Genomic DNA, 54,986 nt, shown 5'->3' on the forward strand with positions numbered 1-54,986 from the left:
GGGACATCCATGCCCCCCATTGTGCGCACGGTTGACCGGTGCACCGGAACGAAAATACCTTTCACGCATGGCCCGCGACGTGAAGGAAGTTTTCGGCGAGGCCCTCGCCGCCAAGGTCCGGGCGCTCGCGCCGTCCATGACCCGCTCGATGCAGCGGGTCGCCGAGACCGTCGCCGCCGACCCGGCGGGCTGCGCCGCGCTCACCGTCACCGGGCTCGCCGAACGCACCGGCACCAGCGAGGCCACCGTGGTCCGCACCGCCCGCGCCCTCGGCTACCCCGGCTACCGCGACCTGCGGCTCGCCCTCGCCGGGCTCGCCGCGCGCCGCGCCTCCGGCCGCTCCCCCGCGCTCACCACCGACATCGCCGTCGACGACCCGCTCCCCGACGTCGTCGCCAAGCTGGCCCGCGACGAGGCCCAGACCCTCGCGGACACCGCCGCCGCCCTGGACATCGCCCAGCTCGGCGCGGCCGTCGCCGCGGTGGCCGCCGCCCGCCGCACCGACGTGTACGGCGTGGGCGCCTCCGGGCTGGTCGCCCAGGACCTGGTGCAGAAGCTGCTGCGGATCGGCCTGCTGGCCCACGCGCACAGCGACCCGCACCTCGCCGTCACCAACGCGGTGCAGCTGCGGGCCGGGGACGTGGCCGTCGCGGTCACCCACTCCGGGTCGACCCGCGACGTGGTGGAGCCGCTGCGGGCGGCGTTCGAGCGGGGCGCGACCACCGTCGCCGTCACCGGGCGGCCGGGCGGCGCCGTCAGCCAGTACGCCGACCACGTGCTGACCACGTCCACGGCGCGGGAGAGCGAGCTGCGGCCCGCCGCGATGTCCTCCCGCACCGGCCAGTTGCTGGTGGTGGACTGCCTGTTCGTGGGGGTGGCGCAGCGGACGTACGAGACGGCGGCGCCCGCGCTGGCCGCGTCGTACGAGGCACTGGCCCACCGGCACCGGTAGACCGGAGACCCGCACACCCACGGGTCCACCGCCCCGTAGGCCTCCGGAGCCACCGTCCCGTAGGCCTCCGGGACCACCGCACCCGGCACGCCCGGACCGTACGCGCCGCCCCGACCGGAAAGAGCCGCACGCCATGACCTCCGCCCCCCGCCCCGGCACCGCCGACAGCCCCTCCGCAGCAGCCCCCGCCCCCACCGCTCCCGCCCCTCCCGGAGCCCCCGACACTCTCCTCGGCCAGCTCGGCACGCTCGCCACCGAGGCGTTCCGGCCCGAGCTGGCCGAGATCGACCGGCTGCCCACCCTCGACCTGGCCCGCCTGATGAACGGCGAGGACCACGCCGTCCCGGCCGCCGTCGCCGCCCGGCTGCCCGAGATCGCCGCCGTCATCGACGCCGTCGCCGCGCGCATGGCCCGCGGCGGACGCCTCGTCTACGCGGGCGCCGGGACCGCCGGACGGCTCGGCGTGCTGGACGCCTCCGAGTGCCCGCCCACCTTCAACGCCGACCCCGGCCAGGTCGTCGGCCTCATCGCGGGCGGCCCCGACGCCCTGGTCACCTCCGTCGAGGGCGCCGAGGACTCCCGCGAGCTGGCCGTCCGCGACCTGGACGCGCTCGGCCTGACCGCCGAGGACACGGTGGTCGGCGTCTCCGCCTCCGGCCGCACCCCGTACGCGCTCGGCGCTGTCGCGCACGCCCGCGCGCGGGGGGCGCTCACCGTGGGCCTGGCCTGCAATCCGGGCAGCGCGCTGGCGGCCGCCGCCGACCACGGCATCGAGGTGGTGACCGGGCCCGAACTGGTCACCGGGTCGACCCGGCTGAAGGCGGGCACCGCGCAGAAGCTGGTGCTCAACATGATCTCGACGCTGACGATGATCCGGCTCGGCAAGACCTACGGGAACCTGATGGTCGACGTCCGCGCCTCCAACGACAAGCTGCGGGCCCGCTCCCGGCGGATCGTCGCCCTCGCCACCGGCGCCGACGACGCCGAGACCGAGCGGGCCCTCGCGGCGACCGGCGGCGAGGTGAAGAACGCGATCCTCGTGGTGCTCGCCGGGGTGGACGGGCCGACGGCCGCCCGCCTTCTGGAGGAGTCCGGCGGCCATCTGCGCGCCGCGCTCGCCGCCGCGGCGCCCTGAGCCGCACCCTCGGGGGGTGCGCACCGACCCCGCGGCCACCGCCGCCGCCCTGCTGCCCCTGGTGGGCGGCCCCGCGAACGTCCGCTCCGTCGCCCACTGCATGACCCGCCTGCGGCTGGTCCTCGCCGACCCGGCCCGCGCCGACGCGACGGCCCTGCGGGCGGTGCCGGGCGTACTGGGCCTGGTCGTCGAGGGCGACTCCTGGCAGATCGTGCTGGGCCCCGGCGTGGTCACACGGGTGACGGCCGCGTTCGAGGAACGGGTACGGGAGACGGCGGCCCCGCCCGCGCCCGCGCATCCCGCCACCGGACCCGGCCGCTCCGCCGCCGAGGAACTGGCGGCGCGGGGCGCCGAGTTGAGGGAGGCACGGCGGCGGCGCAACGCCACCCCGCTGAAGACGGCGCTGCGCCGGGTGGCCGCCGTGTTCGTCCCGCTGATCCCGGCCCTGATCGGCTGCGGCATCCTCGCGGGCGTGAACGGCCTGCTGCTGAACGCCGGTCTGCTGCCGTGGCTGACGCCCGCGCTGACGGCGGTCGCGTCCGCGTTCATGGCGCTGATCGCGGTGTTCGTCGGCGTCAACACGGCGAAGGAGTTCGGCGGGACGCCCGTCCTCGGCGGGGCGGTCGCGGCGATCGTGGTCCATCCCGGCGTCGCGAAGGTCACGGCGTTCGGGGTCACCCTCGCCCCCGGCCAGGGCGGGGTCCTCGGCGCGCTGGCGGCGGCGCTGCTCGCGGCGTACGTCGAACGCTGGTGCCGGGGCCGGTTCCCCGAGACCCTCGACGTCCTCCTCACCCCCACCGTGACCGTCCTCGTCGCGGGCCTCGCCACCCTGTACGGCCTGATGTGGGCGGCCGGGACGGTCTCCACCGCGGTCGGCACGGCGGCGACCTGGCTGCTGGACACGACGGGCGCGTTCGCCGGGCTGGTCCTCGGCGGCCTCTTCCTGCCCCTGGTCATGCTGGGCCTGCACCAGGCCCTCATCCCCCTCCACACCACCCTCATCGAGCAGCAGGGCAGCACGGTCCTGCTGCCGATCCTCGCCATGGCGGGCGCGGGCCAGGTCGGCGCGGCCCTCGCGCTGTACGTCCGCCTGCGCCACGCCCCGTCGCTGCGCGCCACGATCCGCTCGGCCCTCCCCGCGGGCCTGCTGGGCGTCGGCGAACCCCTCATCTACGGCGTCTCGCTGCCCCTGGGCCGCCCCTTCCTCACGGCGTGCGCGGGCGGCGCGGCGGGCGGCGCGTTCCTCGGCTTCTTCGCGATGCTCGGCGACCGGGTCGGCGCCACCGCCATCGGCCCGTCCGGCTGGGCCCTCTTCCCCCTCCTCGCCGGAGACCACGGCTGGCCCACCCTCCTCGCCCTCTACACCGGCGGCCTCCTCACCGGCTACGCCGTCGGCTTCACGGCGACCTGGCTGTTCGGCGTCACGGAGGAGGTACGGGCCGCGGCGACGGCGGGCGCCCCGACGGGAACGCCCCTCACCGAGCCCGAAGCAGGCCCACCGGCGAGCCCCGGCGCCCCGGCCCCGGCGCCCACCCGCTGACCGGCGGCACCGCCCGCCCCGCGCACGGATCGTCGCCCGCCCCCGCGATGTGCGACGGTTGAGGCGACCCACCCGCGTCCCCCGCCCCGTCCCGTCGGTGTCCACCGTGAAACACCGTGAACCACCGTGAAAGGGAGTCGTCCCGTCATGAATCACGCCCAGCTCACCCACCTGGGCCGTGCGCTCCGGCTGATCGGTGAGCACGGTGACGCGCTCACCTCCGACACCCCGGACGCCAAGCTGCACGAGGTCAAGGCGGATCTGCGGCGCGCGCTGGAGCTGCTGGAGGAGGGCGTGTCGACGGCGGCGCCCACCACCCGCTGCGCCGAGCACCCGAACGGCCCGGTGGACGAGGCCGCGCCCGATCTGTGCCTGCTGTGCGAGACGCGGCGCCGGGCGGCCCGCCGCGCCGAGTTCAACGGCCCGGCCCCGCAGACGGCGCCCGCGTCGGCCCCCTCCCGCTACGGCGTGCGCGCCGACCGCCCGCAGCCCCAGCAGCGCTGGCTGCCGGAGCTGTGGAACGGCCAGGAGTGGCAGCTGTGCGGCACCCCGCGCCGGGACCGGCACGAGGCCGAGCTGTATCTCGCCGCGCTGCGCCGGGGCTCACGCCCCGCTATGGCGTACCGGCTGGTGCACGAGTTCACCGACTACGAGGTGCTGCGGGTGTGGGGCACCCCGGTCCGGGTCGACATCGAACCGCTCGGGAACCTGTAGCGCGGGTCCGCGGGCGCGGCGGGGCGGTGCCCGCTCAGGCGAGGGTGCGCAGCGACGCCGCGTCGTACGGCTTCAGCTCGTCGAGGCGCCCGGCGAGGACCTTCGCGGCCCACTCCGGGTCCTGGAGCAGCGCGCGGCCGACGGCGACGAGGTCGAACTCGTCGCGCTCCAGCCGGTCGAGGAGGTCGTCGATGCCGCGCAGCGAGGAGCCCTCGCCCTGGAACGCCTTGAGGAACTCGCCGTCGAGGCCGACCGAGCCGACGGTGATGGCGGGACGGCCGGTGAGCTTCTTGGTCCAGCCCGCGAGGTTGAGGTCGGAGCCGTCGAACTCGGGGTTCCAGTAGCGGCGGGTGGAGGCGTGGAAGGCGTCGACACCGGCGGCGGCGAGCGGCGCGAGGATGGCCTCCAGCTCCTGCGGGGTCTCGGCGAGGCGGGCGTCGTAGGCCTCCTGCTTCCACTGCGAGTAGCGGAAGATCACCGGGAAGTCGGCGGAGACGGCCGCGCGGACGGCGGCGACGATCTCGGCGGCGAAGCGGGCGCGGGCGACGGGGTCGCCGCCGTAGGCGTCGGTGCGGCGGTTGGTGCCGGACCAGAGGAACTGGTCGATGAGGTAGCCGTGCGCGCCGTGCAGTTCGACGCCGTCGAAGCCGATGCGCTCGGCGGCGGCCGCGGCCTCGGCGAAGGCGCCGATGACGTCGTCCAGGTCGCCGCGGGTCATCTCCCGGCCGGTGCCCTCGGTGCCGTCGAGGCGCAGCCCGGACGGGCCGACCGCGGGGGCGTCCGCGTAGGGCGGCTCGCCGTCCTTGCGGACCATGCCGATGTGCCACAGCTGCGGCACGATCGTCCCGCCGCCCGCGTGGACCGCCTCGGCGACCTTCGCCCACCCGGCCAGCTGCTCCTCGCCGTGGAAGCGGGGCACCCGGTCGCTCTGCCCGGCCGAGGGGTGGCCGACGTAGGTGCCCTCGGTGACGATCAGACCGACCCCGGCGGCGGCCCGGCGCCCGTAGTACGACACGACGTCCTCACCGGGCACGCCACCCGGCGAGAACATCCGGGTCATCGGGGCCATGGCGATGCGGTTCGGGACGGTCAGCCCGTTGAGGGTGACGGGGCGGCCGAGGATCTCGGCGGCACGCGAGGCGGCGGAGGTGGGGGTGGCGGTCACGGCAGCGGGCTCCTTGACAGGTTGCTCGGGGCATCGAACAGGGACATTCCAGACGGTATGTGCATACGCATTCACCGCCTTCCCCCGGACAACGACCCCAGCGCACCCGTCCATTCCGCCCGCGGGCGGCGACATCGGTGTGACCCCCGCCACGTCTGCCCCCGCACCCGGCAACGCCCGAGGGCGGCACCCCCCGTCGGAACAGGGGTGCCGCCCTCGGTCAGGACGAGCGATCCTCGGGGGACCGGAAGGGGTCCCGGGGAGGATCAGAAGTCCATGTCACCGCCCGGCATGCCGCCGCCGGCCGGGGCCGCGGACTTCTCCGGCTTGTCGGCGATGACGGCCTCGGTGGTGAGGAAGAGCGCGGCGATGGAGGCCGCGTTCTGCAGCGCGGAGCGCGTCACCTTCGCCGGGTCGATGATGCCCTCGGCGACCAGGTCGACGTACTCGCCGGTCGCGGCGTTCAGGCCGTGGCCCGGGGTCAGGTTGCGCACCTTCTCCACCACGACACCGCCTTCGAGGCCGGCGTTGACGGCGATCTGCTTCAGCGGGGCTTCCAGCGCCAGCTTGACGGCGGCGGCACCGGTGGCCTCGTCGCCCTCCAGCTCCAGCTTCTCGAAGACCTGGGAGGCCTGGAGCAGGGCCACGCCGCCACCGGCGACGATGCCCTCCTCGACGGCCGCCTTCGCGTTGCGGACGGCGTCCTCGATGCGGTGCTTGCGCTCCTTCAGCTCGACCTCGGTGGCGGCACCGGCCTTGATGACGGCCACGCCGCCGGCCAGCTTCGCCAGGCGCTCCTGGAGCTTCTCGCGGTCGTAGTCCGAGTCGCTGTTCTCGATCTCGGCGCGGATCTGGTTCACGCGGCCCGCGACCTGGTCCGAGGAGCCGGCACCGTCGACGATGGTGGTCTCGTCCTTGGTGATGACGACCTTGCGGGCCTTGCCCAGGAGGTCCAGGGAGGTGTTCTCCAGCTTGAGACCGACCTCCTCGGAGATGACCTCGCCGCCGGTGAGGATGGCGATGTCGTTCAGCATCGCCTTGCGGCGGTCGCCGAAGCCCGGGGCCTTGACCGCGACGGACTTGAAGGTGCCGCGGATCTTGTTGACGACCAGGGTCGACAGGGCCTCGCCCTCGACGTCCTCGGCGATGATCAGCAGCGGCTTGCCCGACTGCATGACCTTCTCCAGGAGCGGGAGCAGGTCCTTGACGTTGCCGATCTTGGAGTTGGCGATCAGGATGTACGGGTCGTCGAGCGACGCCTCCATCCGCTCCATGTCGGTGGCGAAGTACGCCGAGATGTAGCCCTTGTCGAAGCGCATGCCCTCGGTGAGTTCCAGCTCCAGACCGAAGGTCTGGGACTCCTCGACGGTGATGACGCCTTCCTTGCCGACCTTGTCCATGGCCTCGGCGATCAGCTCGCCGATCTGGGTGTCGGCGGCGGAGATGGAGGCCGTGGAAGCGATCTGCTCCTTGGTCTCGACATCCTTCGCCTGCTCCAGCAGGGCACCGGAGACGGCCTCGACGGCCTTCTCGATACCGCGCTTGAGGGCCATCGGGTTGGCGCCGGCGGCCACGTTGCGCAGACCCTCGCGCACCAGGGCCTGGGCGAGGACGGTCGCGGTGGTCGTACCGTCACCGGCGACGTCGTCCGTCTTCTTGGCGACTTCCTTGACCAGCTCGGCGCCGATCTTCTCGTACGGGTCCTCGAGCTCGATCTCCTTGGCGATGGAGACACCATCGTTGGTGATCGTGGGGGCGCCCCACTTCTTCTCGAGGACGACGTTGCGGCCCTTGGGGCCGAGCGTCACCTTCACGGCGTCCGCGAGCTGGTTCATGCCGCGCTCGAGGCCGCGCCGCGCCTCCTCGTCGAACGCGATGATCTTGGCCATGTGAAGTGGTCCCTCCAGGACTGGGGGTGATTCTTCGGACCGCGCCCGCGCCCGCGACGGACGGCTCGCCGGCCCCGTGGTTCCTTGCCCCACCTGGCCTGCGGGCCTCACCGACCCGGTCCTTCGTTGTCACTCTCACCTTCAGAGTGCTAACGCCAATGATTAGCACTCGCCCCTGCCGAGTGCAAGCGCCTCTCGGGGACCGGGCCCCCTGGCCGCCCGGTCCGCCCGGCCGCGGACAGCTCGAAGGGCTCGCACCCTGGGAGGTGCGAGCCCTTCGACGGTGGAACACGTGGAGCGGGTGGAACGGGTGGAGCTGATGGAACTGGTGGAACAAGAAGGAAGAACGACGCTGCGTCGGCGCGCGCTTCAGCCGGTCGCGAGCCGGACCATGTCCGCCTGCGGCCCCTTCTGACCCTGCGAGATCTCGAAATCGACTCGCTGGCCCTCTTCCAGGGTGCGGTATCCGTCCATCTGGATCGCGCTGTAGTGGACGAAAACATCCGCACCACCGTCGACCGCGATGAAGCCGTACCCCTTCTCCGCGTTGAACCACTTGACGGTGCCCTGAGCCATGCCTAACTCCCCTATTACTGGCCCTTGCACAGATCCACACTCCGCGGACCCGGGTCAGACCTCACCCCCCAGTTGGTTGGGGGCGTGCGCCGGAACGCGTCGACCGCGGCCGAATGTATCTGTCCAACTGCCCTCTGCAACAGGTCAATCGGACGAGAATTCAAGACGTGAAGGGTCTGTAATATAGTGAGAATTCGCCCGGATATCGGGCAAGTCGGGCCCCATAAAGGGAGCAAAAGGCGTAAAAGCCACGCACACTTTGGCTGCTTCTTATCGCACCGAGGGACGGCCCTCATATGCGGGCGGCACGCGAGCGGCGGGCGCGTTCCCCAACTCTACCGCGCTCAATCACACAGAATTGCCCCCTCCGCTTCTCTCACGGAGGGGGCAATTCGATGAACACTCGGTAATCGCTGTTACCGACGGTCACTACCGGCGGGTACTGAACGGCGGTCAACCGCCCGGGGGTCGGGCCGGCGCGGTCAGCCGCCCGCGACGGCCGGGATGATCGAGACGCCCGCGCCGTCCGGGGTGGCGGTCTCCAGGCCCTGCTCGAAGCGGACGTCGTCGTCGTTGACGTAGACGTTCACGAAGCGGCGCAGCTTGCCCTGGTCGTCCAGGACGCGGGCGGCGATGCCGGTGTGGTGCTTCTCCAGGTCGCCGATGACCTCGCCGAGGGTGGTGCCCTCCGCGCTGACTTCGGCCTGCCCGCCGGTGTAGGTGCGCAGGATGGTCGGGATACGGACGGTCACGCTCATGCGAGGCCAGCCTCTCGGAAGGAGTCCAGGTTCGGGCGGATGGTGGTGGTGAGGCCGGTGCCGGCCACCGCGTCGAGGGTCTTGAGCCCGTCGCCGGTGTTGAGGACCACGGTCGTCTTCGCCGGGTCGAGCAGACCGTTCTCGATCAGCTTGCGGGTGACGCCGACGGTGACGCCGCCCGCGGTCTCCGCGAAGATGCCCTCGGTCCGCGCCAGCAGCCTGATCGCGTCGACGACCTGCTCGTCGGTGACGTCCTCGACGGCCCCGCCGGTGCGGCGCGCGATGTCCAGGACGTAGGGCCCGTCCGCCGGGTTGCCGATGGCGAGGGACTTGGCGATGGTGTTCGGCTTCTGCGGGCGGACCACCTCGTGGCCCGCCTTGAAGGCGGTGGAGACCGGGGAGCAGCCCTCGGCCTGCGCGCCGAAGATCGCGTAGGGGCGGTCCTCGACGAGGCCGAGGCGGATCAGCTCCTGGAGCCCCTTGTCGATCTTGGTGAGCTGGGAGCCGGAGGCGATCGGCACGACGAGCTGGTCCGGCAGCTTCCAGCCGAGCTGTTCGCAGATCTCGTACGCCAGCGTCTTGGAGCCCTCGGCGTAGTAGGGCCGCAGGTTGACGTTGACGAAGCCCCAGCCCTCACCGGCCGGGTCGCCGATGAGTTCGGAGCAGAAGCGGTTGACGTCGTCGTAGTTGCCCTCGATGCCGACGAGTTCGCCGCCGTAGACGGCGGCCATGACGACCTTGCCCTGCTCCAGGTCGTGCGGGATGAACACGCAGGAGCGCAGGCCCGCGCGGGCCGCGGCGGCGCCGACGGCTCCGGCGAGGTTGCCGGTGGAGGAGCAGGAGAGGGTGGTGAACCCGAAGGCGCGGGCGGCCTCCAGCGCCTGCGCCACGACCCGGTCCTTGAAGGAGTGCGTGGGGTTGCCGGAGTCGTCCTTGACGTACAGGCCGCCGGTGACGCCGAGTTCGCGGGCGAGGTTGTCGGCCTGGACGAGGGGGGTCCAGCCGGGGTTCAGGTTGGGCTTGCCCGCCACGTCCGCGGGGACGGGCAGCAGCGGCGCGTAGCGCCAGATGTTCGCGGGGCCCGCCTCGATGCGCCTGCGCAGCTCCTCGGCCTCGTAGGAGGAGAAGTCGTAGGCGATCTCCAGCGGGCCGAAACATTCGGCGCAGGCGAAGACGGGGCCGAGGGGGACGCGGTGGCCGCATTCGCGGCAGGACAGCGCGGTGGCGGAACCGAGGTCGACGGGGGTGGTGGTGCGTTCAACTGTCTGCGCAGCCATGTGAGGCGAGGCCCTTTCTCCTCATCTTCCTCACGACGCGTTTCGCCGTGAGACGGATTTGGCACCTTCCCGAGCCGGGAGCCTCGCCACTGATGTGTGTGACGGGTCGGCTGGAGGGTTGCCGGGGCTTCATCGGGCCGTGTCCCTCTGCCCCTCTGGATGAGCGGTATGAAGTTGTGGGGGCGGGCGGCCTCGGCATGCGGGACATGCGATGGTCATCCGCGTTGTTCAAGACTGTAACCGAAGGCCAGGACAGTTGAGTGAGACGTCCGAACCGCGAGATGGATCTCACGGTCACTCCGTGTGTGCGGGGTGTGCCGGAAGTGATCACGACAGTGAGGAGCCGCCGACCGTGCTGGAAGAAGCTGAGCGCTGGCTGACCACCCGCTCCTGGTCCGTCGACGACCGCCCGCTGCACCGCGTCCTCGCCGCGAAGCGCGCCTCGGGCCAGACGGTGTCCGTGGTGCTGCCCGCGCTGAACGAGGAGGAGACGGTCGGCGACATCGTGGCCGTGATCCGGCACGACCTGATGCGCCAGGTCCCTCTGGTGGACGAGATCGTCGTGATCGACTCCGGGTCCACCGACCGCACCTCGGAGGTCGCGGCGGCGGCGGGCGCCCGGGTGGTGCACCGCGACACGATCCTGCCGCGCGTCCCGGCCGTGCCCGGCAAGGGCGAGGTGCTGTGGCGTTCCCTGCTGGTGACGGGCGGCGACATCGTCTGTTTCGTGGACGCCGACCTGAAGGAGTTCTCCTCCGACTTCGTCCTCGGGATCGTGGGCCCGCTGCTCACCGACCCGGACGTGGACCTCGTGAAGGCGATGTACGACCGCCCGCTGGGCGGCGCGGCCGGTCAGGGCGGCCGGGTGACGGAACTCATGGCCCGCCCGCTGCTGAACATGCACTGGCCGCAGCTGTCCGGTTTCGTGCAGCCGCTCGGCGGGGAGTACGCGGCCCGCCGCAGCCTGCTGGAGCAGCTTCCCTTCCCCGTCGGCTACGGCGTGGAGCTGGGCATGCTGGTGGACGCCCTGCACCTGGTGGGGCTGGACGCCCTCGCCCAGGTCGACGTGGGGGTGCGCAAGCACCGTCACCAGGACGGGCAGGCCCTCGGCCGGATGGCGGCGGCGATCTACCGCACGGCGCAGCTGCGGCTGGCCCGCGGGCATCTGATCCGCCCGGCGCTGACCCAGTTCGAGCGCGGCGCGGACGGCTTCGAGCCGCGCACGTACTCGGTGGACACGGAGGAGCGTCCGCCGATGGCGGAGATCGCCGAGTACGCCGCCCGCAAGGTGGCCTGAAACCGGCCCGCGGCCCCCGCGAGCAGGCCGTATACGCGGTCCGTATACGACCGGGCACCCCCCGTGGAAGGTCCGCTTCCGTACGTTTGAGCGTTTGGGGACCGGGCTAGGTTGAGGGCTATGGCTTCCACGCACGACGCCGCCGCCGGGGGTGCCCGTCAGGGCGCCCGGGTGCTGGTCGCGTCCAACCGCGGCCCGGTCTCCTACGAGGTGCGGGAGGACGGTGCGCTGCACGCCCGCAGGGGCGGCGGCGGGCTGGTCTCCGGTCTGTCCGCGATCGGGCCCGACGCGGACGCGCTGTGGGTGTGCTCGGCGCTCTCCGACGGCGACCGCGAGGCGGTCCGGCAGGGCGTCGGCGAGGACGGCGTGCGGATGCTGGACATCCCGGCCGACGTGCACGCCGACGCCTACAACGGCATCGCGAACTCGGTCCTCTGGTTCGTGCACCACCTGCTCTACCAGACCCCGCTGGAGCCGGTCTTCGACACGGAGTTCCGGCGGCAGTGGGCGTCGTACGAGGCGTACAACCGGGCCTTCGCGGAGGCGCTCGCCGAGGAGGCGGCGCCCGGCGCGGCCGTCCTCGTGCAGGACTACCACCTGTGTCTGGTCCCCGGACTGCTCCGTGAACTCCGCCCCGACCTGCGCATCTCCCACTTCTCGCACACCCCGTGGGCGCCGGTCGACTACTTCGCGCTGCTCCCCGACGACCTGCGCGCGCGTCTGCTGACCGGGATGCTCGGCGCGGACCGGCTCGGCTTCCTCACCCGCCGCTGGGCGGACGCCTTCGCCGCCTGCTGCGACGCGTTCACCGGCGGCACGGGCGGCACGGAGATCGGCGTGCACGGTCTGGGCGCCGACGGGGACTTCCTGCTCAAGCGGTCGCACGAGCCGGACGTCGAGGAGCGGATCACCGAGCTGCGCGCGGAGATCGGCGCGGACCGCCGCACGATCGTCCGCGTCGACCGCACCGAGCTGTCGAAGAACATCGTCCGCGGCCTGCTGGCCTACCGGCAGCTCCTCGACGACCACCCCGAGTGGCGCGAGCGCGTCGTGCACGTCGCGTTCGCCTACCCCTCCCGTCAGGACCTCGCCGTCTACCGCGACTACACGGCCGAGGTGCGGCGTGTCGCGGACGCAATCAACACCGCGTACGGCACGGACGGCTGGACGCCGGTCGTGCTGCACGTCAAGGACGACTTCGCCCGCTCCCTGGCCGCGTACCGCCTCGCGGACGTGGCGCTGGTGAACCCGATCCGCGACGGCATGAACCTGGTCGCCAAGGAGGTCCCGATCGTCTCCGACCGGGGCTGCGCGCTGGTCCTCTCCCGCGAGGCGGGCGCCTTCTGGGAGCTCGGCGAGGACGCGCTGGTGGTGAACCCGTACGACATCGGCGAGACCGCCGAGGCCCTGCACACGGCCTTGACCCTGCCCGCCGAGGAACGCGAACGCCGCGCCGGACGCCTCGCCGCGGCGGCCACCGCGCTGCCCCCGGCCCGCTGGTTCCTGGACCAGCTGGAAGCGCTGCGGGCGATCGACCGCGCCTGAGCGCGGCCCCGGACCTGCCCTCGCCCCTCGACCGCCCGGAGACCGTCACCGCATGGCCAGTCACGAGACCTCATCCGCCGCGTCGGCGCTCCCCACGCCGGCCACCGCCGCCGGGCGGGACGCGCTCGCCGCGATGCTGCGGCGGCCGCGGGGGGTGCTGGTCGCGCTCGACCTCGACGGGACGCTCGCGCCGATCGTCGAGAACCCCGAGGACGCGCGGGCGCACCCGGACGCCGTGCCGGTGCTGGTGGGCCTGGCGGCCACGGTCGGCGCGGTCGCCGTGATCACCGGCCGCCCCGCCGAGGTCGCCGTCCGCAACGGCGGTTTCGCCGGGGTCGCGGGCCTGGACCGCCTCGTCGTGCTCGGCCACTACGGCGCCGAACGCTGGGACGCCCGGACCGGCGTGGTCACCGCGCCCGAGCCGCACCCCGGGGTGGCCGCCGTCCGCGCCGAACTGCCGGACGTCCTGGCCGGGGCGGGTGACCGGCCGGGCGTCTGGGTCGAGGAGAAGGGCCGCGCGATCGCCGTCCACACCCGCCGCGCCCCCGACCCGCAGGCCGCGTTCGACGCCCTCCGCGGCCCGCTCACCGACCTGGCCCTGCGCCACGGCCTGATCGTCGAACCGGGCCGCATGGTCCTGGAACTGCGCCCCCCGGGCGTCGACAAGGGCGCCGCCTTGACGGCGTACGTCCGGGAGACCGGCGCCGAGGCCGTCCTCTACGCGGGCGACGACCTGGGCGACCTTCCCGCCTTCGCCGCCGTCGAAGAACTCCGCGCGACCGGTGTCCCCGGCCTGTTGGTGGCCAGCGGCAGCACGGAGGTCACCGAACTCTCGACCCGCGCGGACCTGGTGGTGGACGGCCCGGAGGGAGTGGTGGGGCTGCTGCGGGCGTTCACGGAACGGGCGGGCTGAAAGCTCCCGGCCGGGGCAGGCCGACCCGGACACCCGCCGTACCCCCGCCTACCGCTCGGAGCGTCGCGCCCCTACCGCTCGGAGCGCCGCGCCTCGCGGACCCGGCGCAGCCGGTTCACGGTCACCGGATCGGCCTCCACCGCCCGCGCGTCGTCCAGCAGCGCGTTCAGCAGCTGGAAGTACCGCACCGGGGACAGGCCCAGTTCCTCCCGCACGGCCCGCTCCTTGGCGCCGGGCGACAGGAACCCGCGCCGCTCCAGCGCGAGAATCCGCAGCTCGGTCTCCCCGAGCCCCGGCCGCCCCGCGTCCCGCTTCTCGGTCCCGTCCATCCCGGCACGGTAACCCAGCCCACGGACACCGCCCGACCGGCCCGGCGGCGCCGTTCTCAGCCGGCCGCGCTCTCGGCCGTGGTCGCGGTGGTCTGGAGCTGCTCCAGCACTCCCGCCGGGCTCCCTCCGGGCCGTACGGCCTGCCCGATGCGCTTCTTGACGTCGGCGCTGACCGCCGCCCAGGAGGTCCGCCCCACCGGGTACAGCTCGGAGAGCGGCAGCTGGTCGAGGAACGGCTTGAGGTCGGCGTCCTCGGGGGCGGCCGTCATGGTCAGCGAGGCGGAGTTGGTGACGGGCAGCAGGTCGTACTCGCGGGAGAACGCGACGACGTTCTTCTCGCTGTAGACGTAGCTGAGGAAGTCCTTGATCTGGTCGGCGTGGCCGTTCTTCTTGAAGGCGGTCATCCAGTCGGCGACGCCCATGGTGACCTTGGCGGGTCCGTCGACGCCGGGCATGGGCACCATCCCGAACTTGACGCCCTTCTTGGCGGCGGCCTTCATCAGCGAGGGGTGCCCGTTGAGCATGCCGACCTGCCCGTTCGCGAACGCGGCGAACGCGGCGGCGCGGTTGAGCCCGCCGGGTTCGACCGGCCCGGTGAGGTCCTTGCCGACCAGTTCGTTCTTGAGCCAGGTGAAGGTGTGGACGTTGTCGGTGGAGTCGAGGCTGTAGGAGGTGGCGGTCTCGGTGTAGCCGCCCCCGCCGCTGAGCAGCCACTGGAAGGTCTCGGCCTGCGCCTCCTCGGGCCCGAGGGGCAGGGCGTACGGGTACTTCACGCCCTTGGCCTTGAGCGCCGCCGCGGCCTCGGCCAGCTCGTCCCAGGTGCGGGGCGCGTCGATCCCGGCGTCGGCGAAGAGGGTCTTGTTGTAGAAGAGCAAGCGGGTGGAGGAGGCGAACGGCATGCCGTACTGGACGCCGCGGACCTCGCCCGCGTCGGCGAGCTGGGGCACGAAGTCGGCCTGGGCGGGGATGGAGAGCACGTCCCCGGCCTTGTAGAGGAGGCCGGCGTCGGCGTAGTCGGCGTAGGCGCCGATCTGGGCCATGTCGGGGGCCTCACCGGCGTCGACCATGGTCTTGACGTCGCGGTCGACGTCGCTCCAGGAGCGGACGGTGACCTCGACGGTGACGCCGGGGTGGTCCTTCTCGTAGGCGTCGACGAGGCGGGCCCAGTACTTCTCGGAGCTGTTGGCGGCGCTGTCGCCGTAGTCGGCGGCGACGAGGGTGAGGGTGACGTCGCCGGAGCCGCCGCCCACCCCGCAGCCGGCGAGGACCGCCGTCATGCCCAGGGCGGATACCGCCGCGACCGTTCCCGACCTGCCTGCCCGCCACCGCACCGCGTGTCTCCCGCTTCCCGCGTCCGCACCGTGTCTCCACACGGCGTTCACATGAATGTGCCGACCAATGAAACCGATAGTCGGATTAAGGTCTACACCACGTAAGTGGACTAGACCTCTTGCGGGTCCTCGGGCCACACTGTTCCCGTGAGACATGTCATCGCCCTCGATGTGGGCGGCACGGGGATGAAGGCCGCTCTGGTCGGGGCGGACGGCGCGCTGCTGCACCGCGCGCGCCGGGCCACCGGCCGCGAGCGCGGCCCGGACGCGGTCGTCGACGGCATCCTCGACTTCGCCGCCGAGCTGCGCGCGTACGGCACCGACCACCTCGGCGAGCCCGCCGCCGCGGCCGGGGTCGCGGTGCCCGGCATCGTCGACGAGGCCGAAGGCGTCGCCGTCTACGCGGCCAACCTCGGCTGGCGGGACGTCCCGCTGCGGGCCCGGCTGGCCGAGCGGCTGGGCGGGGTGCCCGTCGCCCTCGGGCACGACGTGCGCACCGGCGGCCTCGCGGAGGGCCGGATCGGCGCGGGCCTGGGCGCCGACCGCTTCCTGTTCGTGGCCCTCGGCACCGGCATCGCGGGCGCGATCGGCGTCGAGGGCCGGGTCGAGGCGGGGGCGCACGGCTTCGCGGGCGAGATCGGCCACATCGTCGTCCGCCCCGGCGGCACCCCCTGCCCGTGCGGGCAGCGCGGCTGTCTGGAGCGGTTCGCCTCGGCGGCGGCGGTCAGCGAGGCGTGGTCGGCGGCCACCGGCGACCCGGAGGCGGACGCCGCCGACTGCGCCAAGGCCGTCACCTCCGGCGACCCGGCGGCGGTACGGGTCTGGCAGGCCGCGGTCGACGCCCTCGCGGACGGCCTGGTCACCTCGCTCACCCTGCTGGACCCGGGCACGATCGTCCTCGGTGGCGGGCTCGCCGAGGCGGGGGAAACGTTGTTCACACCGCTGCGGGACGCCCTGCGGCGGCGGATCACCTTCCAGAAGCTGCCGCCGGTCGTCCCGGCGGCCCTGGGCGACACGGCCGGCTGCCGGGGCGCCGGACTCCTGGCCTGGGACCTGCTCGCCGGCCCACCCCCGACGGCCCCGGCCTCCCGGACGGCCACCGTGACCGCGACCGCGGCAGCGGTGGCCGCCACACCCCACACGACGACCACGACGCCGGAGGAACCCACGTGACGGCAACCCCCGCGGAGGCGCGAGCCACGCTCGACCCGCAGCCCGCGACCGGCGGCCCGGCGCGCCTCGTCCTGGCGGGCGCGCACGTGGTCCTGCCCACCGGCACCGTGACCGGCGCCCGGGTCACCGTCGACGGCGCGCGGATCGCCGCCGTCACCACCGGCCCCGGCGACGCCCCCGAGGGCGAGGTCCTCGACGTCGGCGGCCACTGGCTGGTCCCCGGCTTCGTCGACCTCCACAACCACGGCGGCGGCGGCGCCTCCTTCTCCGGCTCGGCCGAGGAGGCGCTGAAGGCGATCCGCACCCACCGGCGGCACGGCACGACGACCCTGGTCGCCTCCACCGTCACCGACACCCTGGACGTCCTCGCCCGGCAGGCGGGCCTGCTCTCCGAACTGGCCGAGCAGGGCGACCTGGCGGGCATCCACTTCGAGGGCCCGTTCATCTCGCCGTGCCGCAAGGGCGCCCACTCGGAGGCGCTGCTGCGCCACCCGGACCCGGCGGACGTGCGCGCGCTGATCGACGCGGCCCGCGGCCGGGCCCGCATGGTCACCCTGGCCACCGAACTCCCCGGCGGCCTCGACGCCGTACGGCTCCTCGCCGAGCACGGGGTGATCGCGGCCGTCGGCCACACGGACGCCACCTACGAGCAGACCGTGGAGGCGATCGAGGCGGGCGCCACCGTCGCCACCCACCTCTTCAACGCGATGCCGGTGCTGGGTCACCGCGCGCCCGGCCCGATCGCCGCCCTGCTGGAGGACGAGCGGGTCACGGTCGAGCTGATCAACGACGGCGTGCACCTGCACCCGGCCGCGCTGGAGCTGGCGTTCCGGCACGCGGGTCCGGGCCGGGTGGCGTTCATCACCGACGCGATGGACGCGGCCGGGACCGGCGACGGGCACTACATGCTCGGCCCGCTGGAGGTCGAGGTCAGCGACGGCGTGGCCCGGCTGGTGGAGGGCGGCTCCATCGCGGGCTCCACCCTCACCCAGGACCGCGCGTTCAAGCGGGCGGTGACCGTGGACCGGATTCCGGTGCAGGACGTGGTGGCGGCCCTGTCGGCCAACCCGGCCCGGCTGCTCGGGGTGGACGACCGGGTGGGCTCGCTGGAGCCCGGCAAGGACGCCGACCTGGTCCTCCTCGACGAGAACTTCGACCTCAAGGGCGTGATGCGCCGGGGCGGCTGGGTGGTACCGCCGCAACTGGGATGAAATGTCCCCCGAAAGGGGGAGGTCCGGAGACGGCGAGCCGCTTGGGGGACTGGGCGGCCCGCCGTCTCTTTGGCATGATCGTGCCTCCGGAGGCCCGGACGACCGGGCCGACGGAACGACAACAGCAGGCGAACACCAGCAATCGGGGGGAGGCCGGCCCAGGTGATCCTCACGGTCACGCTGAACACCGCGCTCGACATCACCTATCACGTCCCGGCACTGCGCCCGCACGCGTCGCACCGCGTCACCGACGTCGCGGAGCGCCCCGGCGGCAAGGGGCTCAACGTGGCCCGCGTCCTGACCGCCCTCGGCCACGAGGTGACGGTGACGGGCTTCGCGGGCGGGCCCACGGGCCAGGTCGTCCGGGATCTGCTCACCGACGTGGGCGACGCCCTCGTGCCCTGCTCGGGGCAGACCCGGCGCACCCTCGCCGTGGTGGACGAGAGCACCGGTGACACGACTCAGCTCAACGAGGCGGGCCCGATCATCACCCCGGCCGAGTGGTCGGCGTTCCAGGACGCCTACGAGCGGCTGGTCGGCGAGGCCGACGCGGTCGCCCTGTGCGGCAGCCTGCCGCCGGGGGTGCCGGTCGGCGCGTACGCGGGCCTGGTGCGCACCGCGCGGGCGGCGGGCGTGCCGGTGCTGCTGGACACCAGCGGGGAGCCGCTGCGGCGGGCCATCGCCGCGCGTCCCGACCTGATCAAGCCGAACGGCGACGAGCTGGCCGAGCTGACCGGCTCGCACGAGCCGGAGAAGGCCACGGCGGACGCCCGGCGGCGCGGCGCGCACACGGTGGTCGCCTCGCTGGGCGCGGAGGGCCTGCTCGCGGTGACCCCGGAGGGCTCCTGGCGGGCGACCCCGCCGGCCCGGCTGCGCGGCAACCCGACGGGCGCGGGCGACTCGGTGACCGCCGCCCTGCTCTCCGGTGTGGTGGAGCACCTGCCCTGGCCCCGGACCCTGGCCCGCGCGGTCGCCCTGTCGGCGGCGACGGTCCTCTCCCCGGTGGCGGGCGAGTTCGACCGCCCGGCCTACGAGGACCTGGTCGACCGCGTCGCGGTGAACGGCACGGCCACGGCCGCCTGAGAGGGTCCTGCCCGGCCCCCGCGCCCCAGGCCGGGGGTCGCGGGGTCTGGTCTACCTCTTGACCTGGCCCTTCTTCACCCAGAACTGGTCCAGGAGCACATTGCACTTGTCGCCGTTCTCGCAGGAGAGGGTGACGGTGTTGGTGCCCTTGGTCAGCGTCGGGTAGGCGAAGGTCGTGGTCCAGCCCTTGGCGAAGTCGCCGTCCTTGGCGTTGGCGTAGTTCTTCAAGCTCAGCGGGGTGCCGAACTTCTTGCCGTTGATGGTGAGGGTCATCGCCTGGTCCTCACCCGCAGTGCTGTAGTGGGCGAAGAGGGTGTAGGCGCCGTCCTCGGGGATGCCGTCGACGCTCCAGGTGACCGAGGAGCCGGGCTGGTTGAGGCCCGCGACGTAGATGCCGCCGGTGGCCTGCGCGCCCTTCACCTCGGAGGCGAGGGAGGCGCCGCCGCCGAGGCGGAGGGCCTTGGCGTCGATGGTGGGGAGTTCCGCGGCGGGCTTGTCGTCCTTGCCCTCGGACTTGCTGGGCGCGGCGCTCTCGGGCGCGGAGGCCGGGGCGGAGGCGCCGGGGTCGTCCTTGGCGCCGTCGTCGGAGTCGCCGCCCGTCATCGCGACCGCGATCCCGACGACGACCGCGGCGACGACCGCGATGGCGCCGATGAGCAGTCCGCGGGTGTTGGGCCCGCGGCCCCGGCCGCCCCCGCCGCCGAGCCCGTGCTCGCGGCTGCCGGTGGTCGTGGGGCCGCCGCCGGGGAAGGTCTCCGGCGCGGCGTAGTGCGCCTGGGGCTGGCCGTACCCGCCCTGCTGCTGCGGGACCTGCGGCTGCTGGTGGGGCGCCTGCTGGTACGCGGCGGTCTGCTGCTGGTACGCGGCGGCCTGCTGCTGGCCGTACTGGCGCTCGCCGACCGCGCGGACCCGGCCGACCGAGTTCGGGTAGCCGTATCCGCTCGCCGGGGGCTGGGCGCCGTTGGCCTGGCCGTCGGCGTAGAGGTAGCCGAACGGGTCGTCGTCCTCGGGCGGGCTCGCGCCGTTGTTACCGGGCGTCATCCCTTCGTACTCCTCAACAGTGCGGGGCGGATGCGGTCCGCGCGGCCACGGGATGCGGTCCCGGAGGCGCGGTCCACAGGTGCGGAGAAGAGCGAGCCTACCCGCTCCGCACCCGCCGAACGGGTGACTCCGCTCGCATCAGCGACGGGGGTACGGCCCTGACCTGGTGATCATCCCGCGCGGCGGTGCTGTTTGGGACGAGATCGTTTCTCGACGTACATCCGCTCGTCGGCGGACTTCAACACCTCGTCCGCCGTCATGCCGCAGTGCGCCCAGCCGATGCCGAAGCTGGCGCCCACCCGGACGGCCCGTCCCTCGGCCCGGATCGGCTGGATGATCTCGTTGCGCAGGCGGACGGCGAGGTCCTGGGCGTCGGCGCGGCCGAGGCCGTCGGCGAGGATGACGAACTCGTCGCCGCCGAGCCGGGCGACGGTGTCGCCGTCGCGGACCCCGCGCGAGAGGCGGCGGGCGACCTCGATGAGGACGGCGTCGCCCGCGTTGTGCCCGAAGCGGTCGTTGATGGACTTGAAGCCGTCGAGGTCGCAGAAGAGGACGGCGAGGCCCTTGGTGCCGTCGTCCGGGACGTTCTCCTCGGGGGCGACGGTGTGGACGTGGTGGTCGTAGGTGTCGTAGCCGTCGGCGCCGCCGGGCCGGTAGTCGAAGCCGTGGCCGTTGGCGTCGAAGGCGGGGACGCCGTAGGAGTCCATGGCGTCGACGGCGGCGGGGTGCGCGGACTGCGGGCGGCCGCAGATCCGGGCGGAGAGCCGGGAGCGCAGTTCGGCGGAGTTGGGCAGCCCGGTGAGGGAGTCGTGGGAGGCGCGGTGGGCGAGCTGGAGTTCGCGGCGCTTGCGCTCCTCTATGTCCTCGACGTGGGTGAGGAGGAAGCGGGGGCCGTCGGCGGTGTCGGCGACCACGGAGTTGCGCAGCGAGACCCAGAGGTAGGTGCCGTCGCGGCGGCCGAGGCGGAGTTCGGCGCGGCCGCCCTCGGCGGAGGTGCGCAGCAGGGTGCCGATGTCCTCGGGGTGGACGAGGTCGGAGAAGGAGTAGCGGCGCATCGCGGAGGCGGGGCGGCCCAGCAGGCGGCACAGGGCGTCGTTGGTGCGCAGGATGCGGCCGTGCTGGTCGCCGCCCATCTCGGCGATGGCCATGCCGGAGGGGGCGTACTCGAAGGCCTGGCGGAAGGACTCCTCGCTGGCGCGCAGGGCCTGCTGCTCCCGCTCCAGGCGGACCAGGGCGCGCTGCATGTTGGCGCGCAGCCGGGCGTTGCTGACGGCTATGGCGGCCTGGAGGGCGTACATCTGGAGGGCCTCGCGGCCCCAGGCGCCGGGGCGGCGGCCGTTGCGGGGGCAGTCCACGGACAGGACGCCGATCAGTTCGCCGCAGGTGCTGCCGCTGCCGGGGGCGGCGGGGGTGTACATGGGGGCGAAGAGCCGGTCCGAGGGGTGCCACTCGTCCTCGAAGCGCGGCGCGGGCCCGTCGGTGTACCACTGCGGGACGTCGTCGTCGTCGAGGACCCAGCCCTCGGTGTGGGGTATGAAGATCAGGTCGCCCCAGGCCTCGCCCATGGCCAGCCGGCGTTCCCAGGACTCGCGGGAGCCGACCCGGCCGGTGATGAGGGCCTCGGCGGCGGGGTTGCCCGCGAAGGCGGCGACGACCAGGTCGCCGTCCGGGCGGACGAGGTTCACGCACGCCAGCTCGTACCCGAGGGCGGCCACCACGCCGTCGGCGACGGCCTGGAGCGTGTCGGGCAGGCTGCGGGCCGCGTTCATGTCGGCCATGACCTGGTGCAGGTGCCGCAGGGACGCAAGACGGACGTACGGCTCCGACTCGCTCTCCATGCTCGCCCTCCCCCCGAGACTTCGCAGCGAATCAAGGGTTGTCTTCGGCGTAACGTCGTTTCTGTCGTTGCGCATGTTGGTGGGTCTGTACCTGTGACGCCTCCGCCACTGAATCACAGCGCGCTCCCCACTCGGTACACAGGGTCAACAATTCCTGGCCCTTGTGACTCAAGTCACAGGAAAACGTGAGCAATTGAGTGGGAATTCTGGTTCCTGCCGAATGGCCTCCCCGCCGGAGAGCGTACGGGAATCGGTTCCCGTCGGTCTGCGGACCTACGACCGTACTCGGACCGGGGTCCGATGCGGTCCGATACGACCGGACACTAGCGTGCGAGGCGTGTCTTCCGACGTACTGAACGACGTAGTGCCCCCGCGGGACCCCGCCGACCCCACGGGCCCCGCACACCCCGCGGCGCCCCGCGCGGCGCCCCCGGAGCCCTCCCCGGCCGCCGTCGGCGGGCATCCTGTGGGGGTGACCCACGACGAGTTCCGCGCCGCCATGTCCCGGCTCGCGGGCGGGGTGGTCCTGCTGACCGCGCAGGAGCCCCCGCTGGACCCGGACGACCCGGCGGCGCCCGCGGGCGAGTTCGCCGGAATGACCGCCACCGGCTTCCTCTCCGTGTCGCTGGAACCCCTTCTGGTGCTGGTCAGCCTGCGGACGGGCTCCCGCATGGACGACGTGCTCGACGAGCAGCCGCTGTGGGCGGTGTCGGTGCTGTCGGAGAGCCAGCGGCACATCGCGGGCCGCTTCGCGATGAAGGGCCGGCTCAGTGACCGGCTGCTCTTCGAGGACGTCCCGTACACGGTCGGCGACGCCACCGGGGCACCGCTCCTGGGCGGCGCGCTGGCCACCCTGGAGTGCCGGACCGAGCAGCGGGTGGCGGCCGGTGACCACACCCTGGTGATCGGCCGGGTGCTCGGCGCGCGGGTGCCGGGCACGGAGGGCGGACCGCTCGTCTATTTCAAGGGCCGGTACCGGCAGTTGGGTTGATCTCCCGGGCCCGCCCGAGGACCGGTCCACGGGCTGAACGGAATTCAGTGGCCGGTCCGTGAACTCCCGCCCTACGGTGTCCGGATGACCCCTGCACGGACCTCTCCCGACGGCACTTCCGAGGGCACTTCCGACGGCGTTTACGTCGGCACTTCCAAGGTGCCTTCCGGTACTTCCGGCAGTTCCGGAGTCGCCCTGGAGGAAATCACCCCAGCAAATCTGGAAGCCGCGCTCGCCATTCGGGTCCGGCCCGAGCAGGAATTCGCGGTCACCCCCGTGGTGAAGTCCCTCGCCGAGGCCTACACGCATCCCGGGACCGCCTGGCCCCGGCTCATCACGGACGGCGGACGGCCGGTCGGTTTCCTGATGGCGTTCCTGGACATCGACTGGCGCGACGACGGCCGCACGATCCGCTCCGGCCTGTGGCGGCTGAACATCGACGCCGCCCAACAGGGCCGCGGATACGGCCGGTTCGCCGTCGAGTCCGTCGCCGCCGAGCTGCGCCGCCGCGGCACGCGCGAACTCCACGTCACCTGGCACCCCGGCGAGCACGGCCCCGAGGACTTCTACTTCGGCCTGGGCTTCCGCGACACGGGCGAGCGCGTCGAGGGCGAGATCGTGGGCGTCCTGAGCCTGGACTGAGCACGGACCGCCCCGGAGCCCGAGGTTCCGGCCCGGCGGGGCGCGCGGGCGGGACGGTACCGGTTCCGGCGGATCGTGTACGAACGCGCCGGATCGTGTACGACCGTGAAGGCCGCGGGTGGCGGGGCGAGGGGTGCGGTGTGCGCGGCGGGGCGTGGTGAGTGCCTGGTGGGGCCTGGCGATGCCTGGTGAGGCTGTCAGCCCCAGTCGCGGCCGGAGCGGCCCCGCTTGGTCTGGGCGCGCTGCTTCTTCTCGCGGAGCCGCCGCTCGTTGATGCCGCGCGGGATGCGGGTGGCCCGGCGCGGCCGGGGCGGCGGGGCGGTCGCCTCGGCGAGGAGCGCGGCGAGGCGGACGGCGGCGGCCTCGCGGTTGCGCCACTGGGAGCGGTGCTCGGAGGCGCGGACGGAGACGACGCCGTCGACCAGCCGCCCGGCGAGCCGCTCCAGGGCGCGCGCCTTCCACACCTCGGGCAGCGCCTCGGTGCGGGCCAGGTCGAAGCGCAGCTCGACCTGGGAGTCGCTGGTGTTGACGTGCTGCCCGCCCGGCCCCGAGGACCGCGAGAAACGCCACATCAGCTCCGCCTCGGGCAGGAGGACGGAGCCGCGGATGACATGGGGACCGGACATGTCCTCCATGGTCCCGCGCCTGACCGGTCCACGTCACTCGAATATCTCTTGGCAAAGAAAGTAAAGACACGGGGAACCTTCGCCACCCCTCGCCGCGTTCCTAGGGGTAGCTGTAGCTTCGTGCCCGTCACACAACGAGGGAAGGACTCCCCACAATGGCTGTAAGCCTGTCCAAGGGTGGCAACGTCTCGCTCACCAAGGAGGCCCCGGGCCTGACCGCTGTCACCGTGGGCCTGGGCTGGGACGTCCGCACCACCACCGGCACGGACTTCGACCTCGACGCCTCGGCGATCGCGGTCAACCTCCAGGGCAAGGTCTACTCCGACGCCCACTTCGTCTTCTTCAACAACAAGCAGACCCCGGACAACACGATCGTCCACACCGGTGACAACCGCACCGGTGAGGGCGCGGGCGACGACGAGGCGATCAACGTCAACCTGGCGGCCCTCCCGGCCGACATCGACAAGATCGTCTTCCCGGTCTCGATCTACGACGCGGAGAACCGCTCGCAGAACTTCGGCCAGGTCCGCAACGCGTACATCCGCATCGTGAACCAGGCCGGCGGCGCCGAGATCGCCCGCTACGACCTGTCCGAGGACGCCGCCACCGAGACCGCCATGGTCTTCGGCGAGCTGTACCGCAACGGCGCGGAGTGGAAGTTCCGCGCGGTCGGCCAGGGGTACGCCTCCGGCCTGGTCGGCATCGCCCAGGACTTCGGCGTCTCCGTCTGAGCGACGGACACCCGTCCGTGACCGTGCCCCCGGCCCCTCCGGCCGGGGGCACGGCCGTTCCCGGAGGTACGTTGCCCCGGTGATCCTCGAAGCGCTGCCGTCCGGCCGTGGTGCCGATCCACCCGGCTCCGGGATCGACCTCCCGGCCGGACTCCTCACCGACCTCACCGCCCTGTACGCCTCGCGGCACGCGTTCCAGGCGGTCAGCGGCGACTTCCCCGACCCGGACGACATCCGCCCCGAGCAGGTGGCGAGGTCCCTCGCGGACGAGCTGGCCGTGCCGGGGGCGGAGGTGCTGCTCGCCCGCGGCGAGGGGCGCCTGGTGGGGGTCGTCGTCACGCTGGCCCACCACCCCGACCCGGTCGACCCGGACCCGTGGATCGGGCTGCTGATCGTCGACGCGGCCGTGGGGCGGCAGGGGTACGGGCGCCGGATCGCGGCGGCCGTCGAGGCCCGCTTCCGCGCGGCCGGCCGTACCGCCGTCCGCCTCGCCGTCCTCGACGCGAACCCCGACGGCCTCGCCTTCTGGACCGCCCTCGGCTACGAACCGGTCGCCCACCGCCCCGACCGCGAGCGGGGCCGCCCCTGCACGGTCCTGCGCAAGCCGCTGGGCGAACCGGCGCACGTCGAGCGCCGCGCGGCCCGGGTCGCCGTGGTCGCCCCCGACGGCGCGGTCCTCCTCTTCCGCTACGACACCCCCGAGACCGGCGTGCACTGGGCGCTGCCCGGCGGCGGCCTGGAACCGGGCGAGTCCCCGCGCGAGGGCGCCCGCCGCGAGCTGGCCGAGGAGACCGGCTGGACCGATCTGGCCCCCGGCGCGCTGCTGCGCACCTGGGAGCACGAGTTCCCGCGCGGCACGGTCCGGGTCCGGCAGTACGAGCACATCCACGTCACCCCCGGCCCCCGCCGCGACCCCTCCGGCCCCGACCTGGCCGCCGCCCACGCCACCGACGGCATCCTCGGCTGGCGCTGGTGGAGCCGGACCGACCTGGCCGCGGCGGAGGCGGAGGGCGTGCGGGTGTGGCCGAGGGGGCTGGCGGGGCTGCTGGACGCGTGGGAGGCGGGGCGGACGACCCAGGAGTGAGGGGGGAGGGCGGGGGCCTGCCGGGTCCGGGTGGGCCGGGGTCCCCTGACTGGGCCGGGGTCTCGTGGCCGGGGGGAGGGGAGTCTCACGGCTGGTCCAGAGGCTCAGGGCCGGTCCGGCTTGCCCTCCCCGTACAGCCAGTCCCGCCAGAGCGGGCCGAAGTCCTGGTCCGGGGCCTGCCGTTCCACGTACGCGGTGAAGTCCCCGGTGCTCGCGTTGGCGTGCCGGTGGGCCGCGGTCCAGCCACGGACGAGGTCGAGGAACGCCTTGTCGCCGACGGTCCGCCGGATGCGGTGGACCACCATCGCGCCCCGCTGGTACACGGGGTCGGCGGAGATGTCGTCGGCGCCGGGCGGGTCGGCGGGCGGGAAGGCCCAGAGGTCTTCGTAGGTGTCCTCGCCGTACGCGTACAGCTCCTGGAAGGTCTCCTCGGCGGTGGGGCCGCCCTCGTCCTCGGTCCACAGCCACTCGGCGTAGGTGGCGAACCCCTCGTTGAGCCACATGTCCCGCCAGGTGCGCGGGGTGACCGAGTCGCCGAACCACTGGTGGGCCAGCTCGTGCACCAGCAGGTCGGGGGTGGGCGCGCCGGGGAAGACGGGACGGTTCTGGGTCTCCAGCGCGTAGGCGGAGTCGCCGGGCCGCTCGACGATCGCGCCCGTGGAGGAGAAGGGGTAGGGGCCGAAACGGTCCGCCGCCCACGCCATGACCTCCGGGAGCCGGGCCAGCGCGGTGCGGCTCGCCGCGGCCTGGGTGGGGTCGGCGGCGACGTAGACCGGCAGGCCGTCGGGGGTGGTGGAGCGGGTGACGGTGAAGCGGCCGACGGCGAGGGTGGCGAGGTAGGTGGCCATCGGCTCGGCGGTGTGCCAGACGAAGGTGGTGCGCCCGCCGGAGGTGCGCCGCGCGCGCAACTCCCCGTTGGAGACAGCTGTGAGGCCCTCGGGGACGGTGACGGTGAGGTCGTAGGCGGCCTTGTCGGAGGGGTGGTGGCTGCCGGGGAACCAGGTCATGGAGCCGGTGGGCTCGCCGAGCGCGACCGCGCCGTCGGCGGTGCGCAGCCAGCCCTCCTCCGACCCGTCCGGGTCGGTGAGCGTCTTCGGGCGACCGGCGTAGGCGACGGTGACCTCGAAGGTCCGCCCCGAGACGAGGCGGGCGGCGGGGCGGACGACCAGCTCCTGACCGTCCCGCGTGAAGGACGCCTTCCTCCCGTCGACCGTGACCCGCCGGACCGTCATCCCGTCCAGGTCGAGATGGAACGCGGCGAGATCACGGGTGGCGCGTGCGGTGAGGCGGGCGGAGCCGGACAGTACGGGGCCGTCGGGGTCGTCGGAGCCACGGGTGCCGTCGGAGGCGCCGCTGCCGTCGGGGGCGTCGGTGCCGTCGGGCTCCCAGTCGAGGTCGAGGGCGTAGTGGCGGACGTCGTAGCCGCCGTTCCCGGCCTTCGGGAAGTAGGGGTCGCCGACCCCCGCCGCACCCACGTCGTCCCCGCCTCCGGTGCCGCCGTCGCCGCTCCCGCCGCAGGCCGCGAGCGGGAGGAGCAGACCGAGCGCGCACACCCGGACGACGGCGGACCGGACAGCGGCGGACCGGACGACGGACCGGGCGGACGACGGCACGGATCGGGGCATGGGGCGAGCCTAGGCGCCGGCCGCGAGGGGGCGTGGAAGGCAGGGGCCGAGGGCCCCGTCACAGCCGCGGCGTCCCGCTCCCCCGCGCCGTGACACCATCACCTTCGTGCTCGACATCGGCTACGCCCTCTCCAACCGCTTCCCCGACCCCCCGCAGGCGGACTACCGCCGGGTCGATGTCCGCACCCTGCGGCACGACCTGTTCTGCGGGGACGTCTACCTCGCCGACACCAAGGCGGACCGGGAGCTGTCCACAGCCTGGGGATGGGTGCCGGTGCTGGACTTCGCGTGGGCGCTCTGCGACATCGTGGAGCAACTGGACCGGGACCCCGCGGGCTCCCGCGCGTCCCGTCGCCAGCACGCGGAGCTGGACTTCACCGAGTCCACCGACCGCATGCTGTTCGAGCGCCGCTTCGGCTGGGTCGACATCGAGGCCGACTGGATGCCGGCCGAGGAGGCCCCGCTCACCTTCTCCCACAGCGCGCTGCGCCGCGAGGCCCGCGACTTCCTGCACGACCTGATCGCGGACCTCACCGACCTGCACGAGGACCTGGCGGAGAACCCGGCGCTCTGGACCCTCCAGGCCCGCTTCCCCCGCGTCGGCTGACCCCTGGGGCCCGGCCCCCAGCCCCGGCCACTCCGCCTCCTGACCAGGCCCCGGCCTCTCAGCGCCGCCCCCGGAGTCCCTCGCCCCCTCAGTCCTCCACCCTGATCCCCAACTGGGCCGCCAGCGCCGGGGCCAGGTCCAACAACTGCCCCGTACTGATCACCGCGCCCGCGAGCCGGTCGAGGCCGCCCGCGACGGTCAGCTCGGCCGCGCCGCGCAGGTCGACGTCGGTGAGGGTCGCGGCGGTGAAGTCGGCGGATCTCAGCGCGCAGTCCACGAACGCGACCCGCTCCAGCCGGGCGCCCCCGAAGTCGGGCTCGACCAGGACGCAGCCCTCGAACACCACGTCCCGCAGCCGGGCCTGCCGCAGATTCAGATAGTCGATCTTGCCGCCGCGCACGAGGACCCGCTCCAGGACGCCGCCGTGCGCCTGGGTGCCGCCGAGCCGGGCGTCGACCAGCTCGACATCGCGCAGGGTCGCCTCGGCGAGGTCGGTGCCGACGCCCCGGACACCGGTGAGGACCGAGTCCAGCAGCCGGGCCCGCCGCAGCCGGGTCCCGTCCAGCGCGCAGCCGATCAGCGCGCAGTCCATGAACCGGGAGCCCCCGCCGTCCTGCCCGGTGAGGTCGGTCTCGGCGAACGCCACCCCGTCGTAGTCCCCGTCGGGCTCGATCGCCCCGTCACGGAACGGCTCCAGCGCCGGAAGGCGCACCTCCGGCCGCCGGGCACCCTTCACCGCACGCGCCACCCCGCCACCACCTCCCGCACCGGCGCCGCCCGCGCCACCCGTCCTCGCCATCCCCCCATCCTGCCCGCCCCCACTGACAATCCCCCTGACCTGCACGAACGCCCGCCCGCACACCACACGGGCGACCCCATGTCACGAATCCGGGCCGCCGATCCGTCCTACCCCGAAAGGCCCCGCACCCGAGCCCCCCCCCCAGGGAGTCACCCCATGGCCCGCCCCACCTCCTCCGCACCCACCTCCACCCTCACCGTCATCGGCGGCGGTCTCGCCGGTCTGACGGCCGCGATCGCCGCCGCCGAGGCGGGGGTGAAGGTCACCCTGCACGAGAGCCACCACACCCTCGGCGGGCGCGCCCGGACCGCGGAGGGCCCGTACCGCACGAACGACGGCCCGCACGCCCTCTACAGCGGCGGCCCGCACTGGACCTGGCTGCGGCAGCGCGACCTGATCGGCCCGCTGGCGCCGCTGCCGCCCCGCGAGGTCGCCCGGCTGCGGCTGCGTCACCGCGGCACCCTGCGCCGTACTCCCCCGCTGCCTCTCCTGCGCCTGCTGCGCCCCGGCGCCCGCCGCACCGCGCCCGTCGACGCGGACTTCCTGACCTGGGCGACCGGGCTGGTCGGCGAGGAGGGCGCGCGGGCCGCCGCGCACTACGCGGCCGTCGCGCTCTTCCACCACGACCCCGGCGCGCTGTCCGCCGCGTTCGTGTGGGAGCGGCTGCGCCGGGCGACCCGGCTGCCGCCGGAGGCGCGCTGTCCGCGCGGCGGCTGGGGCGCGGTCGTCGACCGGATGGCGTCCCGCGCCTGGAACCTCGGCGTCCGGATGGAGACGCTGTCCCGCGTCGACCGGCTGCCCACGGACGGCCCGGTGATCGTGGCGACCTCGCTCGACGCGGCCCGCGGCCTGCTCGGGGACGCGACGCTCGCCTGGCCGAGCGGCCGGACGGTGCTGGTCGACCTGGCCGTACGGACCCGGCGCGGCGACGCGTTCGCGGTGTCGGACCTGGACGCGCCGGGCTGGGTCGAGCGGTTCACCGCGCAGGACCCGACCCTGGCCCCACCCGGCGAGCAGCTGGTCCAGGGGCAGATCCCGATCGGGCCCGACGGCAGGAAGGCCGACGGGGTGGCCCGCGCCGAGGAGCTGTTCGACCTGGGTCTGCCCGGCTGGCGGGAGCGGGTCACGTGGCGGCGGGCGGCGGTGGCGGCCGGCCGTACGGGCGCGGTCGACCCGCCGGGCGCGACCTGGCGCGACCGCCCGGCGGTGGACCGCGGCGACGGCGTCTACCTGGCCGGAGACCAGGTGGCGGCGCCGGGCGTGCTGTCGGAGGTCTCGTTCACCAGCGCGCTGACCGCGGTCTCCCTGGCCGTCGGCCGCCACGCACCCGCCCTCCACCGCGAGTGACCCCAGACGGACTTGACCCCAGACGGACTTGACCTCAAGCGCGCTTGAGGTCGCAGGCTGGACCGCGACCCACCCGCCGTGCGGAACGCGCCCCGCCCGCCGTCCGTACGGAACCCGACGCACCCCCGGGGGACCCCATGCACGCCGTCCGACTGCACGCCTTCGGCCCCGCCGAGAACCTCCGCTACGAGGAGGTGGAGGACCCCGTCCCCGGTCCGGGCCAGGTCCGTGTGGCCGTGGCGGCGGCCGGGGTGCATCTGCTGGACACGGCGCTGCGGGAGGGCGAACGCGGCCCGCTCCCGGAGCTTCCGGCGCTGCCGACCGTGCCGGGCCGGGAGGTCGCCGGGGTGGTGGACGCCCTCGGCGAGGGCACCGACCCGGTGTGGCGGGGCCGCCGCGTGGTGGCCCACCTGGGCTTCGCCCCCGGCGGCTACGCCGAACTCGCCGTCACCGACGCCGACCGCCTGCACGAGATCCCGGACCGGCTCGACGCGGCGGAGGCGGTCGCGATGATCGGCACGGGCCGAACGGCGCTGGGCATCGCCCAGTTCGCCGAGCCGGGCCCGGACACGGTCGCCGTGATCCCGGCCGCCGCGGGCGGCATCGGCACGCTGCTGACGCGGTACGCGAAGAACGCGGGCGCGACGGTCGTCGGCCTGGCGGGCGGCCCCGCGAAGACCCGCCTGGTCACGGCGTACGGCGCCGACCTGGCCGTCGACTACCGCACGCCGACCTGGCCGGACGAGGTCCGCGCCTTCCTGGCCGGCCGCCCCGCGACGGTGGTCTACGACGGGGTGGGCGGCGAGGTGGCCCGCGAGGCGGTCGCCCTGCTCGGCCCCGACGGCCGCCACCTGGTCTTCGGCTGGTCCGCGGAGGGCATCCGCGGCGGCACGGGCCACTTCGTCGACGGCGTCTCGGAGTCGGTCCTCGGCCCGGCCATGCTGCAACGGGCGGGCGGCCTGCGCGCCCTCGAACTCCGCGCCCTCGCCGAGGCCGCCACCGGCCGCCTCACCCCCACCGTCCACCGCTTCCCCCTCCACCGGGCGGCCGCCGCCCACCACGCCCTGGAGACCCGCGCGACGACGGGCAAGGTGGTCCTGGAACCCTGAGCGGACCGTGAACGCGCCCTCACCACGGCCCGGTCGGCGGCTCAGTGCCGTCCCGCCACCCGGTCCGCGATCCGGGCCAGGCGGGACGAGCCCGTGCTGTGGCGTTCGGTCTCGCGGCGGTCGGCGGCGCGGTAGGTGGCGTACATGCCCTGGACGCCCAGCCAGCGCAGCGGTTCCGGCTCCCACCTGCGGACGCGGTGGCCGACCCAGGGCAGGTCGGTGAGGTCGGTGGGGCCGTCCTGGCCTGCGTCGAGGCGGACGAGGTCGCGCAGGGTGCGTCCGGCGAGGTGGGCGGTGGCGACGCCGGAGCCGACGTAGCCGCCCGCCCAGCCGAGGCCGGTGGCGCGGTCCAGGGTGACGGTGGCGCACCAGTCGCGCGGCACGCCCAGCACCCCCGACCAGGCGTGCGCGATCCGCGTCGCGGCGAGGGCGGGGAAGAAGCCGACGAGGATCTCGCGCAGCGCCTCGACGGTCGCGCGCTGCGTCCGGCCGTCGTGGTCGGTGCGGGAGCCGTAGCGGTACGGCACCCCGCGCCCGCCGATCGCGATACGGCCGTCGGCGGTGCGCTGGGCGTACATGTAGGCGTGCGCCATGTCGCCGAGCGCCTCCCGGCCGTCCCAGCCGATCGCCGCCCACTGCGCATCGGTGAGCGGTTCGGTGGCGATGAGCGAGGAGTTCATCGGCAGCCAGGTGCGCTTCTGCCCCTTGAGCCCGGCGGTGAAGCCCTCGGTGCAGCGCAGGACGTACGGCGCCCGCACGGTCCCGTACGGCGTGACCGCGCGCCCCGGCGCGATCTCGGTGACCGGCGTCGACTCGTACACCGCGACGCCCAGCGCCTCGACGGTCGCCGCGAGCCCCTTCACCAGCTTCACCGGGTGCACGCGGGCGCCGTGCGGGGTCCAGGACGAGCCGACGGCGCCCGCGACCCTGATCCGCTCGGCGGTCTCGCGCGCGCCGTACAGCTCGCGGTCGGTCTCGCCGTACGCCAGCTCGTGCGCGTGGTGCGCCTTGAGCCGCGCCGCCTGGGCGGGCGTACGCGCCACTTCGAGCACCCCGCCCTGGTGGACGTCGGCGTCGATGCCCTCGTCGGCGAGGGCGCGCACCGCCTCGTCGACGGTGGCGTTCATGGCGCGCTGGAGGCGTACGGCGGCGTCGCGGCCGTGCAGCTTCGCGTACCGGTCGCGGCCCGCGATGCCGTTGTAGAGCCAGCCGCCGTTGCGGCCGGAGGCGCCGTAGCCGCAGAACCGCTGCTCCAGGACGACGACCCGGAGCGCCGGGTCGGCCTTCTTCAGGTAGTAGGCGCTCCACAGGCCCGTGTAGCCGCCGCCGACGATGACGACGTCCGCCGTCGTGTCCCCGGGCAGCGGCTCGCGCACCGCCGGGAGGCCGTCGTCGGCGAACCAGAAGGAGACGCCGCCGTTCACGAATCCGCTGCTCATGGCCGGACGCTAACCCGCCCCGCCCCCGCCTGTCTCCTTCGGATTCCGTCGTTCCACCCCTACGGATTCCGTCGTTCCGCCCACCCCCGGCCCCCCGGATCGGCCTCGCACCCAGGGCCTCACCACCCGTATCGTCGGCGGGATGATCGACATTCCGGAGGCACTGGCGGCATCGCAGGAACGGGCGAACGGAGCCGCGGGACGGGCCTTCGTCACCGCCCTGCCCGACCTGGCGGCGGACTTCCTCGACCGCTGGCAGCTGCGGCTCGACGGCCCGGCGATGCACGGCATGGCCGCGCTGGTCCTGCCGGTCACCACGCCCGACGGCGGCGGCGCCGTCCTCAAGCTCCAGCTCCTCGACGAGGAGAGCGCGGGCGAACCGCTCGCCCTGCGCGCCTGGGGCGGACGGCACGCCGTACGGCTGCTGCGGCACGACGCGCCGACCGGCACGATGCTCCTCGAACGCCTCGACCCGTCCCGCATGCTCTCCCTGGTCGCGGGCCCCCGCGAGGCGGTCGTCGTCATAGCGGACCTGCTCGCCGAACTGACCGCCGTCCCCGCCCCGCCCGGCCTGCGCGGCCTCGGCGCCATCGCCCACGACCTCCTCGACCGCACCCCGGCCGCCCTGCCCCGCATCCCCGACCCGGCCGACCGCCGCCTGATCGCCGACTGCGCCGCCGCCCTGCGCGAGGTCGCCGACACCCCCGGCGACCGCCTCCTGCACTGGGACCTCCACGACGAGAACGTCCTCGCCGCCGACCGCGCCCCCTGGCTCGCCATCGACCCCAAACCCCTCGCGGGCGACCCCGCCTTCGACCTCTGGCCCGCCCTCAACAGCCGCTTCGACCCCACCGACGTCCACTGGCGCTTCGACGCCCTCACCTCCACCCTCCACCTCGACCGCGCCAACGCCCGAGCCTGGACCCTGGCCCGCATCCTCCAGAACGCCCTGTGGGACGTCGAGGACGGCGTGGGCGTCTCGGGAGAGGAGATGGAGATGGGGAGGGTGCTGCGGGGGATGCATGTGCACTAGGCGAGCGACCCCACCCCGACCACCGGGATCGCGTCCCTCCCCACCGAAAAAGATATCTATCGAAGAGAACAACTGATATCGTTTGACTCACGGGAGCCGGAGTCAGTCCGAAGGGATCATCCACATGGCCAGAACCGTCATTGACCTCGACGAGGCCATGGTCGCCGAGGCCATGCGCATCTTCCGCACGAAGACGAAGGCGAAGGCCGTCCGCCTGGCCATGGAAGACGCGGTCAAGCGGCATCTGCGGCAGGAGGGCTTCGACGCCATGGACGCCGGGGAACTCGACTTCAGCGAGATCGTCGAGAACACCGGCCCCCGCAACGCCGACGGCTCCCTCAAGCGCGACAGCGACCGGGACGGAGGCCGGGCCGCCTGATGCAGGACCGCTACCTGATCGACAAGTCCGCCTTGGCCCGCTGGACGAAACCGAGCGTCAAAGAGGTCCTCAGGCCCCTCCACGAGCGCTACTTGCTCGCGGTGTGCCGACCGACCGAATACGAGATGATCCACTCCGCCCGGGACAGTGCGGAGGCAACTCGGATCAGCACCTGGCTCCACGCCTTCGACTACCTCCCCACGGACGACGACGCCTTCGCCCGCGCGCTGGAGACCCAACGCCACGCACTCAACGCGGGCTTCCACCGCGCCCTGTCCCTCCCTGACCTGTTGATCGCGGCGACGGCGGAACAACACCGGCGAACCGTTCTCCACTACGACGGCGACTTCGACATGATCGCCTCCCTCACCGGCCAGCCCACGGAGTGGGTCGTACCGCCGGGGAGCGCGGACCACTGAACCGCCTCGATCCGGCGCGAGCGAGAGCGGTGACGATGGTGTCACCGTCGGATTCCCTGCCCTCAGAGGCTGCCCATACCCGCGTCAGCGGCTTCGCACCACCGCCGACTACTACCCCCGCACCCACCCCACCGCCAGCAAGTGGGAGCTGGCGGCGAGGAGTTCGGGGTGGGGCTCGGCGAGGCGGGCGGCGGTCAGGGCTGAGCGGAAGAGGTCGTCCCCCGGCGGGGCGCCCGTGGACTGCTCGACGGCCTTGAGCAGCGACCAGGCCGGACCTTCGACGCCGAACACCCGGACGTCCCGCAGCCCCGCGGCCTCCGTCTCCGCGGCCAGCTCCTCCGCCCGGTGGAAGTAGGAGACGGTGAAGCCGCCCCGACCGTCGTAGGCGGCGGTCGCGAGGATGTCGGCGATCGAGTCCCGAAGGCGTTCCCTGTGCAGGTGGGCGAGGGCGGTGTGCTCGAAGAGCGCGGAGTAGCGGTTGATCGCCGCGGCGGCGACGAGACCACCGGGCCGCGTGACGCGCACGGCCTCCCGGAGCGCCTGCGAGCGGTCCTCGGGCTGGGGCAGATGGTAAAGCGGCCCGAGCAGCGTCACGACGTCGTACGAAGCGTCCTGCGCGTCGAGGCTGCGGGCGTCCCCGAGATCGGCCGGGCAGACCTCGCGCGCCTGCTCCACGTGCCGCGCGACCGGATCGACGAGCCGCACCTCGTACCCGTCCGCCACCAGCCACCGCGCATGCACCCCGGTCCCACCCCCGACGTCGAGCACCCGCGCGGGCGCCGCGGGCAGAAAGCGCCGCAACAACTCCTGCGTACGCAGCAACTCCAGCCGCCCATCGGCGGAGGATGTCAACCGGGCTCCCTCGTCGAAGAGTTGGGTGTAGAAGGTGAGGACCGCAGATACCGGCTCGGGTGACGTCATCCCGGCAGTATCCGCTGCACCGGCGGAGGGGGCGGCGGCGTCTGCCAGGTCGCCCCCTCGCGAACGCCCCCGCGACCGGAAGGCCGTCGGGGGCGTACTCACCACCACATCGAAGAGCCCCCTGTCGGACTCGAACCGACGACCTTCGCTTTACAAGTTCGCCTTGTCGATCCCGTCATCAGGTCGAGTGCCTGTCGACCGCACGACCGGGCGCCTCAAACGGGCGCCAGTGCTCGCGTGCGTCCACCGACGTTGCCGTCAGGGGTTACCGTCATGTCCTCTTGCTCCCGGAGCAACTTGGGCGAGGTTGCCGCCTTGGGCTGGCGACCTCCCCCCTGTGCTGATGATGCGCAGACGTCCGCGTTCGTCCGCCGATGTTCGCTGGCGTTGTCACGCAACTGCACACTCACCCGATGTGTGTTGGAGCACGTCAGCTCAGTTCTCCGCACCTAGGCATGACTACACCCGTGTCGCAGATCGGCTAGGAAAACCTACGACTGCCGGTCCGGACGACTCGAGTCAGTGGTCGTTGCTGATCACCCCAGAGCGGGACACAGACAGACCGGCGTGCCACGCGTCGGGCCCTGTTGTCAGTAGTGCGTGAGACAGTTCGCATGGGGACACGGTGCAGCAACACGCATCGCGCAGATGCCTAACCAGAGGGATAGAGGGGAGGGTCGAGGCCTTGACCCAGGATGCCGTCATTTACCACTTTACGCACATTGACAACATTCCGAACATCATTGAAGCGGGGGGCTTGTTCGCGGACGGCCAGACTGGCGGCCGCATGCGGGTTGAAGTAGGCGATCGCGCCATCAAAACCCGCCGACGGGAACTCATGGTCCCAAAGGGGCCGGGTGGAGTACCCGCCGATTATGTTCCGTTCTACTTTGCCCCTAGATCGCCAATGATGCTGCGCATCAAGAGCGGGGGCGTACCTCAGTACCAAGAAGGACAGGAACCCCTCATCTATCTCATCTCGACCGCGAGATTGATGGCTGCACAGGGAATTCCATTTCTTTTCACAGATGGCAATTGCGCCAGCCGAGTCACCAGCTATTATGAGGATTTGTCGGAACTCAGACAAGTGGACTGGGCGATCATGAGAGCATCGATCTGGAAGGACACTGCCGATGACCCCGACCGGAAACGCCGCCGGATGGCTGAATTTTTGATGCATCGCTTCGCCCCGTTGCAGGCGATTAGCGGAATGGCCACCATGAACACATCCATGGAAAGCAGACTAAAATCTATTTTGACTGAACAGGACTACGCGGTGGATGTAAAGGTCCAGCGCGAGTGGTACTATCGATGAAACGTCAAGAAGAGCGCCAGAAAGAGCGAGGAGGTGCCCCATGATCGAAGAAGTGCACGGAAATCTTCTAGATGCCGAAGCTGACGCTTTGGTAAACACCGTAAATACCGTCGGCGTCATGGGGAAGGGGGTCGCTCTCCAGTTCAAGCAGGCTTTCCCGGAGAACTACAAATTTTACAAGGCCGCGTGCGATCGCAAGTTGCTCACGCTCGGAGAGGTTCTCGTCTACGACTCGGGGCGGTTGGGGCCACAGCGCTACATCATCAACTTCCCGACCAAGGGACACTGGCGTTCCCGATCGAGACTGGCGGACGTTGAGGCCGGACTGCGATCCCTGGCCAAAGCGATCAATGACTACCACATCCACTCCATCGCCATTCCTGCCCTAGGCTGCGGAAATGGCGGCTTGGAATGGCTTGAGGTCCGGAAGCTTATCTACGAAACGCTCGGCGAAATAAGAGGGGTTTCGGTTCTCCTTTACCCTCCTCAAGGCGCCCCCGAGGCGTCTTCTATGAGGGTAGCAACCCAAAAGCCCAAAATGACACACGGGCGTGCCGCCCTGGTTGGACTAATTGGCCGCTATGTCGAGTCGCGGTCCTTCGAGGATCCCGAGACTCCACCCGGCGCATCCCTACTGGAAATCCAGAAGCTGATGTATTTCCTACAGGAATCGGGGGAACCGCTGCGCCTCGCGTACACAAAGGGGCGATATGGCCCATATGCCGACAACTTGAACCATGTACTTCAGGCGGTAGAAGGTCACTACCTTAGGGGATTCGGTGACCGTACCGCATCTGTACTCAAGCTTGATCCGCTGGAGATTATTTCGGGAGCACGCGACGAGGCGGAAAATATCTTGAATTGCGCCCTCGATACGCGCAATGCGTGTGATTCGGTAGTCGAGTTCACTGAGGGTTTCCAGTCTGCCTACGGGCTGGAGCTCCTCGCAACCGTGCACTGGGCGGCTAAGTCAGAGGGCCTAACGGGCGATGACGCTATAGAGCGCGTCGTGCAGGCAGTTCATACCTGGAGCAGGCGAAAGAGATTCCTCTTCACCGAAGCACACATTGCAAGCGCTTGGGAAAGGCTAGCCGACTATCGACTAGTGCCGATCGAAGCATGACTGTGCGTGAGCTGTGGGTTCGTGGAGCCAACCGCCTCAGCCGAACAGGCTATGTCCCACGTCATGCCCGCAGCCGCCGGGCGCGGCCAGCCGGAGCGAAGACAGGAGGCGGGCCGCGCCGCGGAGGCGGCGCGCCCGCGCCGTGCGCGGACCTTGAGCAGTAAAGGGAATTTCGTAGTGACCCTGTTGCAGCCCGAAAGGTGATGCCTTTCTTTCAGCGTCGTCAGACCTGGCAGAAGGCCACTGACGCATCATCCCCTGACTTGTAGCGCGGCCAGCGACGTCCCGTCGGGTCCGTAGCTTCCACCTTCCGGACAGTATCGATCAGCTCACGCGGTCCCTTGGTCCGGAGCCTTGCGAAAACGTCAGGCCAAGTCGCCATCACGTACTCCGTTACGACGCGGGATACGCCGTCGGAGAGGACAGCGACGGCTCTTACGTCCTTACTGGGGGCGCTCCCCGCGAGCGCTTGTTCTGCTGCCTCGGGGTGGGCTGCGGCCACCCAGTAGCCCGCCGGCGTGTTCCGCGTCTGCCGCTGCGCTGCCACAAAGCGCCGGAGAGCCGCCTCATGCTCAGGCGTGTGCGTTTCATACTGCTCGACCTCGGCCCGGAGCTCCGGCAGGACCTCGTCCACCCGCAAGTCGGTGATCACGGTGTAGTCGTCGGGGCCTTCGAGGACGATCGGGGAGTCTGCCAGGACCAGGTGGTCGAAGGAGTCTTCGCGCTGCCGGAGGATCGCCACCGTCGCTGAGGGCGTGCCGGGGTTGTTGAGGTCGCATTCGGGGTGCTGTGCCGCCACGCGTTCGATGGCGTCCGCCAGACCGCCCGTGAGCGGGCGTTCGGGGTCGGCCAATGCGGCAACGAGGTAACTGCCGAGATGGGCGACGTACCAGGGCACGCCGTGGCGGCACCCCGTGTCCAAGCCGGCGGTGCTTAGGCCATCCAGGACGATGGCGAGCGTCGGCGTGCCAGCGACCCAGTCCTCGTTCGGGGCGGCTCCGCCGGGTTGGGTGTCGATCGCGACGCGCATGCTCAGCCTTCGTGTCGGTACAGCGGGGTGACGCGTCGACTCTCCAGTACTTCGAGCGTCTTCGGGTCGTAGCGGCATGAAATCAGGGTGGAGAAGCGGCGGATGCGAACCTCGCGGTACAGCTCCGCCAGGTTGTTCTCCAGGAAGTGGACAACGCCGCTGGCCCCGATGGCGTGGACGCCCGCGACGTAGATGAACGTCCCCTTCCCGTCCAGCCGCGGCAGGCGCCCGAGGTAGCCGACGTCGCCCGCGGACCCGTCCTCGTCGAAAGGCGACCGATACGTCTCCCCGGTCACCCGGTCGACCAGGTGCCACGCCGTGTCCTTGGCGAACCGCAAGCTGTCGTCCCCTTCGAGAACCTGCGCCACGATGGGCGAGCGGCGCGGGCCGCAGATGACGACGTGGTTGTCCCGGTTGAGGTTCACGATGCCGGTGGGCGGGATGACCTCGTACTGCGCATCGAGCTTCATACCGGCGACCAACCTGCGCAGGTGCTCGAAGTTGTTGAGGTCCTCGCGGGTGACCACCTCACTCGGGTTCTGGTCCGGCCCCTTCCCGGCCTCGTACATGCCGGCCATCGACACCGTGACGAGGTCCGTGCCGAAGAACGCCCGCTCCGGCGGCGGACCCGCCGAGGCCAGTTGCCCCACCCTCCCCCGGCTCACACCCAATCGCGCCGCAATCGCGGCCTGCGTCATGCCCGCCGCCTGGGCCTCTTCGATCGCCTCTCGGCGGATACGGGACAGCTCGTTCACGTGGCTCTGGTAGCGCGCCATCAGGTCAATCGCGGCCTTGGCGCGGTCCACGGGGTCCGTGATCGCCGAGACCTTCTCCATGTCGTCCTGCACGACTCTCCTTCGCTCGCCTAGGGGGGCTATCTGACCTTATCGCGAGAGGGGGTTGCACGCAGGCATCGATTTGCCTACCGTACCTATCAGCACTACGGAAACCCCCCCTAAGCAACATCGGGGCGAGTGCCGCTGTGGCTGTTTGACCTGCACGAATGCGTGGAGCGGGGACGCTGCAATCCCGCTAAAGGCCAGGTAGGACGCAATGGGCTCCGGCCCGACTGGCGAGGTGGCCCGGCGACCGCGAGCAACGGCCGGAGAGTGGGGACGAGGTCCCCTTGCAGTGATGTTTCCCTGCCCCCCTGACCTGGGAGTTCCGATGTTCCGACGAAGAATGTGGGCGCCGCCGTGATGATCGGCCGGCGGCGCCAGTGCACGACTACCGACCCGTGAGGTGAGCAGTCGCTCGCGGGTGATCCGGTCACTCCTTCCTGCCATCGCAGCGGCTAGCGCTGCGGCCGGTTGCCTCCCCTGCCCGTCCGGCCCCCGCACGCGGTGCGGTGGTCGTACGGACGGGGTGTGGGGAGCCGCGCAGGCTTCAACGGCGCGCACCCCCGGAGCGGCTACTCCGGGGGTGCTGGTGGGCCGTTTCCCCCTTGCGAGAGGACGCACGACCCATGCGGAAGATTACTGTTCTGGACGCCGTCACGGCGTTCGCGGACTGGATGGAGCCGACGGACGCGGAGCTGGACGCGATCGAGGCGGAGATGCCCGCGATTCTGGCGGACGTCGAGGCGCTGGACGACCGGCTGACGCTGCTGGAGGCGAAGCCGTCGGAGCTGGACCAGCGGCGGGTGCGTCGGGGCCAGAACCGCACGCTCGCGGAGCGGACCACGGCCGCCAACCGTGCCGGCGCCCGCGAGGTGGCCTGATGGCGCAGGAGTTCATGGCGCAGATGTCCGTGTTCAGGGGGCTGTGGTACTTGTACGTCGTCCTGCCGGACCCGTCCGGTCGGTGGCCGGAGTACGACTTCGACCGTGCCGCTCCGGTGCCGACGTTCACGGAGCGCGCGGACGCGCTCGGCGTGCTCGGCTTCGAGCCGGTTCCGGGCGCCGAGTGGCGGTGGACCGAGGACAGTCAGGACCCCGACGACCCGGCTTCCCCGGTGGTACTTCTCGCCGCCATTCAGGTGCGTTCACGGGCGGGGGAGTCGGCGTGAACGGTGTTCAGATCCGTTCGGCTGAGCGGGCGTTGTCGGTGGGGACGTGGCTGATCGTGTGCGGCGCGATGCTGTACTCGGTCCTCACCGTCACCCCGTTGATGGCCGCGCACACCCCCGCGCGGTGGGGGTGGACGGCGCCGATCCTGCCGCTGGTGGTCGACGCGGCGGTGGTCATCGTGGTCCGCCTGGATTCGGTGCTGGCTCGCCTCGGTGGACACGGTGGCCGGTGGCCGATGGCGCTGCGGTGGATGACCGGCATCATGACTCTCGCCCTCAACACCGCCGACTCCGCCTTGAAGAAGGACCTGGTCGGCGTGGCCGTGCACGCGGTCGCGCCGCTGCTGCTGATCGTCACCGCCGAGACCGGACTCGCCTACCGCCGCGCGATCACCGCGGCCGTGACGGCGCTGGAGGCCCGGCAGCGCGCGGAGCGGGAGCAGGCGGAGCGGGCCACGCGGGAGCAGGCGGAAGCCGCCCGCCGGGAGGCGCGGGAGCAGCGCGAGCATGCCGCGGCGCTGGCGCGTGAACAGCGTGAACACGAAGCCCGGTTGAGCGCCGAGGCCGCGGAGCGTGAGGAACGCCGCCGCCGTGAGGAGCGCGAGGAGCGGACCGCCGCCGAGGCGGCGGAGCGCCAGGAGCGTGAACGTCGTGACCGCGAGCGTGAACAGCGCGAGCGGGAGCGTGAACGCTCCGAACGCGAGGCCGCCGAGCGGCGTGAGCAGGAGGCCCGGCAGCGCGCCGAGCGTGAGCGCCGTGAGCACGTTGAGCGAGAGGAGCGGGCCGCGCGTGAACGCGCCGCGCTGCTGGAGCGCGGTCCGGCCGTGGGCAAGCTGCCCGAGGGCGAGGCGCGTCAGGTCGTGGCCGCCGCGTTCGAGGCCGAGTTGCCGGTGCGCGCGGCGGCGGAGCTGTGCGGCTGGTCGGTGGGCTGGGTGTCCTCCCGCTACGCCGAGCACCGCACCCCCGGCGGGGGCGCGGACCAGGCGATCGCGAGCGGCTGATGAACAGCCTTCCCGTCTACCGGTGGCGTCTGGCCCCGGACGGTCTGGCCACCCGCCGTCAGCTCCGCTCGCGCGGGCTGCGACCCGGCGGTCAGGACGTGGCCGCGCAGGTCGAACGCCCCCGACGGCGGCGCGGCCCGCTGGTCGCCTACCTCTACCGCGTCGACCTGGCCAAGCCGGTCCGGCCGATGACCCCCGCCCGGTGGGCGGCGCTGGACAAGGCCAACACCGCCCGCCGCACCTGCCCCGAGTGCCTGCGGGATGCCGGCTACGTCATCCCGCCCACCCTCGGCATGTGCGTGCCCTGCGCCTACCCCGAGGATCAGGCCGCGGCCTGAGTTCCCACGTCAGAAGGCCCGGCCGGCAACCTCCTACAGCCCCGGCCGGGCCCCACTCCCGCGAAGGAGTACGTGCAGCATGACGGACGTCACCACGGAACCGGTAGCCCTCCCGGCGCCGCCGGACACCCCCTCCCTCCCCCCGCCCGAACCGTCAACCCCCGCACCGGTTGCGGCCGTTGCGGAGCTGGACCACACGCCCGGCGGCTGGCCGGTCGTGCCGCTCGCAGTGTCGGGGACGAACACGACCGTCGGCATGGTCGCCGCCGCCTCCCTGGCCGGGGGGCCGCTCGCCGCGGTCGTCGCCGCGACCGGCGCCGCCGTCCTCGCCGTGGCCGCCGCCAGCCGCAGCCGCAAGCCGGGCCCGCGCCGTGAGGCGCGCCGCACCGCCGCCCGTACCGCCGGACAGGCTGCCGGGCGAGCCGCCGCCCGCACGGCCGCGCGTACCGGCACGACCGCGACCGGTCGTAACCGTGCGGCCTCGGCGCCGCGTTCGGGCCGCTCCGGTCCCCGCGGGTCGGGCAAGGTGCCGGGCCCCCGCCACCTGACTTCGGCCGCGCACCGCGCCGCCGGGCCGGTCGGCAACAAGGACAGCCGTGGCGCCACCGGCAGCAAGCGCGGGGCCCGTTCGCCGCTCGGCAGGGCCACGGCCGGCTCCGGGTTCGGGAGCCGGGCCGCAGGCCGTGCCGGACAGGTACGGGCGCTGCGCGCGGCGCAGCAGGCCGCGGGGAGTTCGCGGGCTGAGCGCAGGGCGCAGACGACCGCCGCCCGCCGCGCGGTCGCGGACGCCCGCCGCAACGCCCCCGCGTCCGGTCCCGGACCCGCCCGCCGCCACGGCGGCAGGAGCGGCAAGGGCGGTGCGGTGGGGCGGATGCTGGGCGGCAGTGCCCGCAAGGCCCGTGCCGTGCGCGACGCGGCCGTCGCCCGTGAGCGTGCCCGGCGCGACGCCGGCACCGGTCGACACGTCGACGCCAAGCGGAGCACGCTGCGCAAGGCGCCCGCCCGCAAGGCCGCGCGTGCGGCGCTGCGCCGGTCGGCGTCCCGCTTCCAGCGGCGCCGCCTGCTGGCCGCGCTGCTCGCCCTCCCCCTCGGCCTGCTCGGGTTCCTGAGCAGCCCGATCGGCCGCAAGCTCGGCATTCCCGCCCTCGTCCACCCCGGCCGCAGCCTCTACCGGCGCCTCACCGGGGCCGCCGAGGACGAGCGGGCCGCGGCCGACGACAAGACCCGCGAGCGTCTCGCCGCCGAGGAGGCCGCCGCCGACGCGGCGGCCTGCGAGGACGGCACCGACGGCGTCGCCGACACGGTCGAGCGGCCCGCTCCCCACACCCCCACCACCCACCCGTCCCCCGTATCGGGAGGTCTCCTCATGTCCACGTCCACGTCCGGTTTCAAGTTCGAGGACCACGCCGTCGACATGCAGGCCGCCGCGCTGCTCTACGAGCCCGACGGCTGCATGGAGATCCTCGCCATGGTCGAGGGCCTGCCCGAGGCGCTGCGGATGATCGCGCACGTCATGCAGATCCTCGCGGAGCGCTCCGACTCCGAGTTCCCGCTGGAGAAGGAGGTGGCGTCCGGCTTCAACGACATCCACGAGCTGCTGCGCAAGGCCGCCGAGGGCGCCGAGGAGCTGCCGGGCGTGTTCCGGCGCGTCCACGCGCAGGACATCGCCCGCCACGAGGACCCCCGCAACGGCACACAGGCCGAGAAGGGCTGGAACGTCTGACCATGGCCACCACCGCCACGAAGCACACCAGTGGCCCGGCGCTGGACTGGAACGCCGGTCACGGACCCGTGACCGGCGCCCTGTCCGCCACCACCGGAGCCTTCGCACTCGCCACCACCGGGGCCGCGACCGGCATGCCGCCCGGCTGGGCCCTCGCCGCCGGCGCCGCCGGAGCGATCGGCCACACGGTCGCCGGACTGCGCGTACGCAACGCCGGCCGCACCCTCACCACCCGCGCCGCGTCCTGGCTCGTGGGCGCGGGATGGACCACCTGGGCCATCACCCACGGCCCCCTGACCTGGGCCGCCCTCGGCTCCCTCGCCACGATCGGCGTCGGTATCGGCGCCGCCGCCCGCTCCACCGCCCTCTTCGAAGAGGCGCGGGAGGAGGAGACCCTCGCCGCCGAGCAACGGCAGATCGCCGCAGAGTTGTCCGCCGAACGCCGCGCGGTCGCCGCGGAATGGGCGGAGCGGATTCAGCGGATCTGCGGCATCACCGTGCGGGTGCTGGGAGTTGAGCAGTGGCCGACCGGAGCCGGCTACTCCCTCGACCTCGAACCCGCCGGCGGGATCACCTACGACCGGATCGCGCAGGACTCCGCCCGCCTGTCCGCGGACGCCCGCCTGCCGCACGGCTGCACCGCCGTCGCCTCCCCCGGCGTCCACCAGGGCCGCGTCATCGTGGACGTCACCACGGTCAACGTCCTCGCGGAGGAACGCACCTACCCCTCCGACTACGGGACCCTGTCCCTGCTGAGCGGCATCCCGTGGGGCTACCGCACCAACGCCGAGCACATCCTCGCCAACCTGCGCGAGCAGTGCGCCCTGGTCGTCGGGCCGACCGGGTCGGGCAAGACGAACATGGTCCACACGATCCTCGCCGGTTTCGCCCGCGCCGAGGACGTACTGACCTGGGTGATCGACCTCAACGCCGGTTCGGCCGGCCTCCCGTGGGTCCTGCCCGTACTGAACGGGCAGCTCAGCCGGGCGGACGGTCAGCCGGTCCGGCCGGGCGTGGACTGGCTCGCCGGCACCTACGACGAAGCCGTCCTCATGCTCGACGCGGCGGTGAAGGTCGCCAAGCACCGCAAGACGGTCTACCAGGACCTCCTGGCCAAGGCGAACACCGACCTCCTGCCCGTCAGCCCGCACATCCCCCAGATCATGCTGGTCATCGACGAAGGCGCCGAGATCCTCGCCAGCTCCGACCGGACCATGCGCCACCTCGCGGAGAAGATCCTCGAAGTCATCCGCATCGCCCGCGCCATGGGCGTCCGTACGGTCCTCACCGCCCTCGGCGCGACCGGGGCCGTGCTGGGCAACCTGATGATCCGCCGCGAAGCCAAGGTGCGCGTCGCCCTCACCGGCGGCGAGACCGAAGGCATGGACCTGGGCAAGATGTTCCCCGGCACCCGCGGCCTGCGCGTCGACCAGGCCCCCCACAAGGGCGCCGGCTTCATGGGCACCCCCGAGTCCCCGGCCGGCCTGTTCAAGGCATGGCGGATCTTGCCCAACCAGATCCGGGACATCATCACCGCCACCTCCGACCGGCACCCCATCCTCGACGCCGACTCGCAGAAGGCCGCCGGCCCGCAGTACGCACGGCGCTGGGACGCCGAGCGCACCGCGTGGATGCGCGACCAGACCACCACCACCGCCGCCCCGCGTTCCGACACGGCGGCGCCGGCCGGGGGCGGGCTGAACCTGTCCGCGCTGCGCGCCGAGCACGAAGCGCCGGTCTCGGAGGAAGACGAGTTGGCCCGGCGCTTCCGCGAGCAGATCGACGCGCAGTTCGCCACGGCCCCCGCCCCCGACACCCCCACGGCCGAACCCCCCGCCCGCCCCGCCGGGCTGAACCTGTCGGCCCTGCGGGGCGAGCAGGACAGCCCCGCGCAGCGTGCCGCGCTCAACGTCCTGATCGCCGCCGGCCCCACCGGGACCGGGGCGTCCGCGATCGCCCGCGTCCTCAACGACGAGTTCGGCACTACCCGGCAGACGGTCGTCGGCTGGCTCAAGGCGTGGGCCGAGGACGGCACTGTCGTACGCGTCGGAGAGGGCACCAAGACCCGCTACGTCCACCGCCGCCACGCCGACGGACAGCCCCCGCAGGACTGACCACCTGTCGCCTGTCACCCCCTCCCCGCCCCACACACCCGCACCACACCCAGAGGCCCGGAAACGGTGTCTGACCTGGGAGACGACAAGCGACAAGACAAGCGACAAGCGACAAGCCGCACGACAAGAAAGACGACAAGGAACGCGACAAGCCCACACCCACCGCACGGGCCCGCACCGACCCCTCGGCGCGGGCCCGCAGCTCACCCGAGGGAGTCCGCATGGACCACCACCACACCCCGCCCGGCGGCATCGCCCCGCACCTCCCCGCCGACACCTACCGCCACGCGCAGGCCACCGGACAGCCCGTCGTGATCGTCGTCAACCACACCCCGACCGGCACCCCGTGGCGGCGCCTGCTCATCCCCTTCGCCATCGCCGCCGCCACCGTCGCCGGCGGCTGGGGACTCGTCGCCGCCCTCTGCCTGCTCCTCGACGCCGCGGCCCACACCGCCACCGTCATCGTCGGCGCCGCCGGACCCATCGGCCTCGGCGGCATCACCCTGCGCCTCACCCGCAACAAGGGCGCCTAGCTACGCCAAGGGCGGCCCCCTCGTCTCGCCAAAGCCGCGGGGCCGCCCTTGTCAGCCAGCACCATCAAGGAACTGGAGGCATCCAGCATGACCTATGACGACCGTTCCGCGCTGCTCCGTGCAGCGCGGAACGCAGCCGAACGCGGCTGGCACGTCTTCCCCTTACGCCCTGGCACGAAGCGCCCCGCTCTGCACGGAGAGAGCGCCTGCCCGGCCACCGGCCCGTGCGCGGGCGGGCACCGCAAGTGGGAGCAGCGCGCCACGACCGACCCCGACCGCATCCGGGCAACCTGGTCGCACGGGGCGTTCAACGTCGGCATCGCCACCGGCCCGTCCGGGCTGCTGGTGGTCGACCTCGACGTGCCCAAGGACAAGAGCAGTACGGACGCGCCTTCCGGCGCGGCCACCTTCGCGGCGCTCTGCGAGCGCACCGGGCACGCCGTCCCCACCACCTACCGCACCCGGACCGCGAGCGGCGGAAGCCACCTGTACTTCACCGCCCCGACCGGCACCCGGCTGGGCAACACCGCGGGCACCCTGGCCCCGCTGGTCGACACCCGCGCCTGGGGCGGCTACGTCGTCGCCGCCGGCAGCACCACCCCTACCGGCCCCTACACGGTCCTCAGTGACGCCCCCGCGGCCCCGCTGCCGTCCTGGCTGCTCGCCTTGCTGCAACCGGCCCCGACCGCCCGCGCGGTGGCGCCGCTCAGGCTTCCCGCGGTCGACGGCAGTCGCGCCGCCCTCGCCGCGCTGGAGTCCGAGTGCGCGGTCGTGGCGACCGCGCCGGACCACCAGCGCAACATCACGCTGAACCGCTCCGCGTTCAAGGTGGGCCGGTTCGTCGCGTGGGGCGACCTCCCCCGGCACGTAGTGGAGGATGCCTTCCAAGGGGCGGGAGAGGCCGCGGGACTCACCGCCGCCGAGTGCCGCTCCACGATCCGCAGCGCCCTGGACAGCTCCCTGCGCAAGATCCGCGCGCGGGAGGCGGCATGAGCACCCAACCCGGCCTCCCCTTGGAAGGCATCCCCGCCGCCACGACCGGCCCGCGCGCCGCCGCCCTGCCCGCCCGCCCGACGGCCGTGGGCGAGCCGAAGGGCGCCGCCCGCAAGGGCGTCCGCACTGCTGTCCGCCCGAACCCGCAGCCGACCGGCGACGGCCGGCAGATCGTGGGGTGGCTGCACATCGTGGCGCCGGGCCGCGCCACTCCCAGCACCACCTCCCGGTGCGCCTGCGGGCGGGACCGCAGCGCCGTGGGACACGCCCGCGTCCTCGCCCTGATCGCCTCCCACACCGCCCACCGCGACCTCTGCCCGCTGCGCAACCCCCAGGAAGGGAGGGCCGCCGCATGACGCGCATGCCCCTCGACGGCGCCGCCCTGCTCAACGACGTGGAAGCCTTCCACCGCCGCTTCAACGTCTTCCCCACCGAGGCCGCCTACGTCGCCGTCACCCTCTGGGACGCCCACGCCCACCTGGTCGACTGCTTCGAGACCACACCCCGGATCGCCTTCCTGTCCCCGGAGCCGGGATCGGGGAAGTCGCGGGCGCTGGAGATCGTGGAGACCCTGACCCCCCGCCCGGTCAGCACCGTGTCCGCGTCCGCGAACGCCCTGTACCGGCTGGTCGACTCCGCGGCCGGACTGCCCACCGTCCTCTTCGACGAGGTCGACACCATCTTCGGCCCCAAGGCGGGCGCCGACGAGGCACTGCGCGGCTTCCTCAACGCCGGATACCGGCGGATCGGGGGCGCCCTGCGCTGCGTGGGCGAGGGCTCCAACCAGAACGCGCAGGTCTTCGGGTCCTACTGCGCCGTGGCCATGGCCGGACTCGGCTCGCTCCCCGACACCGTCCTGACCCGCGCCGTCATCATCAGGATGCGCAAGCGGGCCCCCAACGAGAAGGTCGAACCGTACCGGCAGCGCATCCACGAGAAGCAGGGCCACGCCCTCCGTGACCGGCTCGCCGCGTGGGCGGACACCGTCCGCGAACAGGTGGCCGACGCATGGCCCGAGCTGCCCGACGGGGTCACCGACCGCCCGGCGGACGTGTGGGAACCGCTGCTCGCCGTCGCGGACGCCGCCGGCGGAGACTGGCCCGACCGGGCCCGCGCCGCCTGCCTCGAACTGATCCGCTCCGCGCACGACAACGACGAAGCCTCCTTCGGCGTCCGCCTGCTGACCGACCTGCGCGACAAGGTCTTCGGGGACGCCGACCGCGTGCCCACCGCGGTCATCCTCGAAGTCCTGCTCGCCATCGAGGACGCCCCGTGGGGCGACGTGGACGACAAGCCGCTCAACTCCCGCTCCCTCGCGCGGATGCTCGGCCAGTACGTCACCCCGGCGAACAAGCCGATCAAACCGCGGGGCATCCGCACCCCCTCCGGGTTCCCCAAGGGCTACTACGCCGACGACCTCTCCGACGCGTGGACGCGCTACTGCCCCCTGCCCCCCGAGGAATCCGCCACGTCCGCCACGTCCGCCACACCGCAGGTCAACGGGGGTGCATCCGTGGCGGACAGCGCCACGCCCATCCGCCACACGCACCCCGAAACCGCCACACCGGCCCTCCTGCCGGCCACCTGACCAAGCACCGCTCCCGGTGCCGCCACGCCCTGCGCGTGGCGGCGCCCATCCGCCACACCACTGCGATCCGCCACACATACAAGTCTCTGACCTGCGATGTGGCGGCGTGGCGGACGTGGCGGACCCCTCAGAGGAAGAGCCACAGCCCATCTGGGAGGCCGCAGTGAGTTCCGCCCTGCCCACGACACACACCGCGCTCACGGTTCCTGAGGTCATGGAGGCGCTGAGCCTCAGTCGTTTCAAGGTCTACGACCTGATCCGCTCCAAGCAGCTCCGAAGCATCAAGATCGGCCGATGCCGTCGCGTCCCCGCCGACTCTCTTCGGGCGTTCATCGAGGACCAGTTGGAGGAAGCCGCCTGATGGCACGCAAGCGAAACCCGAACGGTGCTGGCAGCATCTGGCAGCGTAGGGACGGACGCTACGAGGCGCGCGTCTACGTTCCCCAGCCCGACGGCACCCGCAAGCGCAAGACGGTCTACGGCGCCACCTGGGACGAGTGCGACGAGAAGCGTCAGGAACTCGTACGGCGCGACCGCCAAGGCATCCCGACGCCGTCTCGCTCCGCGAAGCTCTCGGAGTGGCTGCCGTACTGGCTTGAGGAGTACGTACGGCCCCACCGGAAGCGCACGACGTATATGAAGTACGAGATGCACGTGCGGCTCTACCTCGTGCCGATCCTCGGCGGTCGACGGCTGGAGTCGCTCACCACGGCGAACGTCCGGCAGCTGATCTCCAAGGTCACCGCGCAGTCCTCGGCCGCGACCGCGAAGGAAGCGCACCGCGTGCTGCGTACGTCGATCACGGCCGCCTGCCGTGACGAGCTGATCAGCCGCAACGTCGTCCAGCTCGTCCCCGCTCCCCGCGTCGAGCCGCGGGAGCTGCGCCCCTGGTCGCTGGACGAGACCCTCACGTTCCTGGAGACCGCGCGGACCGACCCGCTCTACACCGCGTTCGTGCTCGCCGTCGCCCTCGGCCTACGGCGCGGAGAGATCCTCGGGTTGCAGTGGCGGGACGTGGACCTCGACCGCCGAACCCTCACGGTTCGGACCACACTCAACAGGGGTGGGAAGGAGCTGTACCTCGACACGACGAAGAACCGGCGGTCACGGGTGATTCCGATTCCGTTGATGTGTGTGGCACCGCTCCGGTGGCAACGCATCCGGCAGGCGGACCGGCGGGTGGCAGCGGGCGTGGACTGGCACGAGAGCGACCACGTGTTCACGACCCGCAGCGGGCGGCCGATCGAACCGCGGAACCTCTACCGGTCCTTTCTGCGGATCTCGGAGGCCGCCAAGCTGCCGCCGATCCGGCTGCACGACACCCGGCACGGATGCGCGTCCTTGCTCTTCGCCGCCGGAGTCGCACCCCGCACCGTGATGGAGATCCTCGGTCACTCGCAGATCGCCGTGACCATGAACGTGTACACGCACGTGAGCGACGAGCACCGGCGGGAGGCCATGGGGCACATGGATCGTCTGCTCAAGCGGCGCCGCTGAGCGGGACTGCCGTCAAGTTCTGCCGTCAACGCCCCCGCGGTCGGAAGGCCGTGGGGGCGTTGTCCCAGCTAGGGCGAAGAGCCCCCTGTCGGACTCGAACCGACGACCTTCGCTTTACAAGAGCGGTGCTCTACCAGCTGAGCTAAGGAGGCGTGCGCGGACGTTCTCGTCGGTGCGCCCGTGCAGTGTACCCAGGCCACCGGAGGGCCCTGTCGAAAATTTCCGCGAAGTTCACCTGTGCCGGGGTACTGACAGATCGGGCGAACGCCAGGTACCGTCCAGTCTCGGTTCACTCATGTGGACTACACCTTCCCGTGCTCCACGCGCGGGTCGGCTCACCACCTTCCTACAACGGATCGTCCGGCACGTTCCTGCCGGTAGAAGGGGGCCTCTCACCATGGCCACTGTCTCGTTCGACAAGGCGACCCGGGTCTACCCGGGTTCCACCAAGCCCGCCGTCGACGCACTCGAGATCGAGATCGCGGACGGCGAGTTCCTCGTCCTGGTCGGCCCGTCGGGTTGCGGCAAGTCCACCTCGCTCCGGATGCTCGCGGGGCTCGAGGACGTCAACGGCGGCGCCATCCGCATCGGTGACCGCGACGTCACGCACCTGCCGCCGAAGGACCGGGACATCGCCATGGTGTTCCAGAACTACGCGCTGTACCCGCACATGACCGTCGCCGACAACATGGGCTTCGCCCTGAAGATCGCCGGCGTCAACAAGGCGGAGATCCGGGCGAAGGTCGAGGAGGCCGCGAAGATCCTCGACCTCACCGAGTACCTCGACCGCAAGCCGAAGGCCCTCTCCGGCGGTCAGCGCCAGCGTGTCGCGATGGGCCGCGCCATCGTCCGCGAGCCGCAGGTCTTCCTCATGGACGAGCCGCTGTCGAACCTCGACGCCAAGCTGCGCGTGTCGACCCGTACGCAGATCGCCTCGCTCCAGCGCCGCCTCGGCATCACCACCGTCTACGTCACCCACGACCAGGTCGAGGCCATGACGATGGGCGACCGCGTCGCGGTCCTCAAGGACGGTCTGCTCCAGCAGGTCGACACCCCGCGCAACATGTACGACCGTCCCGCGAACCTCTTCGTGGCCGGCTTCATCGGCTCCCCGGCGATGAACCTCGTCGAGGTCCCGATCGCCGACGGCGGCGTGAAGTTCGGCAAGTCGGTCGTCCCGGTGGAGCGCGAGGCGCTCTCCGCCACCACCGACAAGACCGTCACGGTCGGTGTCCGCCCCGAGCACTTCGACGTGGCCGGTGCCGACGCCGAGCTGGGCCTCGCCATCACGGTCAACGTCGTCGAGGAGCTGGGCGCCGACGCCTACGTCTACGGCACCGCCAAGCTCGGCGACGACGCCAAGGACCTCGTCGTCCGCGTCAGCGGCCGCGAGGTGCCGGAGAAGGGCAGCACGCTCAACGTCGTCCCGCGCGCGGGCGAGACCCACGTGTTCTCCACCTCCACCGGCGCCCGCCTCTCCGACTGAGGCCCGCCGGGCGGCAGGAGCGCCGAGGCCGCCAGGAGCCAGGAACGGCGTCGCGGGCCCGCTCCCCCGGGTTTGGGACGCCGGGATTCACCCGGATTGACGAGAAGGGCCCCGCAGCCTGCTGCGGGGCCCTTCTCGCTGCCCGCCCGAAACCCCGGCACAGCGGACGTTTCGAGCAGTGAGCGTCAACCCCGTACCCAATCAGCGGCACCAGTTCATCCCCCGACCGGGTGACTAAATGTCGCCAAATCATTACCCCGCGCTACCCTCTCACGCGTGAAGCACTCCGTGAAGCACTCCACCACCCAACCGTCGCGACGCGGCCGGGGTCCCGCCCGGCGGATCGGCCGCTCCCTCGCCCTCGTCCTGCCCGTCGTCATGGTTCTCTCGGGGACCCTCGCGGTCACCCGGGTCAACTGGTCGGGGGACCCCTCGGACTCGGTGCTCACCGCCTCCGACGTCTCGACCGCCCACCGCACCGCGCGCGAAGCCGCCAAGGCCCCGCAGGACGTCCTGCGCGACCGGCTGCTGACCGAACTCCAGGAGAAGGACCCGGGGACGGCGCTGACGCACCTCCAGGCCGCGGTGAACGGCAAGCCGTCGCTCGCCGAGCACTGCACGTCCATCGCCCGCGCCCTCGGCCGCGCCGCCGTCCGCATCTACGGCCCCTCGCGCGCCCAGTCCTACGCCCGCCCGGTGTGCGACACCTCCTTCGCCTCCGGAGTCCTGGCCTCCCACGGTTAGGGCCCCTCCCACGGCTAGGGCCTCCCCAGGGCACAGCACAGTACGGCGGGCGGCCCCCTCGGGCGGCCCGCCGACGGGCGCGGGGCGCCGCGTACAGTTCGGGCATGACCGATCCGCACGCCGCGTCCCGCCCCACGCAAGCCGTCATCCTGGCCGGCGGCCAGGGGTCGCGGCTGCGCCCCTACACCGACGACCGGCCCAAGCCGATGGTCGAGATCCCCGGGACGGGGACGCCGATCATCGGCCACCAGCTCGTCTGGCTCGCCGAGGAGGGCGTCACCGACGTCGTGGTCTCCTGCGGCCATCTCGCCGACGTCCTCCAGACCTGGCTCGACTCCGCCGACCTGCCGGTGAACGTCACCACCGTCGTGGAGACCGAGCCCCTCGGCCGCGGCGGCGGCCTCCGTCACGCCGCCGCCCGCCTCCCGCACCCGGACCGGCCCTGGTACGCCACCAACGGCGACATCTGGACGCGTTTCTCGCTCCGCGACATGGCGGACTTCCACACCGAGCGCGACGCCGTCGCGACCCTCGCGCTGGCCCGGCCGCGCATCCCCTGGGGCGCGGTGAAGACGGACGGCTTCGGCCACATCACCGACTTCATCGAGGCCCCGCCGACGACGTACGAGATCAACGCGGGTGTCTACGTCTTCTCGCCCGCGTTCCGTGAACTGCTGCCGGAGCGGGGGGATCACGAGCGGACCACGTTCCCGCACCTCGCGCGCGGGCGGCGGCTCGCGGGGTTCCCCATCCCCCAGGGGGCGTACTGGCGGGCCATCGACACCGCGAAGGACCTCACCGAGGCGGCGAAGGAGCTGGCCGCACTGGGGCGTTGAGGCGGCCTCGGCCCGAAATGCCGGGCGCGCATCAGTGATTGACAGGCCGGTTCCCCGCACCCCTCGACAGGGGTGCGGGGAACCGTGTTTCAGGGGCTTCCGCGGAGGCCTAGCCCAACAGGCCGCCGACCAGGCCCGGTTGGTCCGGGGTGGACGAACCGCCGTCGTCCGTGCCGCCCGTGGCGCCGCCGCCGCTGCTGGTGGCGCCGCCCGAGGTCGGGCCGGAGCTGGTGCTCGGGGCCTGCTCGGCCGGGGTCGAGCGCTCCGGCGGGGCCTGGCCCGCGCCCGTGGTGCCCTGCGTCTGGCTGGGCGCGCCGGTCGTCGCCGTACCGGTGTCGCGGGTGGCGCCCGGAGCGGACTGCTGCTCCTCGCGCGCCGGGGCCTCCGAGGTGGCCCCCCTGGTCGGCGGGGTGGACGCGGACGGCGTCCGGCTGGGCCGCTTCTTGCCCTCGGACTTCTCCGGCAGCGGGACGCCGGGGAGTTCGTTGCGCGGGGCCTCGCCGGGGCCGGGCACGACCACCCGGTCGGCGTCCCGCACGGCGCCGCCGAGCAGGGAGCCCGCGAGCAGCGTGATCCCGATGACGATCGCGGTGACGAGGGCGCCGCGCCGCAGCACGTACGACCGCAGCTCCCACAGGTCGGCGCGCGGGCCGAGCCGCCGCCACGCGCCGCCCGCGAGCCGCCCGTCGACCGAGTAGACGGGGGCGCCCGCGATGATCAGCGGTGACCAGGCGGCGAGGTAGATGATGTCGGGCGTCTCGTAGACCGGGACCGACTTCCAGCTGACGGTGACGATCAGCGCGGCGGAGAGCGTCGCGCCGACGACGGCGGCCACCCGCTGCCAGCAGCCGAGCATCGTCAGGACGCCGACGATGACCTGGAGGAAGGCGATGACCAGGCCGGAGCCGACCGGGTGGTGCAGGGCGAACTGCCGCAGCGGCTCGGCCACTTCCCACGGGTGCAGGGTGTTGAGCCACTTCATCATGGACCCGCGCTCGCCGCCGTCGAAGTAGACGGGGTCGCAGAGCTTGCCCATGCCGGCGTAGACGGAGATGAAGCCGAGGAGGATGCGCAGCGGCAGCAGGACGACGCCGAGGTTCATCCGGCGGCCGGGGTAGTAGGCGTGCCGGGCGGGGTCG

At 72.6% G+C, this 54,986-nt stretch carries 54 protein-coding genes, 2 tRNA genes and 1 riboswitch (1 of these 57 cut by a window edge); of the genes, 37 read left to right on the forward strand and 19 right to left on the reverse strand.

All coding sequences use genetic code 11. The features are described from left to right. Positions 1-67: 67 nt before the first annotated feature. The 4 genes from ACIQPQ_RS13845 to ACIQPQ_RS13860 all read left to right on the forward strand — a co-directional run bounded on the left by ACIQPQ_RS13845 (position 68) and on the right by ACIQPQ_RS13860 (position 4,341). The gene (locus tag ACIQPQ_RS13845) at positions 68-952 is read left to right on the forward strand and encodes a MurR/RpiR family transcriptional regulator (protein ID WP_401303336.1); all 885 of its coding nucleotides are present in this window, start codon (positions 68-70) and stop codon (positions 950-952) included. A gap of 133 nt (positions 953-1,085) precedes the next feature. Next, positions 1,086-2,087 (forward strand): N-acetylmuramic acid 6-phosphate etherase, encoded by a 1,002-nt coding sequence (murQ, locus tag ACIQPQ_RS13850; protein WP_401303338.1) that lies wholly within the window; start codon positions 1,086-1,088, stop codon positions 2,085-2,087. A 16-nt stretch (positions 2,088-2,103) separates the two neighbouring features. Continuing rightward, positions 2,104-3,627, forward strand: a complete 1,524-nt coding sequence (locus ACIQPQ_RS13855; RefSeq protein ID WP_401303340.1) for a PTS transporter subunit EIIC — start codon at positions 2,104-2,106, stop codon at positions 3,625-3,627. 147 nt (positions 3,628-3,774) lie between these two features. Further along, a complete protein-coding gene (locus ACIQPQ_RS13860; protein WP_401303342.1) occupies positions 3,775-4,341 on the forward strand; it encodes a hypothetical protein in 567 nt (188 codons plus the stop codon). Between the two features lie 34 nt (positions 4,342-4,375). Here the strand turns inward: ACIQPQ_RS13860 and ACIQPQ_RS13865 are convergent, their stop codons facing one another. The 5 genes from ACIQPQ_RS13865 to thrC form a co-directional block, all read right to left on the reverse strand. Beyond that, positions 4,376-5,506 (reverse strand): NADH:flavin oxidoreductase, encoded by a 1,131-nt coding sequence (locus ACIQPQ_RS13865; protein ID WP_401303344.1) that lies wholly within the window; start codon positions 5,504-5,506, stop codon positions 4,376-4,378. Positions 5,507-5,772: 266 nt separating this feature from the next. Further along, positions 5,773-7,395, reverse strand: coding sequence for a chaperonin GroEL (gene groL / locus ACIQPQ_RS13870; protein ID WP_383769133.1), 1,623 nt, complete (start codon positions 7,393-7,395; stop codon positions 5,773-5,775). 369 nt (positions 7,396-7,764) lie between these two features. Next, positions 7,765-7,971, reverse strand: coding sequence for a cold-shock protein (locus ACIQPQ_RS13875; RefSeq protein WP_007493268.1), 207 nt, complete (start codon positions 7,969-7,971; stop codon positions 7,765-7,767). A gap of 482 nt (positions 7,972-8,453) precedes the next feature. Continuing rightward, positions 8,454-8,729 (reverse strand): MoaD/ThiS family protein, encoded by a 276-nt coding sequence (locus ACIQPQ_RS13880; RefSeq protein ID WP_383769130.1) that lies wholly within the window; start codon positions 8,727-8,729, stop codon positions 8,454-8,456. Continuing rightward, complete coding sequence (gene thrC, locus ACIQPQ_RS13885; protein ID WP_401303347.1) at positions 8,726-10,006, reverse strand: threonine synthase; 1,281 nt, start codon at positions 10,004-10,006, stop codon at positions 8,726-8,728. Before thrC ends, ACIQPQ_RS13880 begins: the two co-directional genes overlap by 4 nt. A gap of 18 nt (positions 10,007-10,024) precedes the next feature. Continuing rightward, positions 10,025-10,172: riboswitch (SAM riboswitch) on the reverse strand. 186 nt (positions 10,173-10,358) lie between these two features. Here thrC and ACIQPQ_RS13890 point away from each other — a divergent pair. The 3 genes from ACIQPQ_RS13890 to otsB all read left to right on the forward strand — a co-directional run bounded on the left by ACIQPQ_RS13890 (position 10,359) and on the right by otsB (position 13,761). Then, on the forward strand, positions 10,359-11,303 hold the full coding sequence (locus ACIQPQ_RS13890) for a glucosyl-3-phosphoglycerate synthase (RefSeq protein WP_401303349.1): 945 nt from the start codon (positions 10,359-10,361) through the stop codon (positions 11,301-11,303). Between the two features lie 120 nt (positions 11,304-11,423). Beyond that, complete coding sequence (locus tag ACIQPQ_RS13895) at positions 11,424-12,848, forward strand: trehalose-6-phosphate synthase (RefSeq protein WP_401303351.1); 1,425 nt, start codon at positions 11,424-11,426, stop codon at positions 12,846-12,848. Between the two features lie 52 nt (positions 12,849-12,900). Beyond that, complete coding sequence (gene otsB, locus ACIQPQ_RS13900) at positions 12,901-13,761, forward strand: trehalose-phosphatase (RefSeq protein WP_401303353.1); 861 nt, start codon at positions 12,901-12,903, stop codon at positions 13,759-13,761. Between the two features lie 71 nt (positions 13,762-13,832). Here otsB and ACIQPQ_RS13905 read toward each other — a convergent pair whose 3' ends face one another. Both ACIQPQ_RS13905 and ACIQPQ_RS13910 read right to left on the reverse strand, forming a co-directional pair. Next, positions 13,833-14,090 (reverse strand): DUF3263 domain-containing protein, encoded by a 258-nt coding sequence (locus ACIQPQ_RS13905; protein WP_401303354.1) that lies wholly within the window; start codon positions 14,088-14,090, stop codon positions 13,833-13,835. A 56-nt stretch (positions 14,091-14,146) separates the two neighbouring features. Further along, on the reverse strand, positions 14,147-15,367 hold the full coding sequence (locus ACIQPQ_RS13910; RefSeq protein ID WP_401303356.1) for an extracellular solute-binding protein: 1,221 nt from the start codon (positions 15,365-15,367) through the stop codon (positions 14,147-14,149). A gap of 201 nt (positions 15,368-15,568) precedes the next feature. Between ACIQPQ_RS13910 and ACIQPQ_RS13915 the strand changes: the two genes are divergently transcribed. The 3 genes from ACIQPQ_RS13915 to ACIQPQ_RS13925 all read left to right on the forward strand — a co-directional run bounded on the left by ACIQPQ_RS13915 (position 15,569) and on the right by ACIQPQ_RS13925 (position 18,888). Beyond that, positions 15,569-16,594: an ROK family protein gene (locus ACIQPQ_RS13915; protein ID WP_401303358.1), complete on the forward strand. Its 1,026-nt coding sequence runs from the start codon at positions 15,569-15,571 to the stop codon at positions 16,592-16,594. 71 nt (positions 16,595-16,665) lie between these two features. Then, on the forward strand, positions 16,666-17,805 hold the full coding sequence (nagA, locus tag ACIQPQ_RS13920) for an N-acetylglucosamine-6-phosphate deacetylase (protein ID WP_401303603.1): 1,140 nt from the start codon (positions 16,666-16,668) through the stop codon (positions 17,803-17,805). 162 nt (positions 17,806-17,967) lie between these two features. Next, on the forward strand, positions 17,968-18,888 hold the full coding sequence (locus tag ACIQPQ_RS13925) for a 1-phosphofructokinase family hexose kinase (protein WP_401303359.1): 921 nt from the start codon (positions 17,968-17,970) through the stop codon (positions 18,886-18,888). Positions 18,889-18,939: 51 nt separating this feature from the next. On the opposite strand, the gene ACIQPQ_RS13930 is transcribed toward ACIQPQ_RS13925, so the two are convergent. Both ACIQPQ_RS13930 and cdgB read right to left on the reverse strand, forming a co-directional pair. Then, a complete protein-coding gene (locus tag ACIQPQ_RS13930; RefSeq protein WP_401303361.1) occupies positions 18,940-19,929 on the reverse strand; it encodes a carbohydrate-binding protein in 990 nt (329 codons plus the stop codon). Between the two features lie 170 nt (positions 19,930-20,099). Beyond that, positions 20,100-21,767, reverse strand: coding sequence for a diguanylate cyclase CdgB (cdgB, locus tag ACIQPQ_RS13935; RefSeq protein WP_383769103.1), 1,668 nt, complete (start codon positions 21,765-21,767; stop codon positions 20,100-20,102). Positions 21,768-22,239: 472 nt separating this feature from the next. Between cdgB and ACIQPQ_RS13940 the strand changes: the two genes are divergently transcribed. Further along, positions 22,240-22,758, forward strand: a complete 519-nt coding sequence (locus tag ACIQPQ_RS13940) for a flavin reductase family protein (RefSeq protein WP_401303605.1) — start codon at positions 22,240-22,242, stop codon at positions 22,756-22,758. Positions 22,759-22,917: 159 nt separating this feature from the next. Continuing rightward, positions 22,918-23,400 carry a GNAT family N-acetyltransferase gene (locus ACIQPQ_RS13945; protein WP_401303364.1) on the forward strand — a complete coding sequence of 161 codons (483 nt, stop codon included), beginning with the start codon at positions 22,918-22,920 and terminating at the stop codon, positions 23,398-23,400. Between the two features lie 197 nt (positions 23,401-23,597). Here ACIQPQ_RS13945 and arfB read toward each other — a convergent pair whose 3' ends face one another. Beyond that, the gene (gene arfB, locus ACIQPQ_RS13950) at positions 23,598-24,035 is read right to left on the reverse strand and encodes an alternative ribosome rescue aminoacyl-tRNA hydrolase ArfB (RefSeq protein ID WP_383769097.1); all 438 of its coding nucleotides are present in this window, start codon (positions 24,033-24,035) and stop codon (positions 23,598-23,600) included. Between the two features lie 146 nt (positions 24,036-24,181). Here arfB and ACIQPQ_RS13955 point away from each other — a divergent pair, with 146 nt between their 5' ends. Both ACIQPQ_RS13955 and ACIQPQ_RS13960 read left to right on the forward strand, forming a co-directional pair. Further along, positions 24,182-24,757 carry a TerD family protein gene (locus ACIQPQ_RS13955; protein WP_383769094.1) on the forward strand — a complete coding sequence of 192 codons (576 nt, stop codon included), beginning with the start codon at positions 24,182-24,184 and terminating at the stop codon, positions 24,755-24,757. A gap of 79 nt (positions 24,758-24,836) precedes the next feature. Then, on the forward strand, positions 24,837-25,841 hold the full coding sequence (locus ACIQPQ_RS13960; RefSeq protein ID WP_401303366.1) for a GNAT family N-acetyltransferase: 1,005 nt from the start codon (positions 24,837-24,839) through the stop codon (positions 25,839-25,841). 104 nt (positions 25,842-25,945) lie between these two features. Here ACIQPQ_RS13960 and ACIQPQ_RS13965 read toward each other — a convergent pair whose 3' ends face one another. Beyond that, the gene (locus ACIQPQ_RS13965; protein ID WP_401303368.1) at positions 25,946-27,466 is read right to left on the reverse strand and encodes a M1 family metallopeptidase; all 1,521 of its coding nucleotides are present in this window, start codon (positions 27,464-27,466) and stop codon (positions 25,946-25,948) included. A gap of 106 nt (positions 27,467-27,572) precedes the next feature. Here ACIQPQ_RS13965 and ACIQPQ_RS13970 point away from each other — a divergent pair, with 106 nt between their 5' ends. Further along, on the forward strand, positions 27,573-28,073 hold the full coding sequence (locus ACIQPQ_RS13970; protein WP_401303370.1) for a hypothetical protein: 501 nt from the start codon (positions 27,573-27,575) through the stop codon (positions 28,071-28,073). An 88-nt stretch (positions 28,074-28,161) separates the two neighbouring features. On the opposite strand, the gene ACIQPQ_RS13975 is transcribed toward ACIQPQ_RS13970, so the two are convergent. Beyond that, a complete protein-coding gene (locus ACIQPQ_RS13975; RefSeq protein WP_401303372.1) occupies positions 28,162-28,872 on the reverse strand; it encodes a pentapeptide repeat-containing protein in 711 nt (236 codons plus the stop codon). A 156-nt stretch (positions 28,873-29,028) separates the two neighbouring features. Between ACIQPQ_RS13975 and ACIQPQ_RS13980 the strand changes: the two genes are divergently transcribed. Together ACIQPQ_RS13980 and ACIQPQ_RS13985 are read left to right on the forward strand one after the other, a co-directional pair. Continuing rightward, positions 29,029-30,219 (forward strand): NAD(P)-binding protein, encoded by a 1,191-nt coding sequence (locus ACIQPQ_RS13980; RefSeq protein WP_401303373.1) that lies wholly within the window; start codon positions 29,029-29,031, stop codon positions 30,217-30,219. A gap of 137 nt (positions 30,220-30,356) precedes the next feature. After that, complete coding sequence (locus ACIQPQ_RS13985; protein ID WP_401303375.1) at positions 30,357-31,328, forward strand: zinc-binding dehydrogenase; 972 nt, start codon at positions 30,357-30,359, stop codon at positions 31,326-31,328. A 41-nt stretch (positions 31,329-31,369) separates the two neighbouring features. Here ACIQPQ_RS13985 and ACIQPQ_RS13990 read toward each other — a convergent pair whose 3' ends face one another. Continuing rightward, positions 31,370-32,767, reverse strand: a complete 1,398-nt coding sequence (locus tag ACIQPQ_RS13990; protein ID WP_401303377.1) for an NAD(P)/FAD-dependent oxidoreductase — start codon at positions 32,765-32,767, stop codon at positions 31,370-31,372. Between the two features lie 142 nt (positions 32,768-32,909). On the opposite strand from ACIQPQ_RS13990, the gene ACIQPQ_RS13995 reads away from it, so the two are divergent. The 3 genes from ACIQPQ_RS13995 (at position 32,910) to ACIQPQ_RS14005 (ending at position 34,598) form a co-directional block, all read left to right on the forward strand. Next, the gene (locus tag ACIQPQ_RS13995; protein ID WP_401303378.1) at positions 32,910-33,800 is read left to right on the forward strand and encodes an aminoglycoside phosphotransferase family protein; all 891 of its coding nucleotides are present in this window, start codon (positions 32,910-32,912) and stop codon (positions 33,798-33,800) included. Between the two features lie 124 nt (positions 33,801-33,924). Next, entirely contained in the window at positions 33,925-34,179 is a 255-nt protein-coding gene (locus ACIQPQ_RS14000) for a type II toxin-antitoxin system VapB family antitoxin (RefSeq protein WP_401303380.1), read from the forward strand. Continuing rightward, entirely contained in the window at positions 34,179-34,598 is a 420-nt protein-coding gene (locus ACIQPQ_RS14005) for a PIN domain nuclease (protein ID WP_401303382.1), read from the forward strand. Before ACIQPQ_RS14000 ends, ACIQPQ_RS14005 begins: the two co-directional genes overlap by 1 nt. Positions 34,599-34,709: 111 nt before the next feature. On the opposite strand, the gene ACIQPQ_RS14010 is transcribed toward ACIQPQ_RS14005, so the two are convergent. Both ACIQPQ_RS14010 and ACIQPQ_RS14015 read right to left on the reverse strand, forming a co-directional pair. Beyond that, positions 34,710-35,519: a class I SAM-dependent methyltransferase gene (locus ACIQPQ_RS14010; protein WP_401303383.1), complete on the reverse strand. Its 810-nt coding sequence runs from the start codon at positions 35,517-35,519 to the stop codon at positions 34,710-34,712. 115 nt (positions 35,520-35,634) lie between these two features. Further along, a tRNA-OTHER gene (locus tag ACIQPQ_RS14015) sits at positions 35,635-35,731 on the reverse strand. Between the two features lie 473 nt (positions 35,732-36,204). On the opposite strand from ACIQPQ_RS14015, the gene ACIQPQ_RS14020 reads away from it, so the two are divergent. Together ACIQPQ_RS14020 and ACIQPQ_RS14025 are read left to right on the forward strand one after the other, a co-directional pair. Then, on the forward strand, positions 36,205-36,834 hold the full coding sequence (locus ACIQPQ_RS14020; protein ID WP_401303385.1) for a DUF4433 domain-containing protein: 630 nt from the start codon (positions 36,205-36,207) through the stop codon (positions 36,832-36,834). A 40-nt stretch (positions 36,835-36,874) separates the two neighbouring features. Then, complete coding sequence (locus ACIQPQ_RS14025; RefSeq protein ID WP_401303387.1) at positions 36,875-37,957, forward strand: macro domain-containing protein; 1,083 nt, start codon at positions 36,875-36,877, stop codon at positions 37,955-37,957. A 223-nt stretch (positions 37,958-38,180) separates the two neighbouring features. On the opposite strand, the gene ACIQPQ_RS14030 is transcribed toward ACIQPQ_RS14025, so the two are convergent. Further along, positions 38,181-38,987, reverse strand: coding sequence for a protein phosphatase 2C domain-containing protein (locus tag ACIQPQ_RS14030; protein WP_401303389.1), 807 nt, complete (start codon positions 38,985-38,987; stop codon positions 38,181-38,183). Between the two features lie 2 nt (positions 38,988-38,989). Continuing rightward, positions 38,990-39,835, reverse strand: coding sequence for a sigma factor-like helix-turn-helix DNA-binding protein (locus ACIQPQ_RS14035; RefSeq protein ID WP_401303390.1), 846 nt, complete (start codon positions 39,833-39,835; stop codon positions 38,990-38,992). Between the two features lie 617 nt (positions 39,836-40,452). Between ACIQPQ_RS14035 and ACIQPQ_RS14040 the strand changes: the two genes are divergently transcribed. The 12 genes from ACIQPQ_RS14040 (at position 40,453) to xerC (ending at position 50,781) form a co-directional block, all read left to right on the forward strand. Continuing rightward, positions 40,453-40,707: a DUF6284 family protein gene (locus ACIQPQ_RS14040; protein WP_401303392.1), complete on the forward strand. Its 255-nt coding sequence runs from the start codon at positions 40,453-40,455 to the stop codon at positions 40,705-40,707. Next, a complete protein-coding gene (locus ACIQPQ_RS14045) occupies positions 40,707-40,994 on the forward strand; it encodes a DUF6303 family protein (RefSeq protein WP_401303394.1) in 288 nt (95 codons plus the stop codon). Before ACIQPQ_RS14040 ends, ACIQPQ_RS14045 begins: the two co-directional genes overlap by 1 nt. Continuing rightward, positions 40,991-41,995, forward strand: coding sequence for a DUF2637 domain-containing protein (locus ACIQPQ_RS14050; protein ID WP_401303396.1), 1,005 nt, complete (start codon positions 40,991-40,993; stop codon positions 41,993-41,995). Before ACIQPQ_RS14045 ends, ACIQPQ_RS14050 begins: the two co-directional genes overlap by 4 nt. Beyond that, complete coding sequence (locus tag ACIQPQ_RS14055) at positions 41,995-42,333, forward strand: RRQRL motif-containing zinc-binding protein (protein WP_401303398.1); 339 nt, start codon at positions 41,995-41,997, stop codon at positions 42,331-42,333. The genes ACIQPQ_RS14050 and ACIQPQ_RS14055 overlap by 1 nt, the downstream gene beginning before the upstream one ends. A 79-nt stretch (positions 42,334-42,412) precedes the next feature. Continuing rightward, positions 42,413-44,056, forward strand: coding sequence for a hypothetical protein (locus tag ACIQPQ_RS14060; RefSeq protein WP_401303400.1), 1,644 nt, complete (start codon positions 42,413-42,415; stop codon positions 44,054-44,056). A gap of 2 nt (positions 44,057-44,058) precedes the next feature. Beyond that, positions 44,059-46,170, forward strand: a complete 2,112-nt coding sequence (locus tag ACIQPQ_RS14065; protein WP_401303403.1) for a hypothetical protein — start codon at positions 44,059-44,061, stop codon at positions 46,168-46,170. Positions 46,171-46,391: 221 nt separating this feature from the next. Continuing rightward, a complete protein-coding gene (locus tag ACIQPQ_RS14070; protein WP_401303405.1) occupies positions 46,392-46,703 on the forward strand; it encodes a hypothetical protein in 312 nt (103 codons plus the stop codon). An 87-nt stretch (positions 46,704-46,790) separates the two neighbouring features. Further along, entirely contained in the window at positions 46,791-47,696 is a 906-nt protein-coding gene (locus ACIQPQ_RS14075; protein WP_401303606.1) for a bifunctional DNA primase/polymerase, read from the forward strand. Then, on the forward strand, positions 47,693-48,052 hold the full coding sequence (locus tag ACIQPQ_RS14080) for a hypothetical protein (protein WP_401303406.1): 360 nt from the start codon (positions 47,693-47,695) through the stop codon (positions 48,050-48,052). Before ACIQPQ_RS14075 ends, ACIQPQ_RS14080 begins: the two co-directional genes overlap by 4 nt. Further along, entirely contained in the window at positions 48,049-49,284 is a 1,236-nt protein-coding gene (locus ACIQPQ_RS14085; protein ID WP_401303408.1) for a DUF3631 domain-containing protein, read from the forward strand. Before ACIQPQ_RS14080 ends, ACIQPQ_RS14085 begins: the two co-directional genes overlap by 4 nt. Before the next feature lie 163 nt (positions 49,285-49,447). After that, positions 49,448-49,645 (forward strand): helix-turn-helix domain-containing protein, encoded by a 198-nt coding sequence (locus ACIQPQ_RS14090; RefSeq protein WP_401303410.1) that lies wholly within the window; start codon positions 49,448-49,450, stop codon positions 49,643-49,645. Beyond that, entirely contained in the window at positions 49,645-50,781 is a 1,137-nt protein-coding gene (gene xerC, locus ACIQPQ_RS14095) for a tyrosine recombinase XerC (RefSeq protein ID WP_401303411.1), read from the forward strand. Before ACIQPQ_RS14090 ends, xerC begins: the two co-directional genes overlap by 1 nt. A gap of 79 nt (positions 50,782-50,860) precedes the next feature. On the opposite strand, the gene ACIQPQ_RS14100 is transcribed toward xerC, so the two are convergent. Next, positions 50,861-50,933 (reverse strand) — tRNA-Thr (locus tag ACIQPQ_RS14100). 245 nt (positions 50,934-51,178) lie between these two features. Between ACIQPQ_RS14100 and ACIQPQ_RS14105 the strand changes: the two genes are divergently transcribed. From ACIQPQ_RS14105 to ACIQPQ_RS14115, 3 genes are all read left to right on the forward strand, one after another. Beyond that, positions 51,179-52,267: an ABC transporter ATP-binding protein gene (locus tag ACIQPQ_RS14105; RefSeq protein ID WP_383769056.1), complete on the forward strand. Its 1,089-nt coding sequence runs from the start codon at positions 51,179-51,181 to the stop codon at positions 52,265-52,267. Positions 52,268-52,543: 276 nt separating this feature from the next. Continuing rightward, positions 52,544-53,011: a hypothetical protein gene (locus ACIQPQ_RS14110; RefSeq protein WP_383769053.1), complete on the forward strand. Its 468-nt coding sequence runs from the start codon at positions 52,544-52,546 to the stop codon at positions 53,009-53,011. Positions 53,012-53,115: 104 nt separating this feature from the next. Further along, positions 53,116-53,847: an NDP-sugar synthase gene (locus ACIQPQ_RS14115; RefSeq protein WP_401303413.1), complete on the forward strand. Its 732-nt coding sequence runs from the start codon at positions 53,116-53,118 to the stop codon at positions 53,845-53,847. Positions 53,848-53,956: 109 nt separating this feature from the next. Here ACIQPQ_RS14115 and ACIQPQ_RS14120 read toward each other — a convergent pair whose 3' ends face one another. Next, positions 53,957-54,986: the 3' portion of a DoxX family membrane protein gene (locus ACIQPQ_RS14120; RefSeq protein WP_401303415.1), read on the reverse strand. The gene runs 650 nt beyond the window's last position; only the last 1,030 of its 1,680 coding nucleotides appear in the window; its start codon lies off the right edge, out of view; it ends in the stop codon at positions 53,957-53,959.

The sequence above is a fragment of the Streptomyces sp. NPDC091281 genome (genome assembly GCF_044757425.1).
Lineage (GTDB): Bacteria > Actinomycetota > Actinomycetes > Streptomycetales > Streptomycetaceae > Streptomyces.

What these genes read in the sequence shown, in the direction of transcription:
- ACIQPQ_RS13845 (WP_401303336.1), top strand. Translation starts at nt 68, where the DNA reads ATGGCCCGCGACGTGAAGGAAGTTTTCGGCGAGGCCCTCGCCGCCAAG.
- murQ (WP_401303338.1), top strand. Translation starts at nt 1,086, where the DNA reads ATGACCTCCGCCCCCCGCCCCGGCACCGCCGACAGCCCCTCCGCAGCA.
- ACIQPQ_RS13860 (WP_401303342.1), top strand. Translation starts at nt 3,775, where the DNA reads ATGAATCACGCCCAGCTCACCCACCTGGGCCGTGCGCTCCGGCTGATC.
- groL (WP_383769133.1), bottom strand. Translation starts at nt 7,395, where the DNA reads ATGGCCAAGATCATCGCGTTCGACGAGGAGGCGCGGCGCGGCCTCGAG.
- ACIQPQ_RS13875 (WP_007493268.1), bottom strand. Translation starts at nt 7,971, where the DNA reads ATGGCTCAGGGCACCGTCAAGTGGTTCAACGCGGAGAAGGGGTACGGC.
- ACIQPQ_RS13880 (WP_383769130.1), bottom strand. Translation starts at nt 8,729, where the DNA reads ATGAGCGTGACCGTCCGTATCCCGACCATCCTGCGCACCTACACCGGC.
- thrC (WP_401303347.1), bottom strand. Translation starts at nt 10,006, where the DNA reads ATGGCTGCGCAGACAGTTGAACGCACCACCACCCCCGTCGACCTCGGT.
- ACIQPQ_RS13895 (WP_401303351.1), top strand. Translation starts at nt 11,424, where the DNA reads ATGGCTTCCACGCACGACGCCGCCGCCGGGGGTGCCCGTCAGGGCGCC.
- otsB (WP_401303353.1), top strand. Translation starts at nt 12,901, where the DNA reads ATGGCCAGTCACGAGACCTCATCCGCCGCGTCGGCGCTCCCCACGCCG.
- ACIQPQ_RS13905 (WP_401303354.1), bottom strand. Translation starts at nt 14,090, where the DNA reads ATGGACGGGACCGAGAAGCGGGACGCGGGGCGGCCGGGGCTCGGGGAG.
- ACIQPQ_RS13910 (WP_401303356.1), bottom strand. Translation starts at nt 15,367, where the DNA reads ATGACGGCGGTCCTCGCCGGCTGCGGGGTGGGCGGCGGCTCCGGCGAC.
- ACIQPQ_RS13930 (WP_401303361.1), bottom strand. Translation starts at nt 19,929, where the DNA reads ATGACGCCCGGTAACAACGGCGCGAGCCCGCCCGAGGACGACGACCCG.
- cdgB (WP_383769103.1), bottom strand. Translation starts at nt 21,767, where the DNA reads ATGGAGAGCGAGTCGGAGCCGTACGTCCGTCTTGCGTCCCTGCGGCAC.
- arfB (WP_383769097.1), bottom strand. Translation starts at nt 24,035, where the DNA reads ATGGAGGACATGTCCGGTCCCCATGTCATCCGCGGCTCCGTCCTCCTG.
- ACIQPQ_RS13955 (WP_383769094.1), top strand. Translation starts at nt 24,182, where the DNA reads ATGGCTGTAAGCCTGTCCAAGGGTGGCAACGTCTCGCTCACCAAGGAG.
- ACIQPQ_RS13965 (WP_401303368.1), bottom strand. Translation starts at nt 27,466, where the DNA reads ATGCCCCGATCCGTGCCGTCGTCCGCCCGGTCCGTCGTCCGGTCCGCC.
- ACIQPQ_RS13975 (WP_401303372.1), bottom strand. Translation starts at nt 28,872, where the DNA reads ATGGCGAGGACGGGTGGCGCGGGCGGCGCCGGTGCGGGAGGTGGTGGC.
- ACIQPQ_RS13980 (WP_401303373.1), top strand. Translation starts at nt 29,029, where the DNA reads ATGGCCCGCCCCACCTCCTCCGCACCCACCTCCACCCTCACCGTCATC.
- ACIQPQ_RS13985 (WP_401303375.1), top strand. Translation starts at nt 30,357, where the DNA reads ATGCACGCCGTCCGACTGCACGCCTTCGGCCCCGCCGAGAACCTCCGC.
- ACIQPQ_RS13990 (WP_401303377.1), bottom strand. Translation starts at nt 32,767, where the DNA reads ATGAGCAGCGGATTCGTGAACGGCGGCGTCTCCTTCTGGTTCGCCGAC.
- ACIQPQ_RS13995 (WP_401303378.1), top strand. Translation starts at nt 32,910, where the DNA reads ATGATCGACATTCCGGAGGCACTGGCGGCATCGCAGGAACGGGCGAAC.
- ACIQPQ_RS14000 (WP_401303380.1), top strand. Translation starts at nt 33,925, where the DNA reads ATGGCCAGAACCGTCATTGACCTCGACGAGGCCATGGTCGCCGAGGCC.
- ACIQPQ_RS14005 (WP_401303382.1), top strand. Translation starts at nt 34,179, where the DNA reads ATGCAGGACCGCTACCTGATCGACAAGTCCGCCTTGGCCCGCTGGACG.
- ACIQPQ_RS14010 (WP_401303383.1), bottom strand. Translation starts at nt 35,519, where the DNA reads ATGACGTCACCCGAGCCGGTATCTGCGGTCCTCACCTTCTACACCCAA.
- ACIQPQ_RS14025 (WP_401303387.1), top strand. Translation starts at nt 36,875, where the DNA reads ATGATCGAAGAAGTGCACGGAAATCTTCTAGATGCCGAAGCTGACGCT.
- ACIQPQ_RS14030 (WP_401303389.1), bottom strand. Translation starts at nt 38,987, where the DNA reads ATGCGCGTCGCGATCGACACCCAACCCGGCGGAGCCGCCCCGAACGAG.
- ACIQPQ_RS14040 (WP_401303392.1), top strand. Translation starts at nt 40,453, where the DNA reads ATGCGGAAGATTACTGTTCTGGACGCCGTCACGGCGTTCGCGGACTGG.
- ACIQPQ_RS14045 (WP_401303394.1), top strand. Translation starts at nt 40,707, where the DNA reads ATGGCGCAGGAGTTCATGGCGCAGATGTCCGTGTTCAGGGGGCTGTGG.
- ACIQPQ_RS14055 (WP_401303398.1), top strand. Translation starts at nt 41,995, where the DNA reads ATGAACAGCCTTCCCGTCTACCGGTGGCGTCTGGCCCCGGACGGTCTG.
- ACIQPQ_RS14060 (WP_401303400.1), top strand. Translation starts at nt 42,413, where the DNA reads ATGACGGACGTCACCACGGAACCGGTAGCCCTCCCGGCGCCGCCGGAC.
- ACIQPQ_RS14065 (WP_401303403.1), top strand. Translation starts at nt 44,059, where the DNA reads ATGGCCACCACCGCCACGAAGCACACCAGTGGCCCGGCGCTGGACTGG.
- ACIQPQ_RS14070 (WP_401303405.1), top strand. Translation starts at nt 46,392, where the DNA reads ATGGACCACCACCACACCCCGCCCGGCGGCATCGCCCCGCACCTCCCC.
- ACIQPQ_RS14075 (WP_401303606.1), top strand. Translation starts at nt 46,791, where the DNA reads ATGACCTATGACGACCGTTCCGCGCTGCTCCGTGCAGCGCGGAACGCA.
- ACIQPQ_RS14080 (WP_401303406.1), top strand. Translation starts at nt 47,693, where the DNA reads ATGAGCACCCAACCCGGCCTCCCCTTGGAAGGCATCCCCGCCGCCACG.
- ACIQPQ_RS14085 (WP_401303408.1), top strand. Translation starts at nt 48,049, where the DNA reads ATGACGCGCATGCCCCTCGACGGCGCCGCCCTGCTCAACGACGTGGAA.
- xerC (WP_401303411.1), top strand. Translation starts at nt 49,645, where the DNA reads ATGGCACGCAAGCGAAACCCGAACGGTGCTGGCAGCATCTGGCAGCGT.
- ACIQPQ_RS14105 (WP_383769056.1), top strand. Translation starts at nt 51,179, where the DNA reads ATGGCCACTGTCTCGTTCGACAAGGCGACCCGGGTCTACCCGGGTTCC.
- ACIQPQ_RS14115 (WP_401303413.1), top strand. Translation starts at nt 53,116, where the DNA reads ATGACCGATCCGCACGCCGCGTCCCGCCCCACGCAAGCCGTCATCCTG.